Here is a 55,666-nt window from a genome sequence, read left to right as displayed (position 1 = left end):
CACTACGGCGGTGCACGACAGGGGATCTGTGGAGACCGAAAAATCGGTGGGGCACCCGGCCAATACGGGGGGCGTGACGTCGTTGACGGTGACGTTAAAGGTACAATTGGCGGTGTTGCCGTAGTTGTCCGTCGCGGTATATTTGACGGGAGTCGTGCCGACCGGGAAGAAATCGCCCGGAGCATGATCGGATACCACGCTGGCGACGGCACAATTATCGGTAACTGCCGGCGCTGTCCAGCTCACATTGGCGCCGCAGGCCGTGGTACTGGCATTTACGTTGATGTTGGAAGGGCAACTGGTAAAACTGGGCGGCGTGCTTTCCATATTCAGACAGCAAATGGGCAAACCGCCTACACTCTCGCCTCCGGTCACTATAAAGTCGCCAAAGGTGGTACCGATCTTTACAGGGTTGGAACACGACGTGCTGATGTCGGCCAGTACCAGCAGTGTTGTGCGGATGATTACACGGTCGCCCACGAAGGGCATGCCCGGGCCCGCCGAGCTCTCGATCTGGAATGTACTGCCCGGTAACAGCAGCAAGCCGCCATAAATAGTTCCGCCGTCGTCGCGTACACTGACCGTCAGGCCGAGCAGGCCGGTGAACCGCACGGTAAGTTTTGTAAGCCCTACGTTGCAACCACAGGTATTGACGGGCGGGCAGCTGCAACCCTGTCCAAAGGCCTGCTTTCCGCTGAGTACGCTCAGCAAGACCAGCAACACCCCCAGGAAGAGCGCTTTTTGCCTTCTTACAAAGTCAACCGATAGCATATTTCAGCATGTAAATCCGCCCAAAGCCGTGAAAGGCACCTCTGATATGATCATTTTTCGTCCACTAACCTTCATCTTAGCAAAAAAGCGCCCGAAAGCGTGAACTAAGCGTAATGGTTGGAACGTGACCGCTAAGTTAGTGATTTTCATAGGGATTACAGATTTTTTTTAAAATTCTGTTGATATAGATCAAGGCCGGCGAAGGTTTGATACGCATCTATAGTACCATATAGGGAGACGACGCTGTGCTTATTTCCTATAACTGGAAACATATAGGAGACAATGTCGATCTCATTATCGGGCATCGAACGTGAGTCTTCGGCTGGCTCGGTGGAGTATGTCATCCCAGAGCGGATGTACACGATGGAATGGGATGCAGCTGGTAACCGCGAGTTGTGATTAGATTGGCAAATGTCTCCTGACTTTGACTACCTTGGTCTCCAAACATAATACCTTTGACGGGAGCCCCATCACCCATACAACTTCAGAACGTTTCGTTTGACTATGACACGGCGCCACTGCTGCGGGATGTGAGCTATACGTTTGCCGCGCATGCGGTGACGGCTGTATTGGGGCGCAGCGGCAGCGGTAAGTCTACCATGCTGGAGCTCGTCAACGGTATGCTTAGGCCAAAGGCGGGTACCGTGGCGGTGTTTGGAAAGCCGCTGGACTATGCGCAGGTGTATGCGCTGCGCAGCCAGATCGGATACGTGGTGCAGAGCGCGGCGTTGTTTCCGCATATGACAGTGGGGCGTAACATTAGCCTGTCCGGCGTGGTGCAGGGTCAGGCGCGGGATGTGTTGTCGGCACGTGTGCGCACGTTGCTGGCGATGGCGCAGTTGCCCGAGGCGTATGCGGACAAATATCCGTACGAGCTGTCGGGTGGTGAGCAGCAGCGTGTGAGCGTATGCCGGGCGATGTTTTTGAACCCGCCGATCCTGTTGATGGATGAGCCTTTCTCGGCCCTGGACTATGGCACCAAGCAGGCGATCTATGCCCACTTTCAGGCCTGGCAGACGGCGGAGCCGCGCACGGTAATTCTGGTGACGCATGACTGGGAGGAAGCGAAACAACTGGCGGATACTTTTGTATGGATTGATGACGGTCGTATTCGCTCGCATGGCAACAAGGAAGAGCTGGATCGTTGGAAGGAAGAATACCAGGCACACCTATGAAGCGCTGGTTGTTCATCGGTCTTATATTGCTCGCGGAAAGTCGCGTCGCGCCGGCGCAGGAAGTGCTGCGGGTGGGAGCGAAGCATTTTAATGAAGGGTATATCCTGGGTGAGATGGTATCACTCATGCTCGAGGACGGTGGCTTTACTGTCGAGCGGCGTTTTAACCTGGGCGGTACGGCGGTGAGCTTTGAGGCGCTTAAGAGCGGGGCGATCGATGTATATCCGGAATATACCGGCACGCTGGCCACGGAGATCCTGGGAACGCCGGAACTGAAAAGCATCAAGACGATCGACTCTGTTTTGCAACGGCGGCTCGGGCTGCGGATATCGGCGTCGTATGGTTTTAATAATACGTATGCGCTGCTCATGCGGCCGCAACAGGCCGACAGCCTGTCCGTGAAGGACATCGCCGATCTGCAAAGACATATTGATCTTCAAATCGGCGTAAGCTATGAGTTCCTGAAGCGTCGCGACGGGTGGGGGCCGTTGGCATCGTTCTACGGTCTGCCACAGCAGCCGGTGGGGTTGGAGCATGGGTTGGCGTACCAGGCGCTGCGGGAGGGGCGGATCGATGTGACGGATGCGTATTCTACCGATGGTGAGATTGAACGGTATGGACTTCGGTTGCTAACGGATAATAAGCGCTTCTTCCCCACGTATGAGGCCGTGTCGTTTTATCGCGCGGGCCTGCCGGCCGAGGCGCAGGAGCAGTTGCGGAAGCTTACCGGTAAGATCACGGCGGCGGAAATGCAGGCATTGAATGCACAGGCGCTGTTTGAAGAGAAACCCTTTCGTACGATTGCATATGAATTTTTGCGGGAGAAGCAGCTGATCGGTGATCAGGCCGATGCGCCGGCTTCTCGTTGGGCGGATATTATGCGGCATGTGTGGGATCACTTGTCGTTGACAGCGCTCGCATTGCTGGCAGCCGTGGTAATAGCGCTGCCGTTAGGAGTGGTGTTGTATCGGTACTCGTATGCAGCGAAGATCGTACTATACCTGACGGGGATTTTACAGACGATCCCCTCTATTGCGCTGCTAGCGTTGATGATCCCGTTGTTTGGGATCGGGCTGGTGCCGGCGGTGATCGCGTTGTTCCTGTATGCGCTGCTGCCGATCCTGCGGAATACGGTGGTCGGGCTTTTGACAGTAGACCCCGCGTTGAAAAAGGTGGCGGCGGGTATCGGGCTGACGCCGTGGAACCGGCTTCGGTTGGTGGAGCTGCCGTTGGCGATGCCGTCGATCCTGACGGGGATTCGTACGGCGGCGGTGATCAATGTGGGGACGGCAACGCTGGCGGCGTTTATTGGCGCCGGTGGGTTGGGGGAATTTATTGTAACCGGGCTCGCGTTGAATAATACGGCATTGATACTCCAAGGCGCGGTGCCTGCTGCGGTGCTTGCAGTGGGTATAGAGCTGTTGTTTGAGTTGCTGGAGTGGTGGCTGGTGCCGCGACATTTGAGACGGCGGTATTAAAAACAGAGTGAGTGTGAGACCGAGAGCGAACATGCTCACTCTGTTTTTTCTTCGCTCTCACACTCGCTCTGTTCTTGTCAGGGTTTTCGGAAGAGTACGTCGCGGAAATAGTCTTTGCTGTCGGCGAAGTGGCGGACGATCTCCAGGTTCGCTTTGCGGGCGAGGGTTTCGATGGTGGCGAGGTCGTACTTGAGGGAGACTTCGGTGTGGATGGTTTCCCAGGCGTCGAAATGTATCGTCTGGTGGGTGGCTTCGATGTGTACGTCCTGGTGGCGCAGGCTGACGAGGTAGCTTTTGGCGGCGCCGGTTTCGGGGTCGTAATAGGGGGCATGCTCGAAGGCGTCGAGGTCGAAGTCGGCGCCGAGGTCGCGGTTGAGGCGTGTCAGCAGGTTGAGGTTGAAGGCGCGGGTGATGCCGTGGGGGTCGTCGTAGGCCGCTTGGATCACGCGCGGGTCTTTTTTGAGGTCGAAGCCCATCAATAATAAATCACCCGCATGCATGGCGCCGGCCAGGTTGTTGACAAAGGCCTGTGCTTCCAGCAGGCTGTAGTTGCCAATGTTGGCGCCGAGGAACATAAAGATGTGGCGATGCTCACGGTCGGCGGCGACGGTACGCAGTGCGTCTTCGTGGCGTTGGGCGATCGGGTTGACGGAGAGTGCCGGCAACGCATGTTCCAAACGCTCCTGCAGGATGGCCAGTACGTTGGGGGAGATGTCGGTGGGCCAGTACGAGAAGTCTGTGTGCTGATCCAGGAAATGTTTGAGCAGCAGCTCGGTCTTGAGGCCGTCGCCGGCGCCCAGCTCTACGAGGCGGAAGGGTGTGCCCGCGACGGTGAATTGCTGGCGGATGGCTTCCTTCTGGCGTTGGAAGATCTCATACTCGCAGCGCGTGGGGTAATACTCGGGCATGCGCATGATGGATTGAAAAATAGCGTCACCCTGCTCGTCGTAAAACAACCAGCTGGGGAGTTGCTTGGGTTTGCGGGCCAGTCCTGCCATGACGGCAGCGGCCATTTGGGCGATGTTCTTTTCGAGTATTACCATGTTTGTTTTTTACAGAGCCTGATGCCGTTGAACTGCCATTGCAAGCTCGGGTGGAAAAAGTTACGATAGGTGTCGCGGCTGTGGCCGGCCGGTGTCGCCACCGATGCCCCGCGCAGCACCATTTGATTGATCATAAACTTACCGTTGTATTCGCCGATCGCGCCGGGCGGCTTGCGGTAGCCGGGATAGGCCAGGTAGGCACTGTTCGTATGCTCCCAACGCTGGCCCCAGGCGATCTTGCTGGCGGCGGCTTCCCATTCAAACTCCGTGGGCAAACGCATGTCTTTCCATTCCGCGAACGCGGCAGCCTCGTACCAGCTGATGTGGGTGACCGGCTCGTCCATCGGGATTTCCTGTAGTCCCGATAACGCATAGCGATGCCAGCGGCCGTCGATGTAGTGCCAATAGAGCGGGCTGTTCACGTTGTGCTCCTTTACCCACGCCCACCCATCGCTGTGCCACCACTGCGACGTTTCATAGCCCTTATCTGTCATGAACGCCAAATACTCGGCGTTCGTTACAAGCGTGTTGCTGATAGTATAGGGAAGCAGGAACTGCTCGTGCGCGGCGTGCTCGTTGTCGAACGAAAAACCGGCACCGGTGTGCCCGATGGCGTAGCGTCCCTCGGGCATCTCGGTGAATCCAGGGGTTGCTGCTACGGCCGGCGTTTCACGGAAGTCCGGATCGTACGGTGGAAACAGCGGGTTGTGGCCGAGGACGTATTTGATGTCGGTATACAGCAATTCCTGGTGTTGTTGCTCGTGGTTGAGGCCAATCTCGATCAATCCGTGCAGATTGTCGGGCACGTTTTCCAGGAAGCGCGTCATTTGGTCGGTAATATAATGGCGATACTCCAGGATCTCGGCTACCGTAGGGCGCGACATGTTACCGCGGTGCAGGCGCAGCACCCGCTCGCCGACACTGTCGTAGTAGCTGTTGAAGAGAAATGCGTAGCGCGGGTGGAAGCGCTTGTAGCCTGGCTGGTGCCTGGCCAGCACAAATTCTTCCCAAAACCAGGTGGTGTGGGCGAGGTGCCACTTGGGCGGGCTCACATCCGTAACCGGTTGTACGACATAATCTTCTGTTTGCAGCGGTTGGCAGATGTCTTCTGTGTGACGCCGGACGGTGGTGAACCTTTGGTGCATGGGTGGTGAAAAAGTAAAAACCGATAGAAGATCGGAAATGTTCGCGATCTGCTTCGGCAAGATGCTAAAATAGTGTGCCCGATCATTGTATAAACGGGAAATTTCGGCATACTTTTATGACCCTCAGACGATTAGAGGTCTACGATCGACGGAGTAAAAAATGGAGATGACAAAAGCAGAAATTGCCGCTCAGTTAACGGGACATGTGCCGGAACTGGCCGAAGTGCCGCCGGCGCAGCTGGACTGGTTGGCGGAGCAGGGCGTACTGGAAACCTACGCCGATGGAGAGAAGTGCTTTAGCAGGGGCGATGAGATCGTGGCGCTGACGGTCGTGCTACAGGGCGGCCTGTCGATCTTTATTCCGCAGGCGGGTGGCGTCAAGCACCTCGGGGTGTTTGAAAAGGGTGAGATCACCGGCCTGTTGCCGTACTCGCGGATGAAAGCGGCGGTGGGCGATGCCTATGCGGCGGGCGACACGGTGCTGCTGCGGCTGCCACGGGAGAAGTTTCCCGAGATGATCGCGGGCCAACCCGAGCTGACCACGGCTCTGGTGCACGTGATGATGGATCGCATCCGCGATTTTACACGGCAACAGCAGCAGGACGACAAGATCATGGCGCTGGGCAAGCTCTCGGCGGGCCTGGCACACGAGCTGAACAACCCGTCGGCGGCGGTGGTGCGCAACGCCCATGAGCTGAAGCGGCATTTTTCCATGGGGCCGGAGCGGCTCAAGGCGGTGATCAAGATCTGTGTGTCGGACGAGGTGGTAGACCACGTCAACGGTCTGGTGTTGTTCAAAGCGCGGCATGGCGACACGCACGGCCTGTCGATGATGGAGCGCTCGGAGCGTGAAGATGCCCTGGCCGACTGGCTGGAACGGAACGGCGTGGACCATTCCGCGGAAGCCGCGGCCACGTTTACCGATTTTGATTTTATCGAAGAAGACCTCGAGTCGCTGCGTTCGCTGTTGCGCCCGACGGATATCCCCCCCGTGATCCACTGGATGAACCAGGTGCTGATCACGGAACGGCTGGTGAATGAAATTCAGGAGGCTTCGCGCCGCATCAATACGCTGGTATCGTCGATCAAGAGCTATACCCACATGGACCAGGCGCCGGTGAAACAGCGTGTGGACATTCACGCGGGGATCCAGACGACGCTGACGTTGCTCAACCACAAGATCAAGCACAGCCAGATCCAGCTCAAGCTGGAATTTGAGGAAGGATTGCCGGCGGTCAATATCTTTGTAGGTCCGATGAACCAGGTGTGGACGAACCTGATCGACAACGCCATCGACGCGATGGAGGGCCGGACGGGCAATGTTTTGGAGATCCGCACGCAACGAAGCCGCGAATCGATCGTAGTATACATCATTGACAACGGTCCGGGCATACCGGCTGACATCCAGGACAAAATATTCGAGCCCTTCTTTACGACCAAACCGGTAGGCAAGGGTACGGGCATGGGCCTGGAGGTGGTGCGACAGATCATCACCCAGCATGCCGGCAAGCTGGAGGTGAAGAGCGTTCCCGGCCGTACGGAGTTTAGTGTATGCTTCCCGATCGGGTAGTGATCCAAGATTTAACGTGACATGACAAAACCAATACTTTTTATTGTTGATGACGACGCGCAGGTACTGCGCACCATTGTGCGCGATGTGCGGAATGTGTATGGCAAGGAGTACCGCATCCTGAGTACGCCGTCGGCGAACGAAGCGCTGGCGTCGCTAAACGACCTGCGCAACAAACGCGAGACGGTGGCGATGTTTCTGTCGGACCAGCGCATGCCCGAGATGCTGGGCGTCGAGTTTCTGCGGCAGGCAAAAGACTATTTCCCCGAGGCTAAGCGCATTTTGCTGACGGCATATTCGGATACCGACGCGGCCATCCGCGCGATCAACGAGGTGCAGCTGGACTATTACCTCATGAAGCCATGGGACCCGCCGGAGGAACGGTTGTACCCGGTGCTGAACGACCAGTTGGAAGAGTGGCAGAGCACACACGTGCCGCCGTTCAAGGGGATCCGGATCGTGGGGTATCAATGGTCGCCGCGTTCGCACGAGATCAAAGATTTCTTTTCCGGCAACCTGATCCCATACCAGTGGCTGGACATCGAGGCGAATCCGGAGGCAAAAGAGCTCATGACGTTGAACAACCTTGAAACCAAAGATCTGCCAGCCGTATTCTTCGAAGACGGTGTGGTGCAGCGCAGTCCCAGCACGCGCGACATCGGCGAGAAGACCGGCATGCGCGCCAAGGCCACCAAGCCCATGTACGACGTAACCATCATCGGAGCGGGGCCGGCGGGTCTGGCGGCCGCGGTATATGGCGGATCGGAAGGGTTGAATACGGCACTGATTGAAAAGCGGGCACCTGGCGGCCAGGCGGGCACCAGCTCGCGCATCGAGAATTATTTAGGCTTCCCCAACGGCCTGAGCGGCGCCGAACTGTCGCGGCGGGCGTTATCGCAGGCAACCCGGTTTGGGGTGGAAGTGATCTCGCCGCTGGAGGTGGTGAACATTGCGTTGAAAGACGGTTATAAGATCATTACGCTGAGCGACGGCAGTACGCTCAATACGCGCAGCATTATTGTTACGACGGGGGTGGACTACCGCACACTCGAGGCCGCCGACGTAGAGCGGTTTACCGGCGCCGGTGTGTATTATGGCTCAGCCACGACGGAAGCACATGCGTGTAAAGAGCAAGATGTATATGTCGTCGGAGGCGGAAACTCGGCGGGGCAGGCGGCGATGTATCTGTCGACGTTTGCGCGCAAGGTATATATCGTGATCCGCCGGCCGTCGCTGACGGAGTCGATGTCGCATTACCTGATCGAGCAGATCAAGGGTACGCCCAACATCGAGGTGGTGCCGTGCTCGGTCATTACCCGCCTGGGCGGCTCGGAGCGGCTGGAAGAAGTGACTTTACAGGATCTTAAGACGGGCGCGGAGCGTACCGAGAAGGCCGTGGCGCTGTTTATCTTTATCGGGGCGCGGCCTGTCACGGACTGGATCGAGCTGGACATCATCAAGGACAGCAAAGGATTTATCGAGACCGGCCGGGACCTGTTCAAGTATGACGACTTCAAGAAGTCGTGGAAGCTGGGCCGGGAGCCGTACCTGCTGGAAACCTGTAGCCCGGGCATATTTGCGGCGGGCGACGTGCGGTCGGGGGCGATGAACCGGGTAGCCTCGGCGGTAGGCGAGGGGGCCATGGCGATCAAATTCATTCACGAATACCTTTCCGAAAACTGATATGGCGAAGGAACAAGCTTGGTGCGATCATTTGCGCAACTGGAAGGAGACGGATATCAAGGCCCCGCAAGGCCACGTGTGCGAGGAATGTGTGAAGGCAGGCGGGCAATGGCTGCACCTGCGCACCTGTCAGACGTGCGGTGCGACGCTTTGCTGCGACTCGTCGCCGGCCCGCCACGCATCGAAGCATGCGGCCAGCGCGGGGCACCCGGTAGCAATTTCGGCCGAACCGGGCGAGCGGTGGGCGTGGTGCTACGAGGACGAAGTATTCCGGGAGTATTAGTGTTGGGATAAGCGGAGTTTGTGTTATTTTTGTGGTACTAACCTGACTGGAGAATGGTATGACGGACCTGCCCGTTACCACTATGCCTCTCGTTGATGGTGATTTAGCTTGAATAGCGGCATTCGTTTGCATAAAATACTTTCCATACTGTTTTTTCTCCTGGCGGTAGCCTCACTATACGCACAGGATAGTGTGCGTCACGACGGCGGTCCGGGTGTGACCGGGAGAGCACGTGCTTTGTTGCGAAAGACAACCGCAAAAGCCGACTCGGTAACAGACGCCGGACTGGATTCATTAAACCCGGGGTTGGCGCAGCGTGATACGCTGCCGAAGGGCCCAACCGCCGCCGATACGCTCCAATCCCTGAAGCAAAAAGCAAACACCGCGTCGGGCCGTCTGCAGCATGCGGGCGACACTGTTACGCAACGGATCGACGCTATCACAGACAAGCCGGCGGAATGGCAGCGGTCGGTACAGCATAAGACCGACAGCCTGCAGCAGCGCCTGACGCAGCCTGTATTGCAGCAGAAGGCGGAGACAAAAATACAAGAGGTTGTTGGAAAGGACGTCACGTTGCCCGGGAATCAGTTGCCGGGTGTGCCGGCAGACGCATCTATTCCGGGGCTTGAAACGCCCGGATTGCCGGCGGTCAAGGCGCCTTCGGTACCCGAGATGGGCAAAGGCCTATCGCCGGATGTGACCGGGCAAGGAGCGGACGCGTTGGGCGTCGAGACGCCGAAAGTGGATGTGCCGGGCTTCGATAAGGTGAAAGAAAGTGTAACAGAGGCTGTTCCTGAGACGCCCGGCGAGCTGAAAGAAGTGCAGCAGCTGACGGAGAAGACCAAGGACATCGACCATGCGCTGGGTGGGGCGGGCAAATACGAAAAGGACATACAGGCAGTAAAGGCCGGCGATACGGAAGCTGTTTCAAAGCAAGCCGAGGAGCATGCGCAGGCGATCAAGCCGGTGCGTGCGGCCAGTAAAGAATTGACAAAAGCGACTGCCGAGCAGGCTAAATATCAGTCGCTGATACAGCGTTACCGCGATGAGAAGCTGATCCAGGAGGAGATCAAACGCAAGGCGAAGAGCGTAGCGAATGCACAGATCGCCGGGCATGCCGACAAAGTTCAGAAAGCCCAGCAGGATCTCATGAATGCAAAGCAAAAACTGTCGGGTAAGGAAAAAGTGAAAGCGTTGTTTGCCAGGCAATCGACGGAGCTGGAAGGTAAGAAGTTCTACCAGCGGCTGGTGCCGGGCATGACCTGGCAGGTGTATAAGCGGGACTACGTCTCGGTCGACCTGGCATTGCAGGCAGGCTACCGGGTGTCGCCCCGCCTGACGACGGGCGTGGGTTTTGTGTACCGGTTGGGGTTTGACAAAGACTTGGACACGTTCGTGCGCGGCTTAAAGACCTATGGCGGCCGGGCCTACGGGGACTTTGCGGTCAGGAAAGGCGTTTTTGTACATGGTGAGTTTGAAGGCCTGCACATAGACCCGGCGTTGATCATGCCGGGTACCACAGAGCCGGTCCAGGATCATGCGTACGCCAGCTATTTCGGCTTGGGTAAGCGCTTTAACGTGACACGTAATCTGCGTGGCGCCATTCTGGGGCTTTACCGGCTGGAGTACGAAGGGGAATTGCCGGGTGTGAATAAGATCAGTGCGCGTTTTGGCGTGGAGTATGTCTTTCGCCGTGCCCGAAAAAAGTTGCCCGGATTATAATCCACCTGCCCCGGCTGTCTTCGAATTATTGATATCTTGCGCGCTCACCTATTGAAACATTGCATGACCGGATTTTTGCATACGTCAACAGTTGTGGCGTTAACGTTTATGAGCTTACTGGCCGCCACCTGTCCTTCGATCGCACAAAATTCTGAAAGTCGTCATAGCGTCGGCATCGCGGCCGGCCTGAATGTATCGAGCCTTCACGCGGAAAAGAACTATTTCGCGGATGAACTGGAGTCGAAGATAGGATTCCACCTGGGCGTTTTTTATGGCTACAGCTTCAACACAACCTGGGGATTGTCCACCGGTTTGAGCTATTCGCAGGCGGGGGCGAAGCTTAAGGACGGCGATAGGTCTTATCGCCTGGACTATCTCGCGCTGCCGGTGACCTTGGATTACAAACTGGTTGAATGGGCAACGGTCTATGCCGGTCCGCAAGTTGGCTTCAAAGTAAAGGGCGATGGTCCGGGCATTTACGGCGAGTTTGAAAGTGTGGATATTGGCGCGCTGGCAGGCATGGAAGTAATGCCGGCAAGCCGTTTGGGCATTGCCATACAGTACTACCATGGGTTCGTTTATAACACCAAGGCATTCTACACGACAGGCCCCACGCCCCGGGATGTGGAGGAGCTTAAAATGAATCAGAATCGCATATTCCAGGTCTCTTTGCGATATTATATACTCAGGTAATAAATTTTTCGAGAAGCTTTTCGAGCGCGCCGGTCGTCCGGAAGTCGGTTTTTTTGTGCCAGCGAAGGAGGACGGTGCCTGGATAGCAAAGGCAAGCGAATACGTGTCAAACGGGGCGCTGGGGATGATGTCCGGCAAGCCGGTACCCCCCTAAACGCTTTAAAAATCGGAATATTTTGTTATTTTTGAATTTATAATGAAAGATTTTCAGGTCTGGTTCTATATCATTCTCGGCATCATCTACGTGGTGGCCCGGTTTATGAAAAAAACGGAGCAACCGCCGAAGGACCTGGCCCCCAAGCGTCCGGAGAAGCCGGTGCAGCGCTACGAGCAGCCGGCGAGCAAACCGGCACCCGGTCCGAGAACGCTCACATTTGAGGAATTGCTGAAGGAGATCACGGAAAGCAAGACCGTGGAGCCGAAACCCGTTACGCCGCCGCCGGCACCCCAGACAGACTACGTTGACTACGACGATGATCTTTCGGAAGAGGAAGAGAGCCTGGAAGAAGAGGAGTATGATTACCGCAAGCGCGACCAGGTGTATAACGCCTACGAGGAGGCTAAGCGCCAGGCGTTTGAACGGCCGTCGTTGGAAGAAACGATGAAGGCGGGGGAGACCGTAGGGTCGTATGGCAAGTTTAAAGCGTTTCAGGAGGCACCGCAGCGCAATTTGATGGAGGAGTATCTGGGTAATCTCCATGACCCGGAGGGATGGAAGAAAGCGGTCGTTATGAGCGAGGTATTAAATCGGAAATTTTAGTTTCCGGGTATAAATGGTACATGAATAAGGAATATACTTTTTTAGAATAGTTGATTTTTTGAGCGTATAGGTGTAACCATGATCTTTAACTTTTAAAGACTATCTGGTTACCATAATTTTTTAAAGACTATTTATAATAGCATTTTTTGATCATAAATTCATGTTATCATGGTTAAGCTTGTATTGCTAAGCTTGTTACTTACTATTAATCTGCCTTCGTCGTTGCCTGACTCGACCGGGTGTGACAAGCTTTCTATTGAGACAGAGATCACGCCTGTCCCGGGGAAACGTCAATCCAATGTGAAGATCAAGGTTGCCGGCGGCGTAAGCCCGCATCATTGCGTCGCCTTTGATCAACGTCATAAACTTGTTTCGGAAGATCTGGATAAACTCGAGTTCGAGCGCCTCGAGCCGGGTTCTTATGATTTTTACGTAAGCGACCATACTGGCTGCACGGAGAAAGTAGTAGTTAAAATAAAGTAAGAATTATTTTTTAAACGAAGCTTACATGCTGAGAAATCTCTACCTGACAATTCTTCTTTCTCTACTTGCGCTGGCTACGTTCGGGCAGACCTTGCGTTATACCAACGATATCGATCCTGCCGATGGTGATCCACCGTTGGTAGTAGACGTGACATTGTCGCATCCGTGTGGAGGCGCTAACAATGGTTACGTTGTCTTCACGGTTATATCGACGAAAGACGGCGAGGCGGCATTCCTGGCGGCGGTCCTGGGAACGCCGAGCGAGGTCGGCAAATCTATTCCGGTAGGAGGGAGCTATACATACTATAACTCGGGCAAGACGCTCGGGCCTTCGAATTTTGGTTTCCTGATCACCGACAGCAAGAGTGAAGACGTTATCAATACCACGAGCATCGGCAGGCTTGATCTTGTCGCGCTGCCGGTAATTACCATTGGCGACGGCACCAACGACCTGACGAACTCCGACTGTTCGGATCCCGACGGCCAGTTACAGGCAACGGTCAATGGCGGCTCGAAGATTTTGGCGGGTGGCGGTTCGTATACTTATACATGGACGACGACCGGGACGTTACCCGGTTTTCCTGTTACAGGTACGTTTGACGGCACCGGTGTGCTGGACCTAGCGGATCTCCTGGGCCGCGACGGCCTTCCGGGGGGCGATTACACCTTATTAATTGAGGATAATTACTCGGACTGCAGCGCGACCAGGACCTGGACCATTACCGACCCGCAGCCGATTGTTCAGACCATTACCAATGCGGGCCCGGTAGCGATTTGTAACGGCGAAGACCTCGAAATTCAGCTTGGCGGATCGGAAACCGGGGTAACATACGAAGCCCTCGTCAACGGAACTCCTTCAGGACACACGGCGGCGGGGACCGGCGGGCCGATCACGATAACGGTGCCCGCAGCATCGTTTACGAATGGACAAACGCTGACCGTCAGGGCCAGCTTTGCACTTTGTATGCCCCGCATCATGTCGGGCTCCATTGTCATCACGATCAATCCGCTGCCGACCATGACCGGCGTTTCGATCGCACCGATCTGCGAAGGCATAACATCAGCCAACCTGGTATTTACGGGCACCACTGCGTCGCCTAACCTCTACAGCCTGGATTTTAACGCGGCAGCCGAGTCGGAGGGTTTTCTCGACGTCGTCGACCAGCCGTTTACGACATCGCCGCTGACGATCGCGGTGCCGTCAGGAGCAGATCCGGGTACCTATACGGCTACCCTTACGGTAACCAATAGCACGACCAGCTGTGAGTCGAACGGGCAAACCGTGAGCGTGGTAATAAACGAATTGCCGACCATTACCCTGGGAACGGTTGAACCGGTGTGTTTTAATAGCACCACGGCGACCCTGCCCTATACATCTACTACCGGTTCACCGAACCGCTACAGCATTACATACAACGCGGCGGCGCAGGCGGTCGGCTTTGTCAATGTGACGAATGCCAACCTTGGTGCAGGCCCGGGTAACATCTCCTTGACTGTTCCGGCGGGAGTCGCAGTCGGTACATACAACGGTACCATTACAGTGACCAACCTCGCCACCGGTTGCGTAAGCGACCCGGCGATGCCGTTTACGGTGACGATCATCGCGTTGCCGACCATCACGTTCAATTCCGCCGTGGTAGCATGCCAGGGCGACGGCTCGGCTCGCCTGAACTATACCAATACCACCGGTGTACCCGACCGGTATGCCATTACGTTCGACGGCCCGGCCCTTTCCGCCGGCCTGGTGAACGTGCCCGATGCTGCGCTGGCGGGCAGTCCGATCGCGATCGCACTCCCGGCAAACATCGTGGCGGCAACGTATAACGGTACGTTGCGCGTGCGCAACAGCATGACAGGTTGTCTTGGCGACCCCACCAACTTTACCCTTACGGTACGTCCGCGTCCGACGATTACGCTGAGCACGATCAATCCGATCTGCGTCAGCATTCCGGCGACTTCTGTTTCGCTGAACTATACGGCGACACAAAACGGACCGACGACCTACAGTATAGACTTCAACGGTGCCGCAGAAACGGCGGGTTTTATCGACGTAACGGATGCTGCCTTACCGGCCAGCCCGATCACGATAGCGGTAGCGGCTAATACGCCGGCCGGTACCTACACCGGTTCGCTGACCGTGGCCAACGGTTCGACGACGTGTGAGAGCATTGTCTACCCGATTACAATTGTCATTAACCCGTTGCCTACCATTACGTTAGGCACGGTTAACCCGGTATGCGAGAATAGCACCAGCGCACTCCTGCCGTATACCAATACAAACGGTTCGCCGAACCGCTATAGCCTCGATTATGACGCGACGGCCAACGGTTTCGGTTTTGTCGATGTGCCCAACGGTACACTGGGAGCAGCGCCCGGTAACATTACGCTGACCATCCCGGCGAATACGCCGGCGGGTACTTATAACGGAGCGATCACGGTGCGGAACCTGACGACAGGCTGCGTCAGCGCTCCGGTCGTGAGCTTCTCGTTTGAAATCATTGAAAAGCCGGCGGTGACGCTGGATCCGACGGCGGAGGCTTGCCAGGGCGATATTTCTGCACCGCTGGAATATAGCAACCCGGAAGGAAGCCCCGACCGGTATGCCATTACGTTCGATGGCCCGGCCCTTTCCGCCGGCCTGGTGAACGTGCCCGATGCTGCGCTTACGGGCAGTCCGATCGCCGTCGCGCTTCCGGCAAACATCGTGGCGGCAACGTATAACGGCACGTTGCGTGTGCGCAACAGTGTGACAGGTTGTATCAGCGACCCGATCAGCTTTACCCTTACGGTACGTCCGCGTCCGACGATCACCTTGGCCCCGATCGAGCCGATCTGCTTTAGCGGCCCGGCGACTTCGGTTTCGCTGATTTACACCGCAACGCAAAACGGACCGACGACCTATAGTATAGACTTCAACGGGCCTGCAGAAACGGCGGGCTTTATCGATGTGACAGATGCGACCTTACCGGCCAGCCCGATCACGATAGCGGTGGCGGCGAATACACCGATCGGTACCTACTCGGGTATACTGACGGTGAGCAACGGTACGACGACGTGTGAAAGTATTGAGTACCCGATCACGATCGAGATCGAAGCGCTGCCTACGATCGCCCTGGATGTTACGGGAGAAGCCTGTCAGGGGGATACTACCGTTCTCCTGACGTACGGTGCTACGGATGGCTCGCCCGACCGATACAGCATTATCTTTGACGCGGCGGCGCACACGGCTGGGTTTGCCGATGTAGCGAGTGCTGCGTTGCAACCGGGCGGCATCGGGATAAAGGTGCCGGTGAACGTTGCGGCGGGTATTTACAACGCGGTGGTTACCGTGTGGAACGCCACCACAGGGTGTGCGAGCGCTCCGATCAACGTGACGATTACAATAGAGCAAAAGCCGACGATTGTGCTGGAAACCATCGATCCCATTTGCTTTAGCACAAGTCCCACCACGGTGGATTTGGGCTATGTCAACCCGACCGGTGCACCGACCCACTACAGGATAACCTTCAGCGCGACCGCGTTGGCGGCAGGCTTTAGCAATGTGCCGAATACGCCACTGCCGGCCAGCCCTATCAAGATTAACGTGCCGGCCAATACGATTGCCGGTACGTATACCGCGACACTGACGATAAGCAACGCGACGAGCACATGCGAGAGCGACGGCATGCCGTTCACTATCGTCATCGATCCTGCTGCGGCCATCACGCCCGGAACAATTCTGCCGGTTTGCGAAGGAGATCCTTCGGCCACCCTGCCATATAGTAACGCCACCGGTGCGCCGGATCACTATAGCCTGGATTTTAACGTTGCAGCCAATAATGCCGGGTTTTTGGACGTGGTCGACGCGCCCCTGCCTGCCGGCAACATTACGATTGCAATTCCCAACGGGATGGACCCCGGTAGTTATACAGCGGCGCTGACGGTCAGCAATGCCACGACGGACTGCGAAAGTGTTCCGGTAAATGTAACGGTGACGATCCTGGAGGCTCCTGCTGTTACGTTACAAACATTAACCCCGTCGAGCTGCTTCAGCCTGACCGCTTCGAATTTCAAGCTGCGGTATACTGCCAGCGAAGGTAGTCCTGACCGTTACAGCATAGACTTCAATGCCACGGCCAACGCCGCCGGTTTTGTCGATGTGCCAGACGCCGCGCTGCCGGCCGCTCCCGGCGAGATTACGGTCGCCATACCGGCGGGTGTAGCCGCTGGAAATTATACGGCTACGTTTACAGTGCGGAACAGCGCTGCTACTACTTGTGGAAGCTCAAGCCAGACGATTACACTGTCGATTACGCCACTGCCTACGATTACGCTGGGGGCTAACCCCCGGCCGTGTAAGACGGACGCAACGGCCACACTGACGTTCAGCGCGATCACGGGCGCCCCCGACGAATACAGTATTATTTTCTCCGCGGCGTCGAAACTTGCCGGCTTTACGGACATCGTCGATGTTACGCTGCCGGCCGCTCCCGGCACTTTCGAGATACCCATCCCCGCGACCGCTGTGGCGGGAGTGACCTATACGGCGGTACTGACCGTGCGCAATACAACGAGCACGTGCGTGAGCGCGAACCGGAACATCAACATTATATTGATCGACCAGCCAACGATCGACCTGCCGTCGACGAAGGTCGAGGTGTGCCGCGGGATGACAACCGTTCAACTTCCGTTCACCAACCCGCAGGGTTCGCCGAACCGCTATAATATCGTCTTTGATGCGCCGGCGCAGGCCGCTGGTTTTGCCAACGTGACGAACGCCACCCTTTCTGGGGCCCGTTTTGTGATCACGGTGCCGGGCGGCGCTGCCGTGGGAATCTACAACGGTACTGTACAGGTATACCGCGATGGATCTACGGATTGCCCCAGCCAGCTTTATAATTTCCAGGTGGAGGTTATCGAGGCGCCGGTGGCGACGGTAACGACACCGATCCTGCTGTGTAAAGGAGATACGGAGGCCACACTGCTCTATGCGGTGACACTTGGCGCCCCTACACACTATAGTATTGTCTTCAGCACCGCGGCCAAGACGGCCGGCTTTGCCGACATGGTCGATATTGCCTTACCGACATTGCCCAATGGCGATCCCGATCTGAACGGAGCGATTGATATTCCCGTGCCGGCCAACGCCGCTGCAGCAACCTATACGGCCAACTTCTCGGTTAAATTGCCGGGAACGGATGGCTGCTCGAGCCTGAACGTGCCGTTCCGGATCCAGATCCGGGCACTGCCCACTATCGTGTTTGGTACCATCAACCCGATTTGCGAAGGCGTAACCTCGGTGACGCTGCCGTACAGCGGGCCGACGGGATCTCCGAATCGGTATAGCATCGACTTTGATGCCACTGCCGAAGCTCAAGGTTTTGCAGACGTGGCTACGGGTACCTTGTCGGGGGGGCAAATCACGATCGCTGTGCCGGCCGACGCCGACCCCGGCACCTACAAAGCTACGGTGAGGGTAAGGAACCTGACAACGAACTGCCCCAGCATAGGGCACGAGATTACGATCGAAATTCGCGAAAGGCCTACCTTTACGCCGGACGGTCCGGCTACTGTGTGCGCGGACGGATTGTCCGCCAACCTGGACTATACCGTTACAGGCGCCCCGGATCACTATACGATTATTTTCAGCGCTACGGCAAAAGCTGCAGGCTTCGCCGACGTGATCGACGCATCGCTGACGGACCCCATTAAGATCGCGGTACCCGTTGGAACAGCTGTAGGAAGCTATGCCGGTACCATTACCGTGCGGAACAGCGCGGCTAACTGCGGCAGCACGACGCCGGTGAACATCCAGGTGGATGTCATCACAACACCTGCGCTTACCGTGGCCCCCGCTACGATATGTTTTGGAGAAACGACGGCGGAGATCAACTTTACCGCGACCGGCAGCCCGGATGAATATTCGCTCGACTTCGACCCTGTTGCGGAAGCGGCCGGCTTTGCCGACGTTTTGGATGACCCGCTGACCAATCCGATCACGGTAAACGTGCCGGCCGGTGTTACTGTCGGCGCCATCTACAACGCAACACTGACCGTACGCAATGTGGCCGCCGACTGCAGCACCACGGAGGCAGTGACGATTACTGTACAGGACGGCGTCAGAATCGTGTCGATCACCGATCCGGTGAAAGTTTGCCAGGATGCCACCACGGCTACCCTGACCTCCAATCTGGAGGGTGCTCCCGACTTCTATAGCATCGTGTTCGATGGCGCGGCGAAAGCCGATGGTTTTGTAGACGTCCTCGATGCACCGTATTCGCCGAGTATTGCGATCAACATTCCGGCGGGTGCCGACGAGCTGGCCTACAACGCGGTTGTAACCTTCCGCAACAGCCTGACAACCTGTTCGGTTGACCGCCCCATACTGATTCAGATCCTGCCGACACCGACGATCACACCGGGTGCCGACCCGTCTGCATGCGCAGGGGTGGCGTCGGTCAACCTGGCGTATACATCCAACATACCGGTACAGCGATACTCGATAGATTTCGATGGACCGGCCAATACAGAGGGTTTTGCCGACGTGACGGATGCCGCTATACCGGCTACCGGCCCGATCGTTATAACCGTGCCGACAGACGCTGACCCGGGTCTCTATAATGCGATCATCCGCGTGATGACGGTAGACGGCACGCTCGTTTGTACCGGTCCGGATTCGACATTTACGATTGAGCTTACCGCAGAACCGACTATTACACTGACCGAAGCGAACCCCGAGGTGTGTCCGAGCGCCACGGCCGCTGCCGAGATTACATACTCCGGTACGAGCGGCAGCCCCGACCAGTACATGCTCGACTTCGATGTGGTGGCGGAAGGTGCAGGCTTTGCCGATGTGGTATATACGTCGCTGCCGGCCAGCCCGATTACAATCTCGATTCCTGGCCTGGCCGGGGCGGGTACTTATAATGCCATCCTGAAAGTGCGCCGAAGCACCGGGAGCCTCTGTGAAAGCGACGACTACCCGGTAACTGTTACGGTCCTGCCGCAGCCGTCTATCACGGTAGTTGAAACTGAAATGGATGCATGCATCGGCGATGGTTCCGTGGAACTGGAATATACCGCTACGACCGGTGCGCCGGATACTTATAGCATTACGTTTGCGGCGGCGGCAAAGCTTGCCGGGTTTACCGATATCCTCGATGCGCCCCTGGTGGGCAGCCCGATCGTCATTACGTACCCTGCAACGGTCGTAGCCGGAAACTATGCGGCGCAACTTATCGTGTACAACAGCACGACGCCCGATAAATGCACGAGCGAAATCGTGGATCTTGTGATTCGAATTCGCGCCGCAGCGACGGCCGATGCCGGTAACCCGGTTACCATCTGTTCCGACGGAGACGTTACGCTGGCCGGTGTCGTCGGTGGCGGCGCGACGGGTGGCACCTGGAGCGGCGGTACAGGCACATTTGCCCCGAATAATACGACGCTGAACGCGGTATATACACCAAGCGCTGCCGAAATCACGGCGGGTACGGTGACATTGACATTGTCGACGACCGGCCCTTGTGCCGTCCAGACAGATGCGGTGACCATTACTATCAACCCTGCAGCCCTGGTGAGCGCCGGTACGGACCAGATGATCTGTGCGGGCGATACCGACGTGACCCTGGCGGGTAGCTTCCCCGCGGGCTCTTCGGCGACTACCGCTACGTGGAGTGGCGGAGCCGGTACATTCAACCCGAACAACACCACGCTGAATGCGGTGTATACATTGACCGCTGCAGAAATCGCGGCGGGTGGTGTGACGCTGACATTGACAACGACGGATCCCGACGGTGCGGGCCCTTGTACGGCGGTGAGCGACGAGGTGGAGATCTCGATCAGCAATGGAGCGACAGTGAATGCCACCGGGCCGGCAGACGTATGTGCCAACCAGGTAATTGCCGTGTCGGCTACGATCACCGGTGCGACCGGCGTAGTATGGACTACTTCGGGCGATGGTACGTTTGATGATGCTACGTTGGCGAATGCTGATTATACTCCGGGTGCAGCTGACATTGCTGCCGGAACGGTAACGCTTACGGCGACTACGACAGGTCCTTGCGCGCCGGCATCGGATGCCGTCACGATCACGATCAGACCGGCTGCGACACTCGATGCGGGGCCGGATCAAACGGTCTGCTCGGATGTATTGAGTATCAACCTTACAGGCACATTTGGAGGGTCTGCTACCGGCATTACCTGGACAACAGATGGTGACGGGGTGTTTGGTAACACGACGACTCCGTCGACAACGTTTAAACCGGGTCCGCAAGACATCGCGCGTGATAGCGCGGTGATCTATCTGAATGCCGTCGGTACGTGTGAGATGGTCGACACGATGGTGGTATACATTAATACGGTACCTATTGTCGACGCCGGATCTCCGCAAACCGTTTGTGCCGGCACGAGCACGGCGCCGCTGAACGGCACGTTCGGTGGTGGCGCAAGCTCGGCTTCGTGGACGACGCTGACGGGCGATGGAACATTTGACGATCCTACAAAGGCCGATGCGGTATATACCCCTGGCCCCAACGATATAGCGGCCGGTTTTGCCGACCTGATCTATGTCACGGATGATCCGACGGGCCCGTGCGATCTGGTGGCCGAGACCATTCGCATTACGATCCTCGACGGTCTGGATGCAACGCTGACGGTGGGCGCGACACCGAACCCGGTTTGTACCAACGGCAGCGCCGACATCTCCGTAGCGAACTCGCAGCTGGGTGTCAACTATCAGCTGATCAATGCCGATAATAATACGCCGATGGGATCGGTGGTAGTAGGCACGGGGGCAACGATCCTGCTTCCGACCGATCCGCTGACGGCCACGACACGATTCATCGTGCGGGCCACGCTAAGCGGTTGTACGACGGTAGAATTCCCGGTCACGCCGCTGGAAGTGGTAGTACAGGGAGTGATCGATGCGAGCCTTGCCGTGAATGTGATCGGAAGCCCCATCTGTCAGACAGGTTCTGCTGTGATCCGTGTGATCGGATCGGAGACAGGTGTGACCTACCAGCTTCGCAAGAACATCGACAACAGCCCGGTGGGAACGGCGGTAGCCGGAACGGGCGCCGATATCGACCTGCCGACAGGAACGCTGACAGAGACTACGGCATTCAACATATTGGCCAGCAATGCCACTTGTTCGATCGAGCTTACGAACCGGGCCATGGTAACGGTGGAGAAAAATCCGGATCCCAATATCAATATCAGTGTGGAGAACAACCCGCTTTGCGTGGGTGGAAGTACAAATATCTATCTCTATAACTCGGAAATCGGCGTGACGTACCAGTTGCGCAACGACGCCGACAATAGCAACATGGGGTCGCCTGTTGCAGGCAACGGAGGCACGATTACGCTGGTCGCCGGTCCCCTGACGGTACAAACGACCGTTAACATTCTGGCAACCAGCGGTACGGCGTGTCCCGCGGTGGAGCTCTTCACCGTGCCGGTGATCGATGTCAAAGGCGTTGTGGACGTAACCTTGCCGATCGCACCGGTTAATCCGGTTATCTGCGAAGGTGGCAGTACTCTCATCCGGATCACAGGTTCGGAGAACAATGTGGTATATCAACTGCGTCGCAGCAGCGATAATAGCCTAGTAGGACCGCCGCTGACGGGTAACGGAGGCGTGCTGGAACTGCCGACAGGTGTATTGACCGCGACGACGACCTTTAATGTACTGGCCAAGAATACAGATCCGAGCGCTGAATGCTCGGTGCAGATGAACAACGTGGCGACTGTAACGGTGGAACCGACGGTTGAAGATCGTGCCGTGTCGGCATCGCCGGCGACGCCGATCTGCGTGGGAGGCTCCGGCAACATAGTAGTGATAAACTCGCAGGCAGGCATCAGCTATCAACTGCGCAACGATGCTACCGACGCTGCTGTAGGTTTGCCGGTGACCGGTACCGGCAATAATATTACCCTCGCGACGGGAATGTTGAGCGCTACGACGACATATAATGTCTTTGCCAGCGGTACGACGTGTCCTGGTCTGGAGCTGACGTCAAAAGTGACGATCACTGTCAATGGCTCGATCAATCTTAACCTGCTTGCTACGGCCTCGCCGGTGCGACTCTGCGAAGGCGGTACGGCGACGGTGCAAGTAGCGGGCTCTGAGGTGGGCGTAAATTATCAACTGCAGGTAGGTGGTACTCCTGTGGGGGGCGTGCTGCCAGGCAACGGTGGTCCGCTGAACCTGCCCACGGGAACGGTCGTGACTACTACAGTTTACAACGTGCTGGCCAGCAACGGAACATGCTCTTCGTTGTTGAACGATACCGCGGTGGTCCGTGTCAATGCGCTGCCGGCGGTGCGTCCTGTGACGTTAAGCGCGACAGCGGTATGTCCGGGTAACGGCGCAACCGTAACGATTGGTAATTCTGAAACAGGTGTCACGTATGAGCTGCGTCGTGTAGCCGACAACGGACTGGTGGCTTCGGCCGTCGGTAACGGTGGCAACGTCGTGCTTAACACCGGGGCGATCCTGGCAACGACGGACTTTGTTGTGATCGGCGTACGCGGTGGTAGCACCTGCTCGCGTCAACTGACAACCTTTACGCTGACATTACGCAGTGCTTCGGATCCTGCGTGTACTCCGGGTGGACCAAACTGCTTTGTGTTCACCGTGAACGTAGATGCTACGCTGACGAAACGTCCTACCTGCGATGATCAGGCGGACGGCGTGATCGTCATACACTACAGCGGCGATGTCAGCGGGCGTTACGACGTGAGCCTATCAGGAGTGAATACGGGATATCTCCGCCAGGAATCGGAGTTTGCCGGCACACTTACCTATAGCGGTTTGTCACCGGACGACTATAAATTCACGATCAGAGATGCCGCGGGCAACAACTGCGAGCGCACGATCAGCCTCCCGGTGAGACCGACGGTGGAAGTGACCGTATCAGACCTTGTGGATGCTGTGTGCTTCGGGGAACCGACTGGTAAAGCTAAATTTACTGTGGTGGGAGGAAACTCACCGTACCAATATTCGCTGGACGGCGGCGCGACCTGGATAGACAACTTCGTATCGGGTAACACGATCGATGCGCTGGCCCCGAATGGTACCTATAACATCCTGTTCCGCGATAGCGACACGGATCTGTGTATCGCAACCGTACAGGTGACGATCAACAACCAGCGTCCTGAGCTGCAGGCGACCTATACGGCAACGCCGGCGACCTGCAACGGTAACGATGGTGCCGTGACGGATATCACGGCCACAGGCGGCGCCGGCGCCGGATATACATTCTCGATGGATGGCGGAGCGTTCCAGGCGGATAACTCGTTTGAGAATCTGGCCGGTGGGACACATACCCTGACCGTGAGTGATGGTACCTGTACCCACGACTTCCCGATCGACATTACCTTCCCGGGCTTTGTTGACTTTGATGTAACGGCATTCGACGCCGATTGTACGAACGATGCTCGCAGCGGCAGGCTTGAGGTTGCCTTCCCGGTGGGCGGTGCATACTCAGTGGGCATCACAGACGATGCATTTGCGGAGCCTGAAACCTATACGGATATTACAACATCGGGTCCTGCCGATCTGCCGTACAAGTTTGAGAAACTGATGACGGGCACGTACTACATCTATGTGAAGACCAGTGCGGCTCTTTGCCCGACACGCCAGGGACCGTTTGTAGTCGGTGGCGCAGTGGCCATTACCTATGACATCGAAACAAAATGTACGGACAACAAAGTGTCGTTGACGCTGGCGAATGTGAAAGGCAATGATGCTTCTTTCGATGTTCGTATCTTCAGGAAATTCGGTGGCGAGGTGTTCTACAACTCGTATAACCTGCCTCCGACAAGAGAGATTACACTGGAAGACTTCGCTGTACAGCAATTCCTGACGATACCGGATGAATATGTGATCGTCGTATCGCAGACGGTGTTGTGTGGAAAGATCTCGGCAGAGCTCAAGGACTATGTGGTACACGAGTCGCTCTTCGCGCAGGTCGGCCAGCGCACAGAGTCTTACCCGGACATTCTGAACGGAACCATGGAAGTGGTGAACTTTGTCGGCGGCGAAGTGCCTTACCTGGTCCAGATCAAGCTTGATTCGGCCGCCGTGCCGGGTCAGACATACGAGACCGACTGGGAAGAGGTACTGGTGAACAGCAACCAGAAATACGTAAAAGAATACGATCACTTGCCTGCCGGCCGCTACAGCGTGCTGGTGCGCGATGAAGGAGGCTGTGAGATCGAGCTTGTAGGTCGTGTGCCGCTGGATACCGACATCTACATTCCGAACATCTTCACCCCGAACCAGGATGGCGTGAACGACGTGTTCTATATCCGCAACCTGCCGACGGACGGCGGCGCGAAACTGGTGATCAGCGATCGCTGGGGTAAGCAGGTGTACTCGTCAAACGCTTACCAGAACGGCTGGGATGCGGAAGGCATATCAGACGGTATCTATTTCTACCGCCTCAAGATCGGCGAAGGTCAACCGCTGACCGGCTGGGTGGAAGTGCTTCGTGGTACAAAACCTTAGTAAATAGTAGATAGTAATTAGTAATTAGTGGAAAAAGAAAGGCTGCCTAACCGGCAGCCTTCTTTATTTTCATGCTTTTGTAAAGACGTTACGACAGTGTGGCGAGGAACTGCAGCGTATCGACGCGGTCCGCATAGTCCCACACCTCGGGGAACTGCGCCTGTCCGAAGGGCACGGTGGCGCCCGGCGCCCGGCCGACGATACACTGAAGTTTATCCGACTGTTCCGCGAGGCTGGCGGCCAGTGTCTCCGGCGTTAGATAGTGCTCGTAGTAGACCACCGAGATAGGGGAGACCAGCCGCGTGCTCTCGTGCAACATCAGGTAGCCGTTGTCGAGGAACGGGGTGCTGTTGACGAGCATGATGGACTTTTGATAGTCGTAGTTGTTGCAATACTTATGATGGTGAATGATGTCGCGGTGGGCGTCGAGCGCCGGGAAGAAGCGGTCGAACGTGTAGCCCGCCGGTACCAGGAGCTTCGATACGTTGCGACAGCCCAGGCCGAAGTAGCTGAAGATGTCAGTGCCCAGTGCGTTGAGCTCGGCCTCGGTTTCATCACCTTGTAAGATTGCGACGGACGTCCGGTTCTTTCGGATGATATGCGGGTATTTACCAAAATAATAATCGAAGTAGCGTGCGGAGTTGTCGCTACCGGTGGCGATCACGGCTTGAAAGCCTTTGAGCTGCTCGGCGATCTGTACCTGTGCATGGAGCGCAGGCGAGATCATGGCCAATGTGTCGAGCAAGTATCGGGGCAGCGCCGCGTCTTTCGAGCTGAGCTTGACAAGGGCCCGGTGGCCGCTGATCAGCACGGCCAGCAAGTCGTGAAATCCGACGAGCGGAATGTTGCCGGCCAGTATGAGGGCCACCTGGCGCGGTGTGCCGGGAAACGTGTACGGTGCCACCCATGTGCGAAGTTTTCCTTTGTCGAGCATCCGGATAATGCCGTTGAAGGCCATGCGGACATTGGCTGGTGTAAACCATGGATTTTCGCGTGCCGCGCGGGCGGCGACCGACTGAAATTCGTCGTCGGTCAGTCCCTGGAGGTGTGCGCCCAGCGTGGCGAGGGCGTGTATTCTTTCTTCGATGTTCATAGTACGTGTGGCCGCTTACGGTGGGCAAAAGTAGGGAAAGCCGGGCAAAGCAAAGTGATGGAAATGCCCCTGGAAACGGCGGGTATTGAAAATACGTACGAATTCCTACTGGAAAAGTGGATATTTGCTAAACTTTTGCGGAGGGGGCGCCGTTTTATGAATGATTCATTTATTTTTGCATTTGTAACGGACCAAAATTAGAAAGCATGGCAATTATTATCACGGACGAATGTATCAACTGCGGTGCATGCGAGCCGGAATGCCCCAACACGGCTATCTATGAAGGCGGCCGCGAGTGGAATTGGGCTGGGGGCACGAAGCTGGAAAAGGTAGAGTTAGAAGATGGGTCGGCAGTGGACGCGAAAGATCCGCAGGCACCTGTATCGGAAGAGTTTTATTATATCGTGGCGGGCAAGTGTACCGAGTGTACGGGCTTCCATGAGGAGCCGCAGTGTGCGGCGGTATGTCCGGTAGATTGTTGTGTGCCGGATCCCGACTATGTAGAAACCCCCGAAGAGCTCGTGGCGAAGAAAGCCTGGCTGCATCAGGAGATTGCGGCATAAGGCTGCAGTGTATACCGTATTGAAGATTCGTTAATGCCTGTTGCGAGTGCGCAAAGCGATCGCCTGGTGTTAACGAATTTTATTTTATCCCTAGCGCATGTTGGCGCGCTTGATGAGGTATGTCTGTAGAATAAGGTCGAAATCACTCTTTACATCGGCCTCGATAAAATCGATCTTATATTGATTGCAGCGCATCTTGAGCGCTTTGTAAAAACGGCTCGCTTCGTCCTGGTAAATCTGTTTGACGTCGGCCGGGTTGAGCTTGAGCTTCTCACCGTTTTCGAGGTCTATAAATTCCATCGGCCGGTCTTCAAAACTGAAGTACAGTTCGGTCTGGTTATCCATCACATGAAAGACGACCACCTCGTGTTTGTTGTGCTTGAGGTGCTGCAGCGCCTTGAACAGCTCGTCGGCGCTTTCGGCCGAATCGAACATATCGCTGAAGATGATGACGAGGGAACGTTTGTGTATCTTCTCGGCTACTTCGTGCAATACGCGGGCTACGTTGGTATTGGCAGGGGCCTGGGGCTTGCGTTGTTCGAGGTCATTGAGCGACCGCAACACTTTGTTGAGGTGTGTGGGCGTGGACTTTACAGGCGTCAGCTCGTGCACGGTGTCTGAGAACAGGCACAGGCCGACGGCATCGCGCTGGCGGTTAAGCAGGTAGGCCAGGGCTGCCGAAGCATATTTCGTAAACTGGATCTTGGCCTGGGTAGCGGCTGGGTAGAACATGGACGCGGAAACGTCTATGGCAATGAGGCAACGCAGGTTAGTTTCTTCCTCATAGCGCTTGGTAAACAACCGGTCGGTGCGGGCATATACTTTCCAGTCGATGTGGCGGGTGCTTTCGCCTTCGTTGTAAAGGCGGTGTTCGGCAAACTCGACCGAAAAACCGTGGTAAGGGGACTTGTGAAGCCCGGTAATAAACCCCTCTACCAGCTGACGGGCAAGCAGTTCGAGACTTGTGTGCGGGTTAATTTTTGTCAGATCTACCTTCACGGCGCTTGGAAAAACGAAATATTGTTCAGTATATTGGACTTGTTATGAAATAAATTTCATGTTCTAACCGGAATCGTTAACGAAATATGATGGGTTAGTTTTGTAATAAAGACCCAAAGTACTAACTTAGTTGGAACCAAACTTAAACCTAACCTTAAATTTGACGGATTGTGGAAGAAAACAAGACAAGCGGTAGAGATGAGATCTACTCAACGAAAGTAAAGGCCGGCAAGAGGACGTATTTTTTTGATGTGAAGTCTACCCGTTCTAATGATTATTACCTGACGATCACAGAGAGCAAGAAGCGTTTTAAGGAAGATGGGTTTTCATATGAGAAGCATAAGATCTTCCTGTACAAGGAAGACTTCAATAAGTTTCTGGAGGCGCTGACCAACACGGTAAATCACGTGAAGACAGAGTTGATGCCGGATGTGGACTTTACACAATTTGATCATGCCCATGAGCATGAGCATGAAGAAACGGAAGCAGCCGGCGCAAAACCTACCACGCTGGATACCGAGCTTAAATGGGATTGACCTTACCTAACCCCGAACCTATAATAACCTGGGAAAGCCCCTGCACACGCAGGGGCTTTTCTTTTTGTCTCGGCGGCCGATTGTTATATTTGCGGCCTTAATTAAGAGAATCAAGCACCATGGGACTTCAATGTGGGATCGTAGGACTACCGAACGTAGGCAAATCGACGCTTTTTAACGCTATTTCAAACAATAAGGCAGAGGCGGCCAACTTCCCCTTCTGTACGATCGAGCCGAACGTAGGCGTTATTTCCGTGCCCGATGCCCGGCTGAAGGTCCTGGAAACGCTGGTGCAGCCCGAACGGGTCGTGCCGACGTCCATTGAGTTTGTGGACATTGCCGGCCTGGTGAAAGGTGCCAGCAAAGGCGAAGGCCTTGGCAACCAGTTCCTGGCCAACATTCGCGAAGTGGATGCCATCGTACACGTGGTGCGTTGCTTTGAGAACGACAACATTGTCCACGTAGACGGCCGGGTCGACCCGGTGGCCGACAAGGAGATCATTGATACCGAGCTGCAGCTGAAAGATCTCGAGTCGGTGGAAAAGAAAATTTCACGTGTCGAGAAAGCAGCCAAGGCGGGCGACGCCAAGCTGAAGAAAGAGCTGTCGGTGCTGCTGCAATACAAGGAAACCCTGCTGGCCGGTAAGAATGCCCGTGCACTGCAGATCGACGAAGAAGATAAAAAAGCGGTAGCGGATCTGCAACTGTTGACGGCCAAGCCTGTGATCTATGTAACAAACGTAGAAGAGGCTTCGATCCATACAGGAAATAAACATGTGGAGGCATTGCGCAAACACATACAAGGCGAGAACGCCGAAGTGGTGATCATCAGCGCAGCCATTGAAGCACAAATTGCGGAGCTGGAGAGTGAAGAAGACCGCGCAGTTTTCCTGGCGGAATATGGTTTGAAAGAGTCGGGTTTGAACAAGTTGCTGCAGGCGTCTTATCACCTGCTAAACCTGATCACATACTTTACCGCCGGTGTAAAGGAAGTGCGTGCATGGCCTATTAAGAAAGGCTGGAAAGCACCCCAGGCCGCAGGCGTTATCCACACCGATTTCGAGCGGGGATTCATTCGTGCGGAGGTTATAAAATTCGCTGATTATCAACACTATAAAACTGAACAGGCTTGCAAGGAAGCCGGTAAGATGTCGGTAGAAGGGAAGGAGTATGTGGTAGGTGACGGCGACGTGATGCACTTCCGCTTCAATGTATAAAGTTTTCTTTGCCGAAGGCAGTGAAAGCTCCCTGATTTTTCTTAGCTTTATAAACCGCTCACCCTCAGTATAGAGCGCGTTTTTTAAATTGGTTAATTTTTTTAACCCCCAGGCTAAATTTTTGGGTTTTGAGAACCAGGATTATTTTTTCACTGAAGAACAGGGGAGCCTATGTGCCGTTCCACCATCAGTATCTTTTGGCGCAGGTTATTAAAGGGCTGCTGATTTTTGGCCCTGAGAAGAATTACCTGGATTTTACGCATTACAATTTCTCGGGGCTGAAAGGCCAGACGAAGGTGAGCCGCAAAGGGCTGCACTACTTTTCGTCCAAAGTGACCCTGGTATTTGCATGCTCGGACAAGGGCTTCATGGACTATTTCCTGGCTCGTCTGTTTGAACAGAAGGAAGTCATTGTCGGCAACCTGCACCTGGTGCCCGATGCCGTGGAGCAGGAAGAGCCGGTAAAGATCGGCGATGAAGCCCGCTTCCTGTGCATCTCACCGGTGGTCGTCATCCCGGCAACGTTTAATGATGAAAGCGGTAAGAAGTTTGTCTCGCCCGAAAGCGACGAATTCTCCGATCTGTTATACGATTCTACCATTGCGCGCATGGAGGCTTACGCGCGGTATACAGCCGAACAGCTGACATCGTTCTATAAATTCCAGATCGTTCCGGATCACGACTATATTCAACGCATCCAGGCATCGCATAAAAAATTTGCGCGCATCTATCCTTTGTACGACAACGATGTGAAGTTCGAGGTACGCGGCTATACATTCCCCTTTACACTATACGCGGCAAAGGAAGTGCAGCAGTTCGTATATGAAAACGGCCTGGGCCATTTCACACACAAAGGCTTTGGCATGCTGGACGTCGCCAACAACGACTCGATCCAACGCACGACCCACCAGGAAATGGTATATGCTTAGCGCCGCGGGTTCGCCTCGATGCGTTCATAGCCGATGAGCAGGTCGGCCTGAGGCTGGTACGGGCGATAATACACAAAGATCTCGTAGAAGTTTTCGGTCTCGAAGTGGCTTCCCTCGAACATGTACGAGGGGCGGTTAGGTGTTCTGACCACATACTGATAATTATACCAACCTTGCTTGAGTAACATGCGGGAAGTATAGGCATGCTGCACGGTGTCGTATTTCATTTTATTGGCGGCGCCGAGATTCCAGTAGTTGAATGCACCGGCAACATAGACGTCGCCGTTCACGACAGGCGGTACCGCCAGCGTAAAGTTCACGTTTACATAGTTGGCATAGGCCATGTCGCGGTAGTCGTAGTTATCGAGGTTGAAGTTGCCGTTGATATCCGGGATCTGTGGCTGGGAGTACGCTTCGCTCTCGCGGCTTTTATCTTTCTGAATATAGGCTTCAAAGGGACGCACGGTCTTGTTGATGCGGTCTACGTTCTGGCCGGGATAATTCAGGGAGCGCAGGTCGAAGAACCGGAACTCGTTGCCCCCACGGAACATCTTGGCATCGTCGAAGTAACGGTACTCGAGCTCTTTTTCGATCTCGCGTACGAAGCTGGGCCGAACGTCGTTGACCATATTGTCCCACCGTTGGTTTTGCCGCATGTTGACATGCACGTCGGTCATGGCATTCAGGATATTGACGTTCTGATAGTTGATAGTGAAGTTGAGCTGCTGGCTGATGTCGGCCGCGGCGCCAGGACCGATGAGGTTTCCGTCGCGCTTGAAGGTCACTTGCGTTTGATACACCATAAAGCGGCGGCTCAGAATAAGATCGTCTTTGTTGGACTCGCGATAGACGATCAATACATAGTTGCCGGGAAGCTTGACACCGGGTACGTTGAATTTGTAGTGCACATACGGAACGTGTGTATCGACCGAGAACTCGAATGTGTTGATGGGAAACTCGTTGTACACCGTCATGAAGTCGAGGTCCTGCAAGGTCGACTGGGACCAGTTGTAGTTGCAGTGGATGATCTTGGCGTAATAGTTATCATTGTGGTCGCGCAGGTCGTCGAACTCCAGCACCAGGTTGGGCTGGCCCAGGCGGGCGACGGCGGGTTCCAGGGGCTGGCCGTCGGGGTGAAGCTGAATGGTTTTGATGATGGACTCATAAGCCCGGTCGATCAGCTGGAGGGTTTTAGTTTTGCCACCGGGCGTGGCCGTAGCGGTGGGTTGGTTGATCGGAACGCACGCTGAAAGTGCGGCTAAAGATATAATAATGAGAGAATTAAGCGTTATGTTCATGCGGTTTGCCAGGGGTTGCCCGCCGTGCAGGCTGGTTGTTTTGGTTTCTAAAGAAACGTTTTCGAGGGGGAATGGCCAAGATTTTGCGGGAAATATCCGTCGAACGATTCCAACTTTTGGGGGCGGGAGGGTGTCTAACATACAAAACGGCGATACTACGGACTGATGCTCAGCGAAACCGAGCTTATTGAAGGATGCCGAAAAGGCGACAGGGTAGCACAGCGTGCCCTGTATGACCTCTATTGCCGAAAAATGATGGTCGTCTGTCTGCGTTACTCCAAAGCTACTCCCGAAGCCGAGGATATCTTGCAAGAAGGCTTTGTCAAAGTATTCCAGGCCATTGGCAATTTCCGCGGAGAGTCGAAGCTGGAGACGTGGATCACCCGCATCATGGTGAACACAGCCCTGAACGCGAAACGCAAGAAGCTTTACCTGTTCCCCATGGTCGACATTGAAGAGACCAATCTTCCGGAAGAAGAGATGAGCATATCGGGAATCCACTTTACCCAATTACTGGAAATGATACAGGCCCTGCCGCAGGGATGTCAGATCGTATTCAACCTGTTTGCTATTGAAGGATTTAGTCACAAGGAAATCGCCGAGCAACTCGGAATTTCCGAGGGAACATCCAAGTCGCAGTTTGCGCGGGCCAAAAGCCTGTTGCAGCAGCGGCTATTAACGGAATCAACGTATTATGAACGATATGGAGAGTCGAAAGTTTGAAGATGCCTTCAAGCGGGCTTTTGATGAAGCCGGCGTGAGTCCATCGGAAAACGTATGGACGAATATCGAACGTACGCTGGACGACGCGGAGAGCCGGAAGTTTGCAGGTACCTTCCAGCAGGCTTTTGATGAAGCCGGTGTGCGTCCATCGGAAAACGTGTGGACGAATATCGAGCTTGACTTGATGAAGGCCGAAGGGGGTAGATTGAAGCGCCGCCTTGTCTTCTTCCAGCTGCTGGCCGCGGCGTCAATAGCGTTTGCATTGGCCGTTGCCGGCGTGGGCTACTATATACTGAAAGATCAGGAGCTGACGGGTGCTGCCGGGCAACTGGCGTATCAGGAGGGGGCCACCGGGACAGATCGCCACGCTTCTGCGCCAACACCTGCCGATGACTCCGGTGAGGAGGTATCGCAAGGCACAACGTCAGCGTCCGGCGCCCGTACAGACGCACAACAGGTTCAGCCGGGAGCGACCGATATTGCACCTGTTGCCGCCGGGGGGCAGGAAACGGATCCCGCTACCCCGCAGACCGACAGTCGTGGCGTAAACGCGGCGTCGCCGGTGACACAGTCTGATATTACCCCAGGCGTGGCAGCAACGCGCTCGGGGAACGGTTCTGACACCAACTCGGTTGCGAGAACGAATACCCCGGCTGGCAGCGGCGATACTCAAGCGCAGACAGCGCTGGCCGGAACGGTCGGCACCGCCGCTACGCGAAGCTCAACGACACAACACAACCATACCGCCACCCAGCCCAACAATCCTGCTGCGCGGCAAATTGCCGTACGTCAGGACGCTCAACGTCGCCGCGCGACGGAAACGGGAGGGACCGATCCTTCCCGGGATAGCCGACCGGATCAAGGTCGCGCAGTGAATGATCAGCAAACACTGGCGACCAACAACGCAGGCTCCACTTCGAACGATGGACTGCAACCGGCGCAGATAGGAGAGACCGGTGTGGCTGTTGCGCACGCGAAGGAAGCAGACGCGATACGCAAGGGAGCTATTGTAGCCAATGGTAATCAACGCACGGACAATACGGGCAATAACAATGCCGTGACACCGAACAGCACTACAACATCGCCTGCTGCGGCAGCTGGTCAGCAAACCGAATATAGATTGGCGTACTCGCCGGCGCCAGCACACGCTACCCCGGAAGTGACTTCTCTGGGAGCGCGCGTTCAAAAACCGGCGAGCATGAAAGTGGAGCCGGCGTCGACCGTAGATCCGCTGATGGCCTTGCTGGCGCGCCTGGATGAACAGGAGAAGGATGCAAACGCAAAAGAAAAGAAAAATAAACGTGAGGACGAGGAGCATGCCTCCGAGAAATTGTGGACGTCGGTAGGCTTTGCGGCGGGCTCATTCAACACGATCAACTCGAGTGTGTCGAATTCCTCGGGTAACCTGATGATGGCAGATGCACGTAAAGATGCCGTTGACAAGGTCGCGAATCAACAAGCGAAGGCATCGGGCAGCTCTTATTCCGTGGGGGTGAGCATGGGTACGCGCATCTCTTCGCGGTGGGTACTGCAGGGGGGGATAAACTATATGACGCAGGCGTCGGACTACACCGCCAGCGCCGTGGGTACGGCAGACTACGAGAGCTTCCAGGCACCGTCGGTTAATTCCATCATGTCGGCGGATAAGCAGGCAGCATCCACCGAGTTCGCGCTGGAAAATGTGGTGCCCACGGCGCCGTACAATGTTAATAACAGCTTGCAGTTTGTGAGCGTGCCGTTACAGGCAGGGTACCTGCTGGTAAACCGCAAGGTAGGGATACAACTTAACGGAGGTCTTGCCACGGATCTGTTCATTCAGAATACGATTACGCCCGAAGGTGAGAACCTGCAGAAGGAGACAAAAGGTAATGGATCAGACTCACCGTACCGTACGGTGAACTTTAGCGGATTGATGGGCACGGAGTTTAGCTACCGGTTTAGCAAACACTATCGGTTGTCCCTGAATCCGGGCATACGCTACCCGTTGAACTCGATTTACAAGTCCGACCAGCCGGTAACGGCCGCGCCGCTGACATTTGATGTCGGGTTAAGATTTCGATATATTTTTCATTAGACCATTCCAACCTTTTACTACAAGGGGGTGTCTAAGTAGTTAAATAACCGAAAAAGCCCTTCGTTTGTATGGACAGTACTTTAGAAAGCAGATTACAGAAACGGATACACGTATCCTTGTATGCTCTACTTATTCTAACGGCGCTTTTAGGAATCAGCATCGTGATGGAAGGTTGTTCGGATTCCTCGCAGGGGTCGGTCCATGATCAGACACATGGACCCGTTTACGCACCTGTGGTGCAGGTAGTGGTGAAAAAGAACGTTCAATCCTGGGGAAACCACTATTACAGTGGCAAAAAAAGAATTGCGTTGTCTCATCATACATCTTTAAAATGAGCTTAAGCCATCACTCCGGGGAACGGCTCTGGCCCCGGAGTTGGCCGGCTCAGATGCAGACGCCGACTATCCCAGCGCGTCGATCTCTGTAGCGAATGCTTCCCACTTCTTATTAGCCTCTGCCAACGCAACGCCGGTTTTCTCAAACGCAGCCTGCACTTCTTTTAGCTTAGCGGGCTGATTAAACACTTCCGGGCTGGCCAGCTCGGTTTCAAGTTTGCTTTTAGTCTCTTCCAGCCGCGTTACTTCTTCTTCTACTTTGCGCAAATCTTTTTCCAACTGCTTGCGACGGGCTTCCTGGCTCGGCGTATTCACAGGCTTTGGCGCTACAGGCTCTACCTTTTTTGTAGGTTTGGGTGGCTCTGCTTTTACCTGCTGTGCCTCGTTCTTTTTGCGCCAGTATTCGTACTCGTCGTACGTGCCCGGATATTCTTTGATCTTTTTGTCTTCGATGTACCAGATCTTGTTGGCGATGTGGCTTACAAAGTGACGGTTGTGCGACACGACAATAAAGCTACCGGCATATTGCTGCAAGGCCTGGATCAGAATATTTTCCGAGATGAAATCCAGGTGGTTGGTCGGTTCATCGAGCAACAGGAAGTTGGCTTCGGAGATAAGGGTCTTCGCCAGGGCTACACGCGATTTCTCGCCACCCGACAGTACCTTGATCTTCTTGAAGACGTCTTCATCCGAAAACAGAAAACATCCCAACACGTTCCGCAACTCTTGTTCAGGCTTGCCCGAGCCGGCTTGCAGGAGCTCCTCCAATATTTCATTGTCAACGCGCAGCGACTCCAGCTGATGCTGTGCATAGAACGCTTTAATGACATTGAAGCCCAGCGTGCGCTCGCCTTCCACGGGCTCTTCGCCCGCGACAATGCGCAGAAGAGTAGACTTCCCTTTTCCGTTGGCCCCGATCAAGGCGATCTTGTCACCGCGCTCGATGTTGATGCTGGTATCTTTTAAAATTTCCAATGCACCATAAGCTTTGGAGACATGATCAAGGGTAACAATATACCGGCCGGGTTGCTGGTTGAACTTAAACCGGAAGTTCACGGCCGCGGTATCGTCTACGACCTCTTCGATCATATCCATTCTTTCCAGCGCCTTGACACGCGACTGTACCTGCCGGGCTTTGGTAGCCTTTGCCTTGAAGCGCTCGATGAAGCGCTCGGTCTGGCGGATCTTCTGCTGCTGGTTTTCGTATGCACCTTGTTGAATTTCCTGACGCAGCTCTTTCTCTTGCAGGTAGAAAGAGTAGTTGCCTTCGTAGGTTACAAGCTGTTGCTGTGTTACGTCGACTGTTTTGGAGATGACGTTATCGAGGAAGGTACGGTCGTGCGATACAATGATGACGGCCCCCTCGTAGTTACGCAGGTAGTTCTCCACCCACTCGATGGAGGGGAGGTCCAGGTGGTTGGTAGGCTCGTCGAGCATGAGCAGCGAGGGTTTCTCCAGCAGCAGCTTGGCCAGCATCACACGCATGCGCCAGCCACCCGAGAATTGTTTGAGCGGGCGATGCAGGTCGGTGGTAGCAAAACCGATCCCTTCCAGGACCTCTTCCGCTTTGGACTCGATGCTGTAGCCATCCAGATGGTCAAAACGTTCCTGTAGTTTGGACAGTTTTTCTACCAGCTCGTCGGAATATTCGGTTTCGAGCTTTTTGATGGTGTCTTCCAGCTGACGCTCAATCTCCACGACTTCTTTAAACGCGCCCATAGCGACGCTCAGGATAGAATCTTCGGTTTGATAGGAGAGGAGATCCTGGTTCAGGAAGCCGATGGTGCAGTCGTTGCTTTTGCTGACGGAGCCGTTATCGATCTTAAGATCGCCGTTGATAATCTTCAGCAGGGTGGATTTCCCGCGGCCGTTCAGTCCGATCAGGCCGATCTTGTCCTTCGGCTTGATGAACATGTTTGCATTTTCGTACAGCGGGCGGCCCCCGATGTAGTAAGAGAGATTAGTAATAGAGATCATGATTCCGACGCACTCATTCGAATACAAAAATAATCAGTATTTGTAGCATTTCCGCCAGGTATGGAATGACGTTGCGTTATGATTTCAAAAACACGTATTTTTAGTACTCAACCCATCGCAGTTTTTATGAAGTTCACCTCTTTTCCTGTCATAACCCTCGTCTTACTGGTGGCCTGCAGCCACACCAGCTCGCGCAACGACGAAGCGGCGTCAACCGAAGATACGACAAACGTCCCCGAACAGCCAGGGGCCGACGATGGTGGTCTGCCCGCGCTAACGGACTATGCCAAAACGCTGCCCCTTGACAAGATCAGGATGCCGGCAGGGTTCTCCATCGATGTATTTGCGGAAGTGGACAACGCGCGTTCCCTGGCACTAAGCCCTTCGGGTGTTTTGTACGTGGGCAACCGCAATGGCGACAAGGTATATGCCGTAAAGGATACGGACGGCGATTTTAAGGCCGACAAGAAATGGGTGATCGCCTCGGGATTGAACATGCCCAACGGCGTGGCGTTCCGCGATGGCGACCTGTACGTGGCCGAAGTGAGCCGCATTCTGAAATTTCCCAGGATCGAATCATCCCTGCAGGCCCCGCCTAAGCCCGTGGTGATCCAGGATGACTACCCCACCGACACACACCATGGCTGGAAATACATCTCCTTTGGCCCCGACGGAAAGCTCTACGTGCCCGTCGGCGCCCCCTGCAACATCTGCGAGCCCGAAAAAGAGATCTACGCGTCCATCACGCGCCTGAATGCCGACGGCACAGGGCTGGAAGTATACGCCCACGGCGTACGCAACACCGTAGGCTTTACCTGGCATCCCGAAACGAAAGAGCTGTGGTTTACCGATAACGGCCGCGATATGTTGGGCGACGAAAAGCCCGCATGTGAGCTGAACGTAGCCCCGAAGGCGGGCATGCACTTCGGCTACCCGTATTGCCACGAAGGGTCGATCAAAGACCCGGAGTTTGGAAGTAAACGTCCTTGCAGCGACTTCACGGCGCCCGCCGACAAGCTCGGCCCGCACGTAGCACCGCTGGGGTTGAAGTTTTATACCGGGACTCTCTTCCCGGCATCGTATAAAAACAAACTGTTCGTCGCCGAGCATGGCTCCTGGAACCGGACTAAGAAAAGTGGTTATAACGTTACACTGGTGGAGCTGGCCGGACGCAGTGCGAAACGTCACGAGGTGTTTGCCAGCGGCTGGCTGGATGAAGCCTCGCAGAAGGAGTGGGGCAGACCGGTAGACGTGCTGGTGATGCCCGACGGCTCGCTGTTGGTGTCAGACGACAAAGCCAACGTAATCTACCGCATCTCCTACAAAGGATAAGCATACTAATAACCTAACCGACCATGAAGAAATTACACCTGCCTGTGGCCGCGATCTGTTGTGGCATGGCATTGGGAATGGTGAGCGAAGCCGATGCGCAAGGACTGTCTGTACCGCCTGCCGGTTTCACGCGTGTATACGAGGTGCCGGCAACCGCGGTGAAGAGCCAGGACAATACTGGCACGTGCTGGAGCTTCTCGACAACATCGCTGGTAGAGTCACAGACCATGAAGCAAGGATATGGGGAGTTCGATATTTCCGAGATGTTTACCGTGCGGCATATCTACCTGGAAAAAGCCAGAAACTATATGCTGCGCCAGGGTGCCGCGCAGTTTGGCCCCGGAGGACTGGGGCACGACGTAATCCGGGCGATGGCGACGTATGGTATCGTTCCGGAAGCTGCTTACCCCGGCCTGGTATTAGGACAGAAAAATCACGACCATGGCCGGCTCGATGCACGGCTGAAGACGTACCTGGATAGTTTGCTGAAGATACGCCCGGTGCCGGCCGACTGGCAGCGTGGATTTGAAGTCATCCTGGACGACCACCTCGGCAAAGCTCCGACGACATTTATGTACAAAGAGAAATCGTACACACCGCTGACGTTCGCGTCGGAAGTAGTGCGCTTCTCGGCGTTGGACTACGTCAACATCACCTCGTTCTCGCACCACCCGTTTTATACATCGTTTATCCTGGAAGCCCCCGATAATTTTCTGAATGGCGCGTACTACAACCTGCCGGTCAATGAAATGATCTCGTTGGCAGAGCGTGCCCTCGCAGGCGGTTATTCCATGATGTGGGATGCCGATGTCAGCAACAGCTGCTTTCGCCAGAAAGACGGGTATGCCATGCGCTGGAAAGACTGCAATGCACCGCAGACGATCCAGGCCGACGACGCCGAGATGCCCTATGATCAAACGATCCGTCAGAACCTGTATGAAAACCTGACCACCCAGGACGATCACCTCATGCACCTGGTAGGATTGGAGAAAACAAAAGGAGGTAAGAAGTTCTTTTTGGTAAAGAACTCCTGGGGAAAGATCGGTCCCTTTGGCGGATACATTCGCGTGTCGGAAAGCTACTTCGCCATCAATACGGTGAGCATGGTGGTTCCGAAGGCCGCGTTAGACAATGCACTCCGGCAGAAACTGGGCATACGCTAGCGCTGCGGGTGATTAGTGCAAATAAACAGAATCGAACTTGGCAAGGAAGGTATTGCCTTCATAAAGTTCGAGCGTTTCACCTTTAATGGCATAGTGGTCGGCTTGTTGCAGCACATTTGTCAGGAAGTTTTCCACGTCCATCCGCGACTCGCAGAACATCTTGGTGCTAATGGTCATGAATTTTATCTTGTCACCATCGACAGTATAGCTGCCGCCAAGACCATTGCAGCCCGCAAAACCCCGTAACTTCTTTTCACCGTCGGAAGACGCCAGTACCATATGTACTTCCTTCGCATCCGCCGGTGTGATGACGGGCATGCCATTCATCTCGGAGAGCTTCCAATACGTATTTTCCAGGTGGGCAACGCTGGTGGTCTTTTCTGTAGGCTTACAACAAGCCAGAAAGACTATAATCAGGGCAACAAATAATCTTTTCATATCGGTATATCGGAAAAATCTATGCCAGAAAAAAACAAGCCGGAAGAAATGTCCGGCTTGTTGGTGAAGATCAGAGGTCGCGGATCCAGATGTTGCGGAAGCTCACCGGATTGCCATGATCCTGTAGACGGATAGGGCCCTTTTCATACGGTTTGTAAACCGGCAACCCGATATACTCCGTCGGTCCCCACACGGCCACATGGTTTTGTGTCAATACACCGTTATGGATCAAGGTGACATATGCCGGAGAGATCACACGGCCTTCTTTGTTGAAGCGTGGTGCGGTGAAGAAGATATCGTATGCTTGCCATTCGCCGGGTTTGCGGCAGGCATTTGCCAGTGGAATGTGTTGTTTGTAGATAGAGCCGGCCTGGCCATTGGAGTACGTCCTGTTATTGTAGCTATCCAATACCTGCACTTCGAAACGTTCTTGCAGGAAGATACCACTGTTACCACGACCCTGGCCCGTTTGCTTCGGATCTACCGTCGCGGGTGAGCGCCACTCGATGTGCAGTTGGAAATCGCCAAACTCTTTTTTGGTACGGATGTCTTTTCCGCCGGCCACTACGGTCACAGCGCCGTCTTTTACAGTCCACTTGGCGGGGGTATCGTCTATGCTCACCCATTGGTCAAGCGACTTGCCATCGAACAGCATTGTAGCGTCAGACGGCATATCGCCCGGCTTTTCTCCCGGAGTGATAATGCGCACTTCCGGCGACCATAGCTCCGTAGACTCGGGTGTTTTCTTTTCGGGTTGATCTTGCGCCTGCACAGCGTGATACGTACCGAGCAAGGATAATAAGCAGAGTGATGAAATTGTTTTTTTCATGTATGGGTAGTTGATCCGGTTATTTAAAAATCATTAGCGATGTCGTTGACTTTCTGATTCTTGTCATCTTTCATCCTGGCAAAGAGCGGCGGTGAAAGATACGTCAGCTCCAGGTGGTGTTTGCCGGTGGCCTGAAATTTCAGAATGATGCTATCGCTTTTCCAGAAGTAGATCTGGTTCTTGATGTCATACTCCGCTTTCCCATAGAGCGATTCGAGCGCCTTCATAAGGCGTGGGTCCTTTTCGGTTGTCACGCTGATCTCGTAGATCATGTCGCGATATGACTTCATTGCGATCTCCTTGACCTTTACTTCGCCGATCCGTTCATAGTCGGGATGGCTGACCTCATAGAGCTTGGCGGGATATTGATCCTTTTCTTTAAACTCCTTTTTCATCTTGGATCCTTTGACCGAGTCAGCCACTGCGCCAAGCTGTATGTCTTTGAATCCGTTTCGTCTTTCGAGTTCTGCGATAGATTGTGCCGCCGCGCCAAAACTTCCCATCGCAATTACGAATACGGGCAGGAGGCAGGAGAGTAGGTGTCTGGTCATGAGGATTATCATATAAACTTAAGCGGGATGGAAACGCTTGTCCTATCCCATAATATCAAAAGGTCTGCCACATCGTTTCGCTGGTTGAATTTTAGTGTGAGTGGCTCATAGGTAGCATCGCTGATCGGCACCACGGGTACCTCGAAACGCATAACGTCTTGTTTCTGATTATAGTTGTACGAGCCCCACAGGCCGACGTCGCGGTTGATGATGATCGTCCACTTGTCCTTCTCCGGAATGGTGAAAAGCGAATAGGTTCCGGCTTTGAGCAGCGTCCCCTTGATCACCACATCACGCGTCGCAGTGATCTCGGTCGCCTCGTTTGCGCCGGTGCGCCATACCTTGCCGTAGGGCACAACGCCGCCGAAGATCTCGCGGCCACGCTTTTGGGGCTGCGAATAGGTGATCTTGACATACGTATCCTTATAGCGCATGGTTGCCAACCCGATGGGGCTGGGGCGTGACTCCGTCGCTTCCTGCGCGAAGACGCCTGTTTGGATCAGCAGGCAAAGGGTGAGGATCGCGTTTCTCATAGGGCGAAGATAAGGATGGCTATCATGAAGTTTATGACTTTTCGTTACTTTTGCGCCCATGTCCCGCCCTGCTTTTGACGATATCTATATGGAGCTGGCCGTAAACCTGGCTCGCCGCTCCCATTGCATCAAACGCCACGTAGGCGCGGTGCTTACGAAGGACACGCGCATTATTTCCATTGGTTATAACGGTCCGCCCCCAGGCACCCACAACTGCGACGAGGAGTGGCCCGAGGCCGGATGCCCGCGCGATTCAAAAGGCGGATGCTCGCTGGCCATACATGCCGAGCAGAACGCTATTTTGTATGCCGTCAAGAACAAAACTTCGGTGGAGGGCGCAACCTTGTACACCACGCTGTCGCCGTGCCTGGCATGTGCGCGTATTATCTTCTCCATGGGCATTCGCCGGGTGATCTACTACAAGTCGTATGCCGAACACAAGGGGATCGCGTCTGACGAAGGCGTTGATTTTCTGGTGAAGTTTGGCGTAGCGGTGGAGAAGTACGCCGGGCAGCTGGCAAATGCTACACAAATGATCTGATGCAGGTCAGCGCCCTGCATGCAGTGAGCGGTTGGTGGTAATAATAATGGTTAGGTCGGTGAAGTCACGCTTGCTTCTTACACCGAGGCGACCTTGAGTGCGCTTTCCAGGTCGGTGATCATCTTGGCCGTAACACCTTTTGTCTTTTTGGATTTCTCTGCCTGCAGGACCGTAAGTGTGCGGGCTGCCATCTCGTATAAGCCGGACGGGTTTTTGTCGTTCCGGTAGCTTCCCAGGCACCACTCGATATCCGATTGCAGTTGTTGTTCAATGCCCAGCTCCTGAAGCTTTTTCAAAGATTCGACACAGACTTTCTCGATCCGATCAGACGCGCCCGTACTTGCTTTGGGGGCGGCGACCCGCTTGGTGGCTGTCTTCTTCGCCGGTTTAGCAGTTTCTTTTGCCATGATTGTAATAGATTGTTGTTGTTGACAGGTAAGTTAAGCCGGTTACAGGGCGAAGACAAGTAGATATTTTATAAAATTTCCGCAACCGAGTGAAAATTTTTGTACTTCAAGCAGAAGTTGAAGTATGCACCGCCATCATTACTACAATCAGGAATACACCGATTACGGCAGCGAGTTCTTAGCATCGCTCCATCACAACATCGACCCTATAAAAAACGAAAGGGAAGTAAATCCGATTTACTTCCCTTCGCAAAGTTTCTTAGGTTTGAAGCCTAATTACTTCTTCTTCTTGGCAGCTTTCTTAGCAGTCTTTTTAGCTGCTTTCTTAGCTACCTTTTTCGCTGATTTTGCCATAGCGTTTTTAATTTTATGTTTAAACTATACGAAAAGTAGTAACAAAAAATTTATTCACAAAAATTTTTACGCAATTATTTTTAAGAGCGAATTTTTTTTACAAGTACTTCTCGTGATGATTTTAACAAGCACATAAAAATATTTACCCGATGTTGGTTACACAATGTTCACTTCGGGATGAATATCGATGTTGAATTTCTCTTTCACGCTGCGTTGTATCTCCAGCGCGAGTTGCCAGATGTCGTTGCCTTTACCACCACCGTAATTGACAAGCACCAATGCCTGATGCTGGTGTACGCCGATGTTGCCGAGGCGTTTTCCTTTCCATCCGCATTGTTCAATCAACCAACCGGCAGGAACTTTCACCGTGCCCTCTTCCGCGGGATAACCCGGCACGGACGGATAAGCTTGTTGCAATGCGGCATACTGCGTAGCGGATATCGTCGGATTCTTAAAGAAACTTCCCGCGTTTCCGATCACGGCAGGATCAGGCAGTTTGCTTCGACGAATGTGGATAACTGCATCGCTGACGGCCTTGACAGAGGGCTCCGCATAGCCCAGTGCAGCGATCGTATCGCGCACAGCACCATAGCTGATATTCAGCGCATGGTGGCGCTTGGTAAGCGATAAGGTGATCGCCGTGATGATGTAAAGCCCTTTGGCTTGTTGTTTGAAAATGCTGTCGCGGTAGCCAAAGGCGCACGCTTCGTTCGGGAAAGTGTGTACACTGCCCGTACGAATGTCGACGGCTTCGACTTCAACGATGACATCTTTCATCTCCGTGCCATACGCGCCGATGTTCTGCATCGGCGCAGCGCCCGCCGTACCTGGTATGAGCGACAGGTTCTCAACACCACCCCAACCGTGCTCGACGCAATACAGCACCAGGGCATGCCAATTTTCACCGGCTCCCACCTTCAACACCACGCGATCGTCTGTCTCCCGCACAATTTCCTTGCCCATGATCTCGATCTTGACGACCAGTCCATCAAAGTCTTGCGTTAGCAGCAGGTTGCTGCCACCGCCCAGGAGCAATACTTGTTGTTGATTGAAAGCTTGGCTTTGTATCAGGGCCTGTACGTCAGGAACAGAGCGTACTGTTGTGAATGCCTTTGCCGATGCCTGAATGCCGAAAGTGTTGAAGGGGGACAGGTCGATGTTTTGCTGCACGTGTATGGGGTTTGTTCCGCGATGGGTAGACAGTCAAAAAACTTGTGCCTGAAAACAAACGCGATGCAGCATGTCATCGCCCTGTTTTCAGGCACAAGTGTACGGACTACTTTACGTTCTCGGAAATTTCTCCCTTGGAAAGTTTAAACAGACAGACACGTGAAAAGCGTCCGGCCACGTAGGTGGTACCGCATACCGCGAGCCCACCGTCGGCCGTGGCAATAAGACTGGAAACTTCATACGGGTTGGAGAAGCCCAGGTAACGGCTGCTCATGAACGCACCCGTATCGGCATTATAGAAGTAAAGTCCTATTTGCCGCGATTGTGTCGTGCTGGCATAGATAACGACGTTTTTTTCATGGAGCGTCGTGTGCAGAATCTTCACGAAGGCATTAGGCGTTAACTCCGGCAGCGAAAAACCATTGGGATTTAGCGCCGAAATATTGGCTTGTACGGTAGGGGCCACCTCCTGGCGCGGCAGGAAAAAGTTTTCGCCGAAATTAAACGATGCCAGCGCAATTTGATTATTTCCCAGGGGAGCCAGGGCGCTTACACCGCCTTTGTATTGCTGACCCAATACAACGCCCATCGGCGCATCTCCCTGAAAATTCGTAAAGCAAAGCGACAAGCTGTAGTTATAAAAGCCATTGAAATAGTAGGGACCGCCCGGGATGCGACCCGCCTGGAAAGGCAGGCGTCGTCCGCCTTTGGTGAAGTGATCGATGATCGCAGCTTCTACTTCCTTGTCGCCACCGGCGCCAATTTCAAAACCTTTGAAACTCGATCCATTGGTCGCGCCGGAAGTGTCCATTTTAACAATGACCGACTTTCGGGCCTTGTTGTCGTATCCCATGAGTATGAGGCTCTTTTCGTTCACGTCCACGCCCGCGGCCGCAGGATAGGTGATGCTGAGCTGTTCCTGGCCCGCCTCATTAAAGTATTGGATGTCTTTTCCCGAAAGGAGATTTCCGTCTTCGTCTACAGCAATGAGCTTTGACAGAAATGTTTTACTGTCGCGGCAAAAGAAGTAATATCTGTTGTCGATCGCGGCAAGGTCGCCGACGGGGCTTACAAAGTTCGATTCAAGTTCATTCTCGCTGACGAAGTTGCCATTTTTATCAGCCTTTAGCAGGTAGGTATAATAAAAGTTAGGATTGCCGGTGGTAGCGCCCGGCGTGATCGTTCCTTTCGCGGCGAGCATCAGATAACCTCCATCGGCGGTCTGTTTAACATCGATCGGGAAATACACCGCGTCAAGCTGGTTGTTGTCGTAAATGCTGACAAACTTTTGGGCTTCGGTTCGCGGATCCGGTTCTTCGCCGCACATCATCATCAGCGGTGCGACCAATAAAAGCAGGAGAGAAGTTCGTATAGTAGACTGTTGCATGCGAAAGATCATTTTTTACGGTCGGCAGACTTGAAACTGTTTTCCAGGAAGCGCAGCGGGAACAGAACGCCCGCCGACACGGTAATGTTGTCGAGCAGCAGGTCGTCCATCGAGTCGCCTACCCCCGAAAGCCGGTCGTTTTCATAGCGATTTTTGGAAGACGTAACGTTGCTCATGCCCGACTTGTACATCAGGTCGAGGTTAAGCCGCACGTTACCCACGCTGTAGTACAAGCCCGCGCCGCCGATCAGGCCCCAATGGTTTTTGGCAAACAAGTCCTTTGCGCCGACAATGATCGCTTCATCCTCAAATGGGTTTTGCCCGCCGCTGGCGTTGTCATTGCCGGAGATCGTCACTTCCTTCGTAGCTCCGAGCAAAACGGCCTGATAAATACCTGCCTGCAGGTACGGACGCAGACGGTTGCCGGCGACTTCGTATTTGATTAAAATCGGAAACTGAAGATGGTCTACTTTCTGCAAATGCTCGTAGTTCAACTGCACTAATTGGCCGGCGGCAGTCCCACCTTGCCAGAGGTAGGCATTGCTATACGCGAATGCGCTGTGCTGATACGTAGGCTGAAAGCTGAACGAAAAGCGACGATAATAAAACGCCACTTCGAACGTCACCTGGCTCCCCATTTGTTTGAACTTATCATACTTCTTGGCGATCAGCGACGGATCATAGTTTGTCGGAGCCATGATGAAGTATTCTTTTTCAACACGGGGCTGGGAGAGGTTCATACCAGCCTTGGGGCCCAGCCACCATTGTTTCTCCAGGAATTTCTCAATCTCCTTACTCTGTTTGTTGTAAGCTGCCGCTGTTTTCTTTCGCTTCTTACTGTTGTTGCTCTGCGCGTATGCCAGGTTCATGGCCAGCATCGCGCATAGCAGCACGAGGTAAAGTCTTTTCATGTTGGTCGGTAGGTGTTAATCGGGGTCAAGGGTTACTTTGTAATGACAAGTTTCTTCGCCTCTTTGAAGAAGCCACTTTTCAACTCATAAATATAATTGCCTGCCGGTAAACCTGTTAGATCTACCTCTATTTTATGTTCTCCTGCAGGATATAAACCGTTTACGAGGCTCTTCACTTTCTCACCCTTCTGGCTATACAGGTCTATGGCAACGTTGTTGGCGCTGTTCACATGGAAGACCAAGGTCGTTGCATCTTTAGCCGGGTTCGGATAGCAATTTTCAAGACCGAAGCGATCGCTGATAAATCCTTCCGAGCCGGTAATGGTGCGCTGCGCGAGCGGCAGCGTTTGAAAAGGTTGCCCTTCCACGCCCTTGTGAATGCCTTTCGTCACGAGACCTGGGAAGATGATCTCCAGCTGTTGATCGTCTACCAGCATCCAGTCGCGCATAATGCTGCCAAATACCTCGCGATAATCGTATTGCATTTCGACCGTGGACTTGGTCAGGTCGGGGTTCGTGCCCACTACGCCGGCCTGTACGCCTCGGCCAAAGACAAACAACGGTGCGCCTGTACCGTGGTCGGTACCATAGCTGGCATTGGAGGCCACCTGGCGACCGAATTCGGAGGTGGTCACCGTCAGTACCTCGTTCTCATACCCACGGGCGCGTAGGTCTTGCTGGAACGCGTTCATCGCCGTGGAAATATGGTACATCAGCGCCGCGTGCGAGCCCATGGTGGGATTGTATGTCTCTACCTGGTCGGCGTGGGTATCAAAACCACCAATCTTTACGAGGAACACTTTAGTCTGGCAACCACCCGAAAGCAGGTTGGCGACAACCTTCAGCTGATGTGACAGCGGGTTTTGCTGGCTTCCCTCGGGCGCATTGAACGGATATTTCTCGGGGTATACAATGCCCTTGTCCATTGTTTGCCCGAGCTTGTACTGCTCAGACAGGCGTTTGGCATAAGACTTGGTTTTGTCCTCCAGGCCGAGGATCCATTTCAGCTCCTTGTAGTACGGCGAATCTTTTAAATATTCCGGGGGGATACCGCGCGGGTCGACCGTTGCCGGTATATCTTCAAATCCTTCGAGGCCTTCGATAAAGTCACCAAACCCCTTTGGATCGTTGGGAATGGCGATCGACGTCGGAATGTTGCCATCCTGGTGGAAGATAAGCGACACATCCGTGCCCATCTCGATGGCCAGCGGATCGGGCATCGTGGGGTTCGGGAAGTCTTTCGGGTATTCCATGCCGAGCGGCGCATAGAAGCCTTCCAGGTAGCGGCCCACCCATCCGGATTGGAAGTAATCGTTATACCCGCCGCCCATATACCAGATGTCGCGCCCACGGAAATGTGAGCCGTTGTTGTTTTTATACGACACACCCTGCACGACAGCCATACGACCCTGATCGTAGAGCGCTTTCATGGCCTGCATATCGGGATGCAAACCTACCTGGGCATCCGACGGCAGCGTATTGTCCAGGGGGATATAACCCCGGGCATTGTTCTTGGACGGGATGGCGATGTTGGGGCGGATGCTATAATACTGATCGTATTTTTCAACAGGAATAACGCAGTTCAAACCGTCGTTACCGCCATGCAATTGCAGGATGATGAGCCGTCTGTTTTCACCGGCGGCGGCGGCCATGCGTGTCAATGCGTTTTCTTCACCGAGCACGCGCACCGGTACATTTGCCAGCGCAAACGGAATGCTTGCAGCGAGCGGTAATTTCTTTATAAAACTTCTTCTGGATATCATGGTCAGGCGGAATTAAGAAAGTTGATACTCGGGTGTTTGCAACATGGCATTCAGCAAATTCTGCAACGCACGGCGTATGTCGGCGTACTCGTCGGGGCGGTTATTCCAATAGTCGGCCCATTCGGGTTCGGTTAATATACCGTCAAACATTTTGAGCAGGAACCAATTGAGGCGCTGCGAAGACAGGGAAGAGTTGGTGTCGTCGTCGGCATCTTCAAACGTCAGGTTCTTGCTGAAAGGCAGCAGATAGTCTGCCAGCGTTCGAACCAGCAGCTTGGCATCGGCAGCCTGACCGTTGAAGTGCGTTTGTACAAACTGCCGCAGGTCCAGCGTGTTAAACACGACGCCATTGCCCTCGACGTTGTCGATGCCGTTCACCACGCCACGCACAAAGTCGTATCGGTGACCCAGCGTGTTGGGAGTGATCCACGCGCGGTGGTAGATCGGATATTGGTGATAGGCCTCGTAACCGGCCACGTCAAACGGCTCGAAGAAGTTCATACCCTGGCGGTCTTTGCCGATCGTCGTCCGGATGGCGCTTGTGAGGCGGTAGAATTCATCCGGATCCTGTTCCATCGCGGGAACGGCGATGTCGAAGAATTTCAGCGTGCCGAGCGTCAGGTCGATCGGCGACTTGATTATGGCGCCAAAGTTGGCGTCGTTTACAGGGTCGGCGTCGATCGCCTCGTAAAAATGCTTGCTCTTCAGCAGCTGTTTGACGACGGGTACAAGCTTGTAGTCATTGGCCACGAACGTAGCCACCATGTCGTCAATGGTATTCTCAACGACTGCCGCCTCGGCATCCGTATGCGGAGCCCATACAAAGAAGCGGTAAATACGGCGACAAATGTTGCGTGCCGTCTCTGGCTGGCTGTAAATGATGTCGATCAACTGGCTGATCTCGTCGATCGCACTTTCCTCTGTAGGGTTACCGTTGGGCATAAGCGTGGCATCGGGTGTTACCGACGCGCCGCCGAGGCGATTCGAAAATACCTTGACGGTGTTGTCGTGCTGGGAGGCATTTTCCTTACTGCCCTTCACCTTACCCCGGGGCAGCAACGTTTCCGGGTCGAAGCCAAAGACCGTCTGTTCCGTCGCCAGCGGGTCGAATACACCCTCTAACGGCATGGCGGTTTCCCAGCCGGAGAGGGTATAGGCAGCCTGGCGTACATCCGATTCCTTGTACACCAGGTAGTCACCTTGTTCCAGGTCGGGAGGAAGCGCGGCGCCTTCCAGGCCACGTCCAATGCTATAAAGCTCGAACAGCTCACGGGCATAGTTTTCATTCACGCCGTTTACACCACCCTTTACGTTGGTGTCGCCGTCCAGCAGACGGATCATGGCATTGTCGATGCTGATCTTTACCGTCAGACTTTTAAAATTCAACGATACCCCGCTCGGCAAAACGCTATTGTTTGTGGCGAACAGCCGGTACAGTTGATTCTGAAAATAGAGGGAACGAACGTTATTGACCTTCGACTCGATCGTCGTGAAGTGCGTATGTAAGAAGTAGACCAATCGCTCGCGGGCAGCATGTTGGAGGGCGGTATTTCCCGTCATGCCCGGGCTCATCATTTGCCCGAGGAACCATTGCAGAAAATAATCGACCAGCACAAAGGTATTGTCGTTGACACCGTCCTGGAAGCCGGAGTACACCCACTCTGCGCCGGTCTTGAGGTCGATGGGCGGCGCCGGTTGGGGAAGGACCGTATCGAACAACATGTCGACCGCCGCACTGGAGTTCATGGCGCCAACGGTATCGATTTGGATCTTGGAGCCCCCAAAAGTGGCTCTTCTCAGCAGGTGAGCCGCCCGTTTGGGGTTCAATTGTTCATTTAAGGGATCTAATGGCATGGGGTACGTTTGGTTTTGGACCGCTATATATCATGAGAATTGTACAAAAGTATTTAAATCGGTGACCAACTGCATTAGGCCACGACGACTGAAAGTTTTTTCCTACGGTTCATTGCTTACCAGCTTCTTTACTTTTAAACTGCAGGGTATCAACAGCCTGTTATCGGTATATGAAGATCATTGAATGTCCACGCGATGCGATGCAAGGGCTGCCGGATTTCATTCCGACACCGTTAAAGTTACAATATCTGCAACAGCTCCTGGCGGTAGGGTTTGATACCATCGACTTTGGCAGCTTTGTTTCACCCACCGCTATACCACAGCTGCGCGACACGGCTGAGGTACTGGCCGGCCTGGACCTTAGCAACACACGGTCGAAATTATTAGCCATCGTGGCCAATACCCGCGGGGCGACCGACGCAGCACGGTTTGAACAGATCACATACCTCGGATTCCCGCTCTCGATCTCGGAAACATTCCAGCGCAGGAACACCAACAAAACGATTAAAGAGGCGCTCCAGACCATCGAAGAGATCCGGGAGATCTGCGGAAAAAGCAATAAAACACTCGTAACCTACATCAGCATGGGCTTCGGAAACCCCTATGGTGATCCGTACGACACCGCGTGGGTGGTAGAGTTTGTGGAGCTGCTGATCGCCCGGGGCGTGTCGATCATTTCACTGGCCGATACAGTGGGCGTTGCAGACGCCGGCAGCGTGCGTACATTGTTCCAATCGCTCGTACAGGAATATCCGGCCATCGAGCTCGGAGCACACTTACACGCTACGCCAGCAACGGCTGTGGCAAAGATCGCCGCGGCGTTTGAAGCAGGATGCAAACGCTTTGACGGTGCGATACGCGGTTACGGCGGTTGCCCCATGGCCAACGACGACCTGGTAGGTAACCTTCCCACCGAAACGATCTTCTCGTATCTGCAAACCCAGGGCGTCCTATTCGATCTGGACCGTCACGCGTTTGAAAGGTCACTAAAACTGGCGGATGAAATATTTCCAAAGCATTGAAAATATTACTTCGTACCCTGCAAGGGGGATTATTCCTGTACTTTTGTTTAAATTAGATGATGATTATGAGGGCCGTCGTATCTTTTATTTGCTTCGTGTTGATTTCAGGAGGGTTGATTGCGCAAGATTCCAAAGACCCCAAGGGATATACGCAAAAGGGACGCGAACTGTACGAGAAACACGAGTTCATGGAAGCGTTGCTGAATGTAAACAAAGCCATCGAGCTCGATAAGAACTTTGCGGCAGCATATTACCTGCGGGGTAACATCAAAGATAACTTTGACGATCGCCATGGCGCGATGAAGGACTACAACTCCGCCATTGAAAAGAATCCCAAGTTTGCGGATGCGTTCTTTGCGCGTGGAAACGTCAAGATGAAACTGCAGGATTTCTACGGCGCCATCGCCGACTACACATCCGCCATTACCATTAATGAAAACTATATCGAGGCATACTTCAATCGTGGCAAAGCCAAGCAATACCTGCAAGCGTATGAAGATGCTATCAACGACTGCTCGAAGATTATCGAGATCAATCCCAAGAATGTAGACGCCTTCTACATGCGTGGCATCTTGCGTATCAACTTCGGCGATGTGAAGAACGGATGTCTCGACCTGAGCAAAGCCGGCGAGCTCGGCGATCTCAAGGCCTATGAGGCCATCAAAGAAAAGTGTAATCAGAAGGACTAAGCAGCTTTACGCTACGGCCGTCGTTTTACCGTGCGTCGACAGGTTCATGCGATAGGCGCTGCCAGGCATGGGCGTGACGGCACCTTTTAGCTCCAGCGTTAGCAGAATGCTGGCCAACTGGCCGGGAGGAAGACCTGATCTTCCGCTCAGGGCATCGAGCATCAACGGGGCAGCGCTTTCCCAGAGTGTCCTTAAAACCATTTGCTCTTCCGGCTCATAATCGCTGTACGTCGGTGCGGCTTCGGGTGTGACCACAGGTTGTGGCGTTTCCCAGTTCATAATATACTCTAAATCTTTAACGGACGTGAGCAGGTGTGCCTTGTGCGCTTTGATAAGTTGGTTGCAGCCGTTGGAGTATTGCTGACGGATGCTGCCCGGAAAAGCAAATACATCTTTAAAATAACCATTGGCTAGGTCTGCGGTAATAAGCGCGCCTCCTTTATCGGCAGCTTCTACGACCACGAGGGCATCGCAAAGGCCGGCAATGATCCGATTGCGCGCGGGAAAATTATGTGCATCGGGTTTTGTGCCAAACGGATTTTCAGTCAGCAGGCCGCCGTATTGCAACATTTTTTGAGCCGTATCACGATGGGCCGCCGGATAGATCACATCGATGCCGCTGCCAAGTACGCCCACGGTGGGCAAGCCATGTTTAAGCGCCAGGCGATGCGCCTGTATATCGATGCCGTAGGCCAGCCCGCTCAGCACCAGGGCGTCGTGCGCGGCGAGTCCTTCAAGCAATGACTCGAGACAGCTCTTGCCATACTCGGTTGACCTGCGCGTGCCGACAATGGCAACAATTTTTTTATGCTCGAGATTGATATTACCCTGAAGGTATAGCAGCGACGGAGCGTCTTCGATGGCCCGAAGACGTGACGGGTACTGCGGGTCGGTATAAAGCACCAAAGAAACACCGGCCTTCCGCGCGCGGGTTAGTTCTTCTTCCGCTTGTTTCCACGGCCGTCCCTGACGAATGGCATCCGCGGTGACCGGACCCACGCCGGGTATTTGTAGCAGGGTAAGGCGCGAAGCGCGAAAAACATCTTGAGCCGAGCCACAATAGCTCACCAGCTGCCGTAACGTGCGGCTGCCAATGCCCGGAATAAAATGAAGTGCAATGCTCGAAAGCCTGTTTTGATCCATAAAAATAACACACAAAAAGAACCTCCACTAAGGTACATCCCCCGCCCGGTCCTTCCAATATCCAGTAAGAATATTTTATCCCTATCCCTGCAGCTTATCGCGCATCTCCACCAGGAAGCTTCTCACGCGCTTCAACGATTCGATCATTTCCATCTTGTCACGCACCGCTTGCGTATCGTTGCGCAGCATCTCCTTGGCGCCCTGCAGCGTAAAACCTTTCTCCTTTACCAGGTGGTAAATGGTCCGGACATTGTCGATGTCTTCCTTGGTGAACTGACGATTGCCTTTCCGATTCTTCTTAGGCTTGATAAGGTCGAACTCAGACTCCCAAAAACGGATCAGTGACGGAGCAACGTTGAACATCTCAGCTACTTCCCCAATCGAGAAATATAGCTTTTCAATTTCCTTTTCTTTATACGCCATGTTACTGAGCAAGGTACGTAATTAAACCTGTATCGTCAATCCGTATTCTCGTTTCCGGAAAATCTTTTTTAGTCAATTCCTGGATCCTTTTTAGGACCTGTTGCTGGGGGTCGACACGTACCCCCGTGCCGTAGGTCTGATAGGTCGATGTGATACGGGCCTGGAAGAACTTACCCGCCCGGTCGGTATAAACCTTTACAATAGGGGCCAGGCCGTTGACGCCCGTTACGCTAATGCCGCGGTACGTGCAGAAGTTACCCATGCTATACGCAATGAAACGGTCTTTATAGACCTCAACGGCGCGGGTAACATGCGGACCGTGCCCGAAGATGATATCGGCACCGGCGTCGATCAGCGTATGCGAAAACTTATAGACATCACCGCGGTTCTCGCCATGGAATAGCTCATTCTTGCGGGGTACGTTCTGATATTGTGCACCCTCGGCACCGCCGTGAAACGACACGATGATGACGTCCACCAGCGAGTCGAGATGTTTGACAAGGGCCCTGGCGCCTTCTAGGTCGTTCAGCGGCACGCAGTTGCTGTTAGGGGCAAAAGCCACCAACCCGTAACGCACGCTGTCCTTGGTAAAAATGACGGTCTTTTGATTCATCTGGCCAGCGTGGAGAATCCCCGCAGCCTCGAGTGTCTTCATACTGCTGTTGCGTCCCGCTTCCCCAAAGTCGCCGGCGTGGTTATTGGCCAGGCTCATCATGTCGAAGCCCGCGCTTACCAGGTTTTTGACATAACGCGTAGGCGTGCGGAAGACATAGCACACCTTGGGGTCTTTACAGGTCTTGGGCGTCCCGCCGGTGTCCAGCAGCGTACCTTCCAGGTTGCCAAACGTCACGTCGGCATCGCGCAGGATCGGCTCGACCTCCTTCATCAGAAAAGAACCGTCCGCGGAAGGAAGTTTATCTTCCGGGTAGGAGGTACCCATCATGATGTCGCCCACGCCTACGATCGTAAGCGTATCGTTCCGGACAAACGCCACGGTATCGCCAGTGGCCACCGGCCGCGCCGTGGAATCGGGCGTTACCTGCGCCAGGCAAACGGCGGAGAAATTAAATAAGCTGACCAGTAGTAAGATGCGCATCATCAACGATTTATGTGAGCGCAAAGAAACAGAGAATTGGCAACCGGTCAAAGCCTCGCACGCAAGTTTTGACCCTGAAAAAAATCAGTCGAGCGGGCGGTCCTGGCGGCTGCCGATCTCGATCAGTTTCTGATATTCCTTGTTGCTCAGATCGCGTTGAAAGAAGTTGATCGGGTTTACGTGCTCCCCCTTGAACAACACTTCATAATGCAAGTGTGCCGCCACCGAGTTTCCGGTGCTGCCCACATACCCGATCACCTGGCCGCGCTTCACGACATCGCCCACCTTCACCGCAAAAGCGGACATGTGCGCATACCGGGTTTCAAAATTATAGTGATGGTTGATGTACACGACGTTTCCGTACGAGCTCGAAGTATAGGCCATGATCACCTTGCCGTCGCCGGTGGCATAGATCGGTGTGCCCGAAGGTGCCGAGAAATCCAGACCCTTGTGATCAATGTATTTGTGGAAGATCGGATGGAAACGCGAGCCGTAGGTAAGGTGAAGCTGATCGAGCTGTTTGTTGCTGATGGGCTGAATGGCGGGGCGCGAAGACCAGGCTTCCAGCTTTTCATTCACCATCGCCTTCAGTTTGTCGTACGATTGAACTTCGACGTCCAACTGGTGTTTAAGGTTTTGCACAGCGCTATAGCTGTTCAACACGACCGGAAAGTCGCCCAATACTTCTTTGTCGAGCTTGATGCTGCCACCCACACCCGCCTGACGCTCGCTGGGCTGCAACGGCTCCGCGTCCAGGATAACACGGTAGTTGTGGTCGTCTTTTTCAATCAGCTGCTGCAGCTCGGCCGTCGCCTTGCGCGTACGGTTCTCGAGTACCTGCCATTGCACCTTCAGTGCGTGGTTCCTTTCTTGCAGAATGATCTCATCGATCGAGCCCACGTTGAGTACATAGCCGTAGTAGGCGGCCAGGGCCAGCGTCAGCGACGCGCTGAAATAAGTCGCGTACCGTCTCCACCGGGCCTTGCCTTTCAGACGCCAGGGCTCGTACCGGCACGTCTC

General features: G+C 54.4%; 42 protein-coding genes (1 of these 42 running past the window's edge). 21 read left to right on the top strand and 21 right to left on the bottom strand.

All coding sequences use genetic code 11. From position 1 onward, the window contains the following. Positions 1-771 (bottom strand): HYR domain-containing protein (locus tag KK078_RS08605; protein WP_254089850.1); only part of this gene is annotated, 771 nt, incomplete at its 3' end. A 455-nt stretch (positions 772-1,226) separates the two neighbouring features. On the opposite strand from KK078_RS08605, the gene KK078_RS08600 reads away from it, so the two are divergent. After that, positions 1,227-1,946: an ABC transporter ATP-binding protein gene (locus tag KK078_RS08600; RefSeq protein WP_254089849.1), complete on the top strand. Its 720-nt coding sequence runs from the start codon at positions 1,227-1,229 to the stop codon at positions 1,944-1,946. Continuing rightward, complete coding sequence (locus tag KK078_RS08595; RefSeq protein WP_254089848.1) at positions 1,943-3,424, top strand: glycine betaine ABC transporter substrate-binding protein; 1,482 nt, start codon at positions 1,943-1,945, stop codon at positions 3,422-3,424. Before KK078_RS08600 ends, KK078_RS08595 begins: the two co-directional genes overlap by 4 nt. 77 nt (positions 3,425-3,501) lie before the next feature. Here the strand turns inward: KK078_RS08595 and egtD are convergent, their stop codons facing one another. Both egtD and egtB read right to left on the bottom strand, forming a co-directional pair. Further along, a complete protein-coding gene (egtD, locus tag KK078_RS08590; protein ID WP_254089847.1) occupies positions 3,502-4,467 on the bottom strand; it encodes an L-histidine N(alpha)-methyltransferase in 966 nt (321 codons plus the stop codon). Next, positions 4,461-5,612: an ergothioneine biosynthesis protein EgtB gene (gene egtB, locus KK078_RS08585; protein ID WP_254089846.1), complete on the bottom strand. Its 1,152-nt coding sequence runs from the start codon at positions 5,610-5,612 to the stop codon at positions 4,461-4,463. Before egtB ends, egtD begins: the two co-directional genes overlap by 7 nt. A 166-nt stretch (positions 5,613-5,778) precedes the next feature. On the opposite strand from egtB, the gene KK078_RS08580 reads away from it, so the two are divergent. The 8 genes from KK078_RS08580 (at position 5,779) to KK078_RS08545 (ending at position 25,296) form a co-directional block, all read left to right on the top strand. After that, entirely contained in the window at positions 5,779-7,182 is a 1,404-nt protein-coding gene (locus tag KK078_RS08580; RefSeq protein ID WP_254089845.1) for a sensor histidine kinase, read from the top strand. Between the two features lie 21 nt (positions 7,183-7,203). After that, on the top strand, positions 7,204-8,865 hold the full coding sequence (locus KK078_RS08575) for an FAD-dependent oxidoreductase (protein WP_254089844.1): 1,662 nt from the start codon (positions 7,204-7,206) through the stop codon (positions 8,863-8,865). 1 nt (position 8,866) lies between these two features. Next, positions 8,867-9,148 (top strand): UBP-type zinc finger domain-containing protein, encoded by a 282-nt coding sequence (locus KK078_RS08570; RefSeq protein WP_254089843.1) that lies wholly within the window; start codon positions 8,867-8,869, stop codon positions 9,146-9,148. 126 nt (positions 9,149-9,274) lie between these two features. After that, positions 9,275-10,870, top strand: a complete 1,596-nt coding sequence (locus KK078_RS08565; protein ID WP_254089842.1) for a hypothetical protein — start codon at positions 9,275-9,277, stop codon at positions 10,868-10,870. A 108-nt stretch (positions 10,871-10,978) separates the two neighbouring features. Then, positions 10,979-11,563, top strand: a complete 585-nt coding sequence (locus KK078_RS08560; protein ID WP_254089841.1) for a porin family protein — start codon at positions 10,979-10,981, stop codon at positions 11,561-11,563. 196 nt (positions 11,564-11,759) lie between these two features. Beyond that, on the top strand, positions 11,760-12,323 hold the full coding sequence (locus KK078_RS08555) for a hypothetical protein (RefSeq protein ID WP_254089840.1): 564 nt from the start codon (positions 11,760-11,762) through the stop codon (positions 12,321-12,323). A 168-nt stretch (positions 12,324-12,491) separates the two neighbouring features. Beyond that, complete coding sequence (locus KK078_RS08550) at positions 12,492-12,806, top strand: hypothetical protein (RefSeq protein WP_254089839.1); 315 nt, start codon at positions 12,492-12,494, stop codon at positions 12,804-12,806. Positions 12,807-12,831: 25 nt separating this feature from the next. Beyond that, complete coding sequence (locus KK078_RS08545) at positions 12,832-25,296, top strand: T9SS type B sorting domain-containing protein (RefSeq protein WP_254089838.1); 12,465 nt, start codon at positions 12,832-12,834, stop codon at positions 25,294-25,296. A gap of 88 nt (positions 25,297-25,384) precedes the next feature. On the opposite strand, the gene KK078_RS08540 is transcribed toward KK078_RS08545, so the two are convergent. After that, a complete protein-coding gene (locus tag KK078_RS08540; RefSeq protein WP_254089837.1) occupies positions 25,385-26,389 on the bottom strand; it encodes an acyl-CoA reductase in 1,005 nt (334 codons plus the stop codon). Positions 26,390-26,595: 206 nt separating this feature from the next. On the opposite strand from KK078_RS08540, the gene KK078_RS08535 reads away from it, so the two are divergent. Further along, complete coding sequence (locus tag KK078_RS08535) at positions 26,596-26,952, top strand: 4Fe-4S binding protein (protein ID WP_254089836.1); 357 nt, start codon at positions 26,596-26,598, stop codon at positions 26,950-26,952. Positions 26,953-27,042: 90 nt separating this feature from the next. Here KK078_RS08535 and KK078_RS08530 read toward each other — a convergent pair whose 3' ends face one another. Beyond that, positions 27,043-27,951: a DUF58 domain-containing protein gene (locus tag KK078_RS08530; protein WP_254089835.1), complete on the bottom strand. Its 909-nt coding sequence runs from the start codon at positions 27,949-27,951 to the stop codon at positions 27,043-27,045. Positions 27,952-28,121: 170 nt separating this feature from the next. Here KK078_RS08530 and KK078_RS08525 point away from each other — a divergent pair, with 170 nt between their 5' ends. The 3 genes from KK078_RS08525 to cas6 all read left to right on the top strand — a co-directional run bounded on the left by KK078_RS08525 (position 28,122) and on the right by cas6 (position 30,633). Further along, positions 28,122-28,487, top strand: a complete 366-nt coding sequence (locus KK078_RS08525; protein WP_254089834.1) for a DUF3276 family protein — start codon at positions 28,122-28,124, stop codon at positions 28,485-28,487. 119 nt (positions 28,488-28,606) lie between these two features. Further along, the gene (ychF, locus tag KK078_RS08520) at positions 28,607-29,704 is read left to right on the top strand and encodes a redox-regulated ATPase YchF (RefSeq protein WP_254089833.1); all 1,098 of its coding nucleotides are present in this window, start codon (positions 28,607-28,609) and stop codon (positions 29,702-29,704) included. A gap of 128 nt (positions 29,705-29,832) precedes the next feature. Then, the gene (gene cas6, locus KK078_RS08515; protein WP_254089832.1) at positions 29,833-30,633 is read left to right on the top strand and encodes a CRISPR-associated endoribonuclease Cas6; all 801 of its coding nucleotides are present in this window, start codon (positions 29,833-29,835) and stop codon (positions 30,631-30,633) included. Here cas6 and KK078_RS08510 read toward each other — a convergent pair. Beyond that, complete coding sequence (locus KK078_RS08510) at positions 30,630-31,931, bottom strand: type IX secretion system plug protein (protein ID WP_254089831.1); 1,302 nt, start codon at positions 31,929-31,931, stop codon at positions 30,630-30,632. The two genes, cas6 and KK078_RS08510, sit on opposite strands and share 4 nt — an antisense overlap. Positions 31,932-32,096: 165 nt before the next feature. On the opposite strand from KK078_RS08510, the gene KK078_RS08505 reads away from it, so the two are divergent. Together KK078_RS08505 and KK078_RS08500 are read left to right on the top strand one after the other, a co-directional pair. Then, positions 32,097-32,654: an RNA polymerase sigma factor gene (locus KK078_RS08505; RefSeq protein ID WP_254089830.1), complete on the top strand. Its 558-nt coding sequence runs from the start codon at positions 32,097-32,099 to the stop codon at positions 32,652-32,654. Beyond that, on the top strand, positions 32,626-34,728 hold the full coding sequence (locus KK078_RS08500) for an outer membrane beta-barrel protein (protein ID WP_254089829.1): 2,103 nt from the start codon (positions 32,626-32,628) through the stop codon (positions 34,726-34,728). Before KK078_RS08505 ends, KK078_RS08500 begins: the two co-directional genes overlap by 29 nt. A gap of 401 nt (positions 34,729-35,129) precedes the next feature. Here the strand turns inward: KK078_RS08500 and KK078_RS08495 are convergent, their stop codons facing one another. Further along, the gene (locus tag KK078_RS08495) at positions 35,130-37,040 is read right to left on the bottom strand and encodes an ABC-F family ATP-binding cassette domain-containing protein (protein WP_254089828.1); all 1,911 of its coding nucleotides are present in this window, start codon (positions 37,038-37,040) and stop codon (positions 35,130-35,132) included. 126 nt (positions 37,041-37,166) lie between these two features. Between KK078_RS08495 and KK078_RS08490 the strand changes: the two genes are divergently transcribed. Both KK078_RS08490 and KK078_RS08485 read left to right on the top strand, forming a co-directional pair. Beyond that, the gene (locus tag KK078_RS08490) at positions 37,167-38,372 is read left to right on the top strand and encodes a PQQ-dependent sugar dehydrogenase (protein WP_254089827.1); all 1,206 of its coding nucleotides are present in this window, start codon (positions 37,167-37,169) and stop codon (positions 38,370-38,372) included. A 23-nt stretch (positions 38,373-38,395) separates the two neighbouring features. Then, positions 38,396-39,535 (top strand): C1 family peptidase, encoded by a 1,140-nt coding sequence (locus KK078_RS08485; protein WP_254089826.1) that lies wholly within the window; start codon positions 38,396-38,398, stop codon positions 39,533-39,535. A 12-nt stretch (positions 39,536-39,547) separates the two neighbouring features. Here the strand turns inward: KK078_RS08485 and KK078_RS08480 are convergent, their stop codons facing one another. From KK078_RS08480 to KK078_RS08465, 4 genes are all read right to left on the bottom strand, one after another. Further along, on the bottom strand, positions 39,548-39,973 hold the full coding sequence (locus KK078_RS08480; protein ID WP_254089825.1) for an META domain-containing protein: 426 nt from the start codon (positions 39,971-39,973) through the stop codon (positions 39,548-39,550). A 70-nt stretch (positions 39,974-40,043) separates the two neighbouring features. Beyond that, on the bottom strand, positions 40,044-40,802 hold the full coding sequence (locus tag KK078_RS08475) for a 3-keto-disaccharide hydrolase (protein ID WP_254089824.1): 759 nt from the start codon (positions 40,800-40,802) through the stop codon (positions 40,044-40,046). 23 nt (positions 40,803-40,825) lie between these two features. Continuing rightward, positions 40,826-41,353, bottom strand: a complete 528-nt coding sequence (locus KK078_RS08470; protein ID WP_254089823.1) for a hypothetical protein — start codon at positions 41,351-41,353, stop codon at positions 40,826-40,828. A gap of 8 nt (positions 41,354-41,361) precedes the next feature. Next, a complete protein-coding gene (locus KK078_RS08465) occupies positions 41,362-41,886 on the bottom strand; it encodes a DUF2911 domain-containing protein (protein ID WP_254089822.1) in 525 nt (174 codons plus the stop codon). Positions 41,887-41,944: 58 nt separating this feature from the next. Here KK078_RS08465 and KK078_RS08460 point away from each other — a divergent pair, with 58 nt between their 5' ends. Next, positions 41,945-42,427: a deoxycytidylate deaminase gene (locus KK078_RS08460; RefSeq protein ID WP_254089821.1), complete on the top strand. Its 483-nt coding sequence runs from the start codon at positions 41,945-41,947 to the stop codon at positions 42,425-42,427. 77 nt (positions 42,428-42,504) lie between these two features. On the opposite strand, the gene KK078_RS08455 is transcribed toward KK078_RS08460, so the two are convergent. The 6 genes from KK078_RS08455 to KK078_RS08430 all read right to left on the bottom strand — a co-directional run bounded on the left by KK078_RS08455 (position 42,505) and on the right by KK078_RS08430 (position 50,273). Beyond that, positions 42,505-42,834 carry a hypothetical protein gene (locus tag KK078_RS08455; RefSeq protein ID WP_254089820.1) on the bottom strand — a complete coding sequence of 110 codons (330 nt, stop codon included), beginning with the start codon at positions 42,832-42,834 and terminating at the stop codon, positions 42,505-42,507. Between the two features lie 510 nt (positions 42,835-43,344). Then, positions 43,345-44,391: a UDP-N-acetylmuramate dehydrogenase gene (murB, locus tag KK078_RS08450; RefSeq protein ID WP_262898627.1), complete on the bottom strand. Its 1,047-nt coding sequence runs from the start codon at positions 44,389-44,391 to the stop codon at positions 43,345-43,347. Between the two features lie 73 nt (positions 44,392-44,464). Further along, a complete protein-coding gene (locus tag KK078_RS08445; protein WP_254089819.1) occupies positions 44,465-45,745 on the bottom strand; it encodes a hypothetical protein in 1,281 nt (426 codons plus the stop codon). Between the two features lie 8 nt (positions 45,746-45,753). Further along, positions 45,754-46,656: a PorT family protein gene (locus tag KK078_RS08440; RefSeq protein WP_254089818.1), complete on the bottom strand. Its 903-nt coding sequence runs from the start codon at positions 46,654-46,656 to the stop codon at positions 45,754-45,756. A gap of 32 nt (positions 46,657-46,688) precedes the next feature. Then, positions 46,689-48,419, bottom strand: a complete 1,731-nt coding sequence (locus KK078_RS08435; protein ID WP_254089817.1) for a DUF1501 domain-containing protein — start codon at positions 48,417-48,419, stop codon at positions 46,689-46,691. Positions 48,420-48,431: 12 nt separating this feature from the next. Beyond that, complete coding sequence (locus tag KK078_RS08430; RefSeq protein ID WP_254089816.1) at positions 48,432-50,273, bottom strand: DUF1800 family protein; 1,842 nt, start codon at positions 50,271-50,273, stop codon at positions 48,432-48,434. Positions 50,274-50,443: 170 nt separating this feature from the next. Here KK078_RS08430 and KK078_RS08425 point away from each other — a divergent pair, with 170 nt between their 5' ends. Next, positions 50,444-51,295, top strand: a complete 852-nt coding sequence (locus KK078_RS08425; RefSeq protein ID WP_254089815.1) for a beta/alpha barrel domain-containing protein — start codon at positions 50,444-50,446, stop codon at positions 51,293-51,295. 65 nt (positions 51,296-51,360) lie between these two features. Continuing rightward, the gene (locus KK078_RS08420; protein WP_254089814.1) at positions 51,361-51,984 is read left to right on the top strand and encodes a tetratricopeptide repeat protein; all 624 of its coding nucleotides are present in this window, start codon (positions 51,361-51,363) and stop codon (positions 51,982-51,984) included. Between the two features lie 6 nt (positions 51,985-51,990). On the opposite strand, the gene dprA is transcribed toward KK078_RS08420, so the two are convergent. The 4 genes from dprA to KK078_RS08400 all read right to left on the bottom strand — a co-directional run. Beyond that, positions 51,991-53,127, bottom strand: coding sequence for a DNA-processing protein DprA (gene dprA / locus KK078_RS08415; RefSeq protein WP_254089813.1), 1,137 nt, complete (start codon positions 53,125-53,127; stop codon positions 51,991-51,993). Between the two features lie 81 nt (positions 53,128-53,208). Beyond that, positions 53,209-53,550 (bottom strand): MerR family transcriptional regulator, encoded by a 342-nt coding sequence (locus KK078_RS08410; RefSeq protein ID WP_254089812.1) that lies wholly within the window; start codon positions 53,548-53,550, stop codon positions 53,209-53,211. A gap of 1 nt (position 53,551) precedes the next feature. After that, positions 53,552-54,646 (bottom strand): CapA family protein, encoded by a 1,095-nt coding sequence (locus KK078_RS08405; RefSeq protein ID WP_254089811.1) that lies wholly within the window; start codon positions 54,644-54,646, stop codon positions 53,552-53,554. Between the two features lie 84 nt (positions 54,647-54,730). After that, positions 54,731-55,666, bottom strand: the 3' portion of a protein-coding gene (locus KK078_RS08400) for a M23 family metallopeptidase (protein ID WP_254089810.1). The gene runs 30 nt beyond the window's last position; the window shows 936 of its 966 coding nt (coding positions 31-966); its start codon lies off the right edge, out of view; its stop codon occupies positions 54,731-54,733.

Source organism: Dawidia soli (assembly GCF_018598185.1).
In the GTDB taxonomy this organism is placed as follows: Bacteria; Bacteroidota; Bacteroidia; order Cytophagales; family Cyclobacteriaceae; genus Ohtaekwangia; species Ohtaekwangia soli.
This window is presented reverse-complemented; position numbering and strand designations above follow the sequence as displayed.

What these genes read in the sequence shown, in the direction of transcription:
- egtB (WP_254089846.1), bottom strand. Translation starts at nt 5,612, where the DNA reads ATGCACCAAAGGTTCACCACCGTCCGGCGTCACACAGAAGACATCTGC.
- KK078_RS08595 (WP_254089848.1), top strand. Translation starts at nt 1,943, where the DNA reads ATGAAGCGCTGGTTGTTCATCGGTCTTATATTGCTCGCGGAAAGTCGC.
- KK078_RS08480 (WP_254089825.1), bottom strand. Translation starts at nt 39,973, where the DNA reads ATGAAAAGATTATTTGTTGCCCTGATTATAGTCTTTCTGGCTTGTTGT.
- KK078_RS08490 (WP_254089827.1), top strand. Translation starts at nt 37,167, where the DNA reads ATGAAGTTCACCTCTTTTCCTGTCATAACCCTCGTCTTACTGGTGGCC.
- ychF (WP_254089833.1), top strand. Translation starts at nt 28,607, where the DNA reads ATGGGACTTCAATGTGGGATCGTAGGACTACCGAACGTAGGCAAATCG.
- KK078_RS08540 (WP_254089837.1), bottom strand. Translation starts at nt 26,389, where the DNA reads ATGAACATCGAAGAAAGAATACACGCCCTCGCCACGCTGGGCGCACAC.
- egtD (WP_254089847.1), bottom strand. Translation starts at nt 4,467, where the DNA reads ATGGTAATACTCGAAAAGAACATCGCCCAAATGGCCGCTGCCGTCATG.
- KK078_RS08410 (WP_254089812.1), bottom strand. Translation starts at nt 53,550, where the DNA reads ATGGCGTATAAAGAAAAGGAAATTGAAAAGCTATATTTCTCGATTGGG.
- KK078_RS08505 (WP_254089830.1), top strand. Translation starts at nt 32,097, where the DNA reads ATGCTCAGCGAAACCGAGCTTATTGAAGGATGCCGAAAAGGCGACAGG.
- KK078_RS08405 (WP_254089811.1), bottom strand. Translation starts at nt 54,646, where the DNA reads ATGCGCATCTTACTACTGGTCAGCTTATTTAATTTCTCCGCCGTTTGC.
- KK078_RS08435 (WP_254089817.1), bottom strand. Translation starts at nt 48,419, where the DNA reads ATGATATCCAGAAGAAGTTTTATAAAGAAATTACCGCTCGCTGCAAGC.
- KK078_RS08440 (WP_254089818.1), bottom strand. Translation starts at nt 46,656, where the DNA reads ATGAAAAGACTTTACCTCGTGCTGCTATGCGCGATGCTGGCCATGAAC.
- KK078_RS08475 (WP_254089824.1), bottom strand. Translation starts at nt 40,802, where the DNA reads ATGAAAAAAACAATTTCATCACTCTGCTTATTATCCTTGCTCGGTACG.
- KK078_RS08430 (WP_254089816.1), bottom strand. Translation starts at nt 50,273, where the DNA reads ATGCCATTAGATCCCTTAAATGAACAATTGAACCCCAAACGGGCGGCT.
- KK078_RS08445 (WP_254089819.1), bottom strand. Translation starts at nt 45,745, where the DNA reads ATGCAACAGTCTACTATACGAACTTCTCTCCTGCTTTTATTGGTCGCA.
- KK078_RS08550 (WP_254089839.1), top strand. Translation starts at nt 12,492, where the DNA reads ATGGTTAAGCTTGTATTGCTAAGCTTGTTACTTACTATTAATCTGCCT.
- KK078_RS08555 (WP_254089840.1), top strand. Translation starts at nt 11,760, where the DNA reads ATGAAAGATTTTCAGGTCTGGTTCTATATCATTCTCGGCATCATCTAC.
- KK078_RS08580 (WP_254089845.1), top strand. Translation starts at nt 5,779, where the DNA reads ATGACAAAAGCAGAAATTGCCGCTCAGTTAACGGGACATGTGCCGGAA.
- KK078_RS08545 (WP_254089838.1), top strand. Translation starts at nt 12,832, where the DNA reads ATGCTGAGAAATCTCTACCTGACAATTCTTCTTTCTCTACTTGCGCTG.
- KK078_RS08535 (WP_254089836.1), top strand. Translation starts at nt 26,596, where the DNA reads ATGGCAATTATTATCACGGACGAATGTATCAACTGCGGTGCATGCGAG.
- KK078_RS08560 (WP_254089841.1), top strand. Translation starts at nt 10,979, where the DNA reads ATGAGCTTACTGGCCGCCACCTGTCCTTCGATCGCACAAAATTCTGAA.
- KK078_RS08495 (WP_254089828.1), bottom strand. Translation starts at nt 37,040, where the DNA reads ATGATCTCTATTACTAATCTCTCTTACTACATCGGGGGCCGCCCGCTG.
- KK078_RS08500 (WP_254089829.1), top strand. Translation starts at nt 32,626, where the DNA reads ATGAACGATATGGAGAGTCGAAAGTTTGAAGATGCCTTCAAGCGGGCT.
- KK078_RS08575 (WP_254089844.1), top strand. Translation starts at nt 7,204, where the DNA reads ATGACAAAACCAATACTTTTTATTGTTGATGACGACGCGCAGGTACTG.
- KK078_RS08460 (WP_254089821.1), top strand. Translation starts at nt 41,945, where the DNA reads ATGTCCCGCCCTGCTTTTGACGATATCTATATGGAGCTGGCCGTAAAC.
- KK078_RS08470 (WP_254089823.1), bottom strand. Translation starts at nt 41,353, where the DNA reads ATGACCAGACACCTACTCTCCTGCCTCCTGCCCGTATTCGTAATTGCG.
- KK078_RS08570 (WP_254089843.1), top strand. Translation starts at nt 8,867, where the DNA reads ATGGCGAAGGAACAAGCTTGGTGCGATCATTTGCGCAACTGGAAGGAG.
- dprA (WP_254089813.1), bottom strand. Translation starts at nt 53,127, where the DNA reads ATGGATCAAAACAGGCTTTCGAGCATTGCACTTCATTTTATTCCGGGC.
- KK078_RS08510 (WP_254089831.1), bottom strand. Translation starts at nt 31,931, where the DNA reads ATGAACATAACGCTTAATTCTCTCATTATTATATCTTTAGCCGCACTT.
- KK078_RS08455 (WP_254089820.1), bottom strand. Translation starts at nt 42,834, where the DNA reads ATGGCAAAAGAAACTGCTAAACCGGCGAAGAAGACAGCCACCAAGCGG.
- KK078_RS08420 (WP_254089814.1), top strand. Translation starts at nt 51,361, where the DNA reads ATGAGGGCCGTCGTATCTTTTATTTGCTTCGTGTTGATTTCAGGAGGG.
- KK078_RS08425 (WP_254089815.1), top strand. Translation starts at nt 50,444, where the DNA reads ATGAAGATCATTGAATGTCCACGCGATGCGATGCAAGGGCTGCCGGAT.
- KK078_RS08485 (WP_254089826.1), top strand. Translation starts at nt 38,396, where the DNA reads ATGAAGAAATTACACCTGCCTGTGGCCGCGATCTGTTGTGGCATGGCA.
- KK078_RS08465 (WP_254089822.1), bottom strand. Translation starts at nt 41,886, where the DNA reads ATGAGAAACGCGATCCTCACCCTTTGCCTGCTGATCCAAACAGGCGTC.